The organism is Streptomyces sp. BE303 (assembly GCF_036290945.1).
Classification (GTDB): Bacteria; Actinomycetota; Actinomycetes; order Streptomycetales; family Streptomycetaceae; genus Kitasatospora.
This window is the reverse complement of sequence record NZ_JAQYWZ010000291.1, coordinates 1-50,078: the sequence shown is the minus strand read 5'-3', so window position 1 is coordinate 50,078 and position 50,078 is coordinate 1. Positions and strand designations below refer to the sequence as shown.

42 protein-coding genes and 1 pseudogene are annotated in these 50,078 nt (G+C 74.9%); 21 read left to right on the top strand and 22 right to left on the bottom strand.

The features are described 5' to 3' along the window. Positions 1–221: 221 nt before the first annotated feature. Positions 222–956 (top strand): SDR family oxidoreductase, encoded by a 735-nt coding sequence (locus PUR56_RS02800; RefSeq protein WP_329947707.1) that lies wholly within the window; start codon positions 222–224, stop codon positions 954–956. 227 nt (positions 957–1,183) lie between these two features. Here the strand turns inward: PUR56_RS02800 and PUR56_RS02795 are convergent, their stop codons facing one another. The 4 genes from PUR56_RS02795 to PUR56_RS02780 form a co-directional block, all read right to left on the bottom strand. Beyond that, positions 1,184–1,906 carry a dienelactone hydrolase family protein gene (locus PUR56_RS02795; protein WP_329947706.1) on the bottom strand — a complete coding sequence of 241 codons (723 nt, stop codon included), beginning with the start codon at positions 1,904–1,906 and terminating at the stop codon, positions 1,184–1,186. A 233-nt stretch (positions 1,907–2,139) separates the two neighbouring features. Further along, complete coding sequence (locus PUR56_RS02790) at positions 2,140–2,262, bottom strand: hypothetical protein (RefSeq protein ID WP_329947705.1); 123 nt, start codon at positions 2,260–2,262, stop codon at positions 2,140–2,142. Continuing rightward, positions 2,259–2,819: a VOC family protein gene (locus PUR56_RS02785; protein WP_329947704.1), complete on the bottom strand. Its 561-nt coding sequence runs from the start codon at positions 2,817–2,819 to the stop codon at positions 2,259–2,261. The genes PUR56_RS02790 and PUR56_RS02785 overlap by 4 nt, the downstream gene beginning before the upstream one ends. Beyond that, positions 2,816–4,066 (bottom strand): MFS transporter, encoded by a 1,251-nt coding sequence (locus PUR56_RS02780; RefSeq protein ID WP_329947703.1) that lies wholly within the window; start codon positions 4,064–4,066, stop codon positions 2,816–2,818. Before PUR56_RS02780 ends, PUR56_RS02785 begins: the two co-directional genes overlap by 4 nt. Before the next feature lie 533 nt (positions 4,067–4,599). Here PUR56_RS02780 and PUR56_RS02775 point away from each other — a divergent pair. The 5 genes from PUR56_RS02775 to PUR56_RS02755 all read left to right on the top strand — a co-directional run bounded on the left by PUR56_RS02775 (position 4,600) and on the right by PUR56_RS02755 (position 11,289). Beyond that, positions 4,600–6,744: a hypothetical protein gene (locus PUR56_RS02775; RefSeq protein ID WP_329947702.1), complete on the top strand. Its 2,145-nt coding sequence runs from the start codon at positions 4,600–4,602 to the stop codon at positions 6,742–6,744. Further along, entirely contained in the window at positions 6,741–7,655 is a 915-nt protein-coding gene (locus tag PUR56_RS02770) for a protein phosphatase 2C domain-containing protein (RefSeq protein ID WP_329878019.1), read from the top strand. Before PUR56_RS02775 ends, PUR56_RS02770 begins: the two co-directional genes overlap by 4 nt. A gap of 5 nt (positions 7,656–7,660) precedes the next feature. Beyond that, the gene (locus PUR56_RS02765) at positions 7,661–8,809 is read left to right on the top strand and encodes a Gfo/Idh/MocA family protein (protein WP_329878021.1); all 1,149 of its coding nucleotides are present in this window, start codon (positions 7,661–7,663) and stop codon (positions 8,807–8,809) included. Between the two features lie 130 nt (positions 8,810–8,939). Next, the gene (locus tag PUR56_RS02760; RefSeq protein WP_329947701.1) at positions 8,940–10,343 is read left to right on the top strand and encodes a UDP-glucose dehydrogenase family protein; all 1,404 of its coding nucleotides are present in this window, start codon (positions 8,940–8,942) and stop codon (positions 10,341–10,343) included. A 1-nt stretch (position 10,344) separates the two neighbouring features. Beyond that, on the top strand, positions 10,345–11,289 hold the full coding sequence (locus PUR56_RS02755) for an NAD-dependent epimerase/dehydratase family protein (RefSeq protein ID WP_329878025.1): 945 nt from the start codon (positions 10,345–10,347) through the stop codon (positions 11,287–11,289). Here the strand turns inward: PUR56_RS02755 and PUR56_RS02750 are convergent. The 4 genes and pseudogenes from PUR56_RS02750 to PUR56_RS02735 form a co-directional block, all read right to left on the bottom strand. After that, positions 11,241–11,972, bottom strand: coding sequence for a helix-turn-helix transcriptional regulator (locus PUR56_RS02750; RefSeq protein ID WP_329878027.1), 732 nt, complete (start codon positions 11,970–11,972; stop codon positions 11,241–11,243). The two genes, PUR56_RS02755 and PUR56_RS02750, sit on opposite strands and share 49 nt — an antisense overlap. Continuing rightward, positions 11,969–12,682, bottom strand: a complete 714-nt coding sequence (locus PUR56_RS02745) for a copper homeostasis protein CutC (protein ID WP_329947700.1) — start codon at positions 12,680–12,682, stop codon at positions 11,969–11,971. Before PUR56_RS02745 ends, PUR56_RS02750 begins: the two co-directional genes overlap by 4 nt. A gap of 185 nt (positions 12,683–12,867) precedes the next feature. Then, a pseudogene (locus PUR56_RS02740) lies at positions 12,868–13,030 on the bottom strand (glyoxalase/bleomycin resistance/dioxygenase family protein); the annotation flags it as partial. A gap of 376 nt (positions 13,031–13,406) precedes the next feature. Then, positions 13,407–14,348: an NAD-dependent protein deacetylase gene (locus PUR56_RS02735; protein WP_329947699.1), complete on the bottom strand. Its 942-nt coding sequence runs from the start codon at positions 14,346–14,348 to the stop codon at positions 13,407–13,409. Positions 14,349–14,803: 455 nt separating this feature from the next. Here PUR56_RS02735 and PUR56_RS02730 point away from each other — a divergent pair, with 455 nt between their 5' ends. Together PUR56_RS02730 and PUR56_RS02725 are read left to right on the top strand one after the other, a co-directional pair. Continuing rightward, the gene (locus PUR56_RS02730; protein WP_329947698.1) at positions 14,804–15,307 is read left to right on the top strand and encodes a hypothetical protein; all 504 of its coding nucleotides are present in this window, start codon (positions 14,804–14,806) and stop codon (positions 15,305–15,307) included. Positions 15,308–15,449: 142 nt separating this feature from the next. Continuing rightward, on the top strand, positions 15,450–16,265 hold the full coding sequence (locus PUR56_RS02725; protein ID WP_329947697.1) for a class I SAM-dependent methyltransferase: 816 nt from the start codon (positions 15,450–15,452) through the stop codon (positions 16,263–16,265). Positions 16,266–16,367: 102 nt separating this feature from the next. On the opposite strand, the gene PUR56_RS02720 is transcribed toward PUR56_RS02725, so the two are convergent. Continuing rightward, a complete protein-coding gene (locus PUR56_RS02720; protein ID WP_329878039.1) occupies positions 16,368–16,574 on the bottom strand; it encodes a hypothetical protein in 207 nt (68 codons plus the stop codon). A 516-nt stretch (positions 16,575–17,090) separates the two neighbouring features. After that, on the bottom strand, positions 17,091–18,356 hold the full coding sequence (locus tag PUR56_RS02715; RefSeq protein ID WP_329947696.1) for an MFS transporter: 1,266 nt from the start codon (positions 18,354–18,356) through the stop codon (positions 17,091–17,093). 208 nt (positions 18,357–18,564) lie between these two features. Here PUR56_RS02715 and PUR56_RS02710 point away from each other — a divergent pair, with 208 nt between their 5' ends. From PUR56_RS02710 to PUR56_RS02700, 3 genes are all read left to right on the top strand, one after another. Beyond that, on the top strand, positions 18,565–19,482 hold the full coding sequence (locus PUR56_RS02710; RefSeq protein WP_329947695.1) for a LysR family transcriptional regulator: 918 nt from the start codon (positions 18,565–18,567) through the stop codon (positions 19,480–19,482). A gap of 190 nt (positions 19,483–19,672) precedes the next feature. Then, complete coding sequence (locus PUR56_RS02705) at positions 19,673–20,140, top strand: hypothetical protein (RefSeq protein WP_329947694.1); 468 nt, start codon at positions 19,673–19,675, stop codon at positions 20,138–20,140. Between the two features lie 259 nt (positions 20,141–20,399). Continuing rightward, the gene (locus PUR56_RS02700) at positions 20,400–23,681 is read left to right on the top strand and encodes a tetratricopeptide repeat protein (RefSeq protein ID WP_329947693.1); all 3,282 of its coding nucleotides are present in this window, start codon (positions 20,400–20,402) and stop codon (positions 23,679–23,681) included. A gap of 86 nt (positions 23,682–23,767) precedes the next feature. Here the strand turns inward: PUR56_RS02700 and PUR56_RS02695 are convergent, their stop codons facing one another. Continuing rightward, entirely contained in the window at positions 23,768–24,496 is a 729-nt protein-coding gene (locus PUR56_RS02695; protein WP_329947692.1) for an NAD(P)H oxidoreductase, read from the bottom strand. Positions 24,497–24,755: 259 nt separating this feature from the next. Between PUR56_RS02695 and PUR56_RS02690 the strand changes: the two genes are divergently transcribed. Further along, positions 24,756–28,166, top strand: a complete 3,411-nt coding sequence (locus tag PUR56_RS02690; protein WP_329947691.1) for a BTAD domain-containing putative transcriptional regulator — start codon at positions 24,756–24,758, stop codon at positions 28,164–28,166. Between the two features lie 199 nt (positions 28,167–28,365). Next, positions 28,366–29,544, top strand: coding sequence for an N-acetylmuramoyl-L-alanine amidase (locus PUR56_RS02685; RefSeq protein ID WP_329947690.1), 1,179 nt, complete (start codon positions 28,366–28,368; stop codon positions 29,542–29,544). Positions 29,545–29,690: 146 nt separating this feature from the next. On the opposite strand, the gene PUR56_RS02680 is transcribed toward PUR56_RS02685, so the two are convergent. After that, on the bottom strand, positions 29,691–31,343 hold the full coding sequence (locus PUR56_RS02680) for an AMP-binding protein (protein WP_329947689.1): 1,653 nt from the start codon (positions 31,341–31,343) through the stop codon (positions 29,691–29,693). A 353-nt stretch (positions 31,344–31,696) separates the two neighbouring features. Here PUR56_RS02680 and PUR56_RS02675 point away from each other — a divergent pair, with 353 nt between their 5' ends. The 3 genes from PUR56_RS02675 (at position 31,697) to PUR56_RS02665 (ending at position 35,035) form a co-directional block, all read left to right on the top strand. Further along, positions 31,697–32,551, top strand: coding sequence for a peptidoglycan DD-metalloendopeptidase family protein (locus PUR56_RS02675; RefSeq protein ID WP_329947688.1), 855 nt, complete (start codon positions 31,697–31,699; stop codon positions 32,549–32,551). Positions 32,552–32,723: 172 nt separating this feature from the next. Continuing rightward, complete coding sequence (locus PUR56_RS02670) at positions 32,724–33,527, top strand: FHA domain-containing protein (protein ID WP_329947687.1); 804 nt, start codon at positions 32,724–32,726, stop codon at positions 33,525–33,527. Beyond that, entirely contained in the window at positions 33,524–35,035 is a 1,512-nt protein-coding gene (locus PUR56_RS02665) for a serine/threonine-protein kinase (protein ID WP_329947686.1), read from the top strand. Before PUR56_RS02670 ends, PUR56_RS02665 begins: the two co-directional genes overlap by 4 nt. Positions 35,036–35,086: 51 nt before the next feature. Here PUR56_RS02665 and PUR56_RS02660 read toward each other — a convergent pair whose 3' ends face one another. The 3 genes from PUR56_RS02660 to PUR56_RS02650 all read right to left on the bottom strand — a co-directional run bounded on the left by PUR56_RS02660 (position 35,087) and on the right by PUR56_RS02650 (position 38,443). Further along, on the bottom strand, positions 35,087–35,521 hold the full coding sequence (locus PUR56_RS02660; RefSeq protein WP_329947685.1) for a hypothetical protein: 435 nt from the start codon (positions 35,519–35,521) through the stop codon (positions 35,087–35,089). Positions 35,522–35,718: 197 nt separating this feature from the next. Further along, the gene (locus tag PUR56_RS02655) at positions 35,719–36,702 is read right to left on the bottom strand and encodes a hypothetical protein (RefSeq protein WP_329947684.1); all 984 of its coding nucleotides are present in this window, start codon (positions 36,700–36,702) and stop codon (positions 35,719–35,721) included. A 259-nt stretch (positions 36,703–36,961) separates the two neighbouring features. Continuing rightward, positions 36,962–38,443: an MFS transporter gene (locus PUR56_RS02650; protein ID WP_329947683.1), complete on the bottom strand. Its 1,482-nt coding sequence runs from the start codon at positions 38,441–38,443 to the stop codon at positions 36,962–36,964. A gap of 169 nt (positions 38,444–38,612) precedes the next feature. On the opposite strand from PUR56_RS02650, the gene PUR56_RS02645 reads away from it, so the two are divergent. Next, positions 38,613–39,092, top strand: coding sequence for a MarR family winged helix-turn-helix transcriptional regulator (locus PUR56_RS02645; protein WP_329875800.1), 480 nt, complete (start codon positions 38,613–38,615; stop codon positions 39,090–39,092). Positions 39,093–39,283: 191 nt separating this feature from the next. On the opposite strand, the gene PUR56_RS02640 is transcribed toward PUR56_RS02645, so the two are convergent. Further along, on the bottom strand, positions 39,284–39,502 hold the full coding sequence (locus PUR56_RS02640; RefSeq protein ID WP_329875798.1) for a hypothetical protein: 219 nt from the start codon (positions 39,500–39,502) through the stop codon (positions 39,284–39,286). 231 nt (positions 39,503–39,733) lie between these two features. Between PUR56_RS02640 and PUR56_RS02635 the strand changes: the two genes are divergently transcribed. Together PUR56_RS02635 and PUR56_RS02630 are read left to right on the top strand one after the other, a co-directional pair. Further along, the gene (locus tag PUR56_RS02635; protein ID WP_329947682.1) at positions 39,734–40,831 is read left to right on the top strand and encodes a TIGR03617 family F420-dependent LLM class oxidoreductase; all 1,098 of its coding nucleotides are present in this window, start codon (positions 39,734–39,736) and stop codon (positions 40,829–40,831) included. Between the two features lie 41 nt (positions 40,832–40,872). Then, the gene (locus PUR56_RS02630; protein ID WP_329947681.1) at positions 40,873–41,514 is read left to right on the top strand and encodes a maleylpyruvate isomerase N-terminal domain-containing protein; all 642 of its coding nucleotides are present in this window, start codon (positions 40,873–40,875) and stop codon (positions 41,512–41,514) included. 29 nt (positions 41,515–41,543) lie between these two features. Here the strand turns inward: PUR56_RS02630 and PUR56_RS02625 are convergent, their stop codons facing one another. The 3 genes from PUR56_RS02625 to PUR56_RS02615 form a co-directional block, all read right to left on the bottom strand. Continuing rightward, positions 41,544–42,404 carry a GNAT family N-acetyltransferase gene (locus PUR56_RS02625; RefSeq protein WP_329947680.1) on the bottom strand — a complete coding sequence of 287 codons (861 nt, stop codon included), beginning with the start codon at positions 42,402–42,404 and terminating at the stop codon, positions 41,544–41,546. An 88-nt stretch (positions 42,405–42,492) separates the two neighbouring features. Beyond that, positions 42,493–43,215: a ScbR family autoregulator-binding transcription factor gene (locus tag PUR56_RS02620; protein WP_329947679.1), complete on the bottom strand. Its 723-nt coding sequence runs from the start codon at positions 43,213–43,215 to the stop codon at positions 42,493–42,495. Positions 43,216–43,461: 246 nt separating this feature from the next. Beyond that, the gene (locus tag PUR56_RS02615) at positions 43,462–43,866 is read right to left on the bottom strand and encodes a RidA family protein (RefSeq protein ID WP_329875788.1); all 405 of its coding nucleotides are present in this window, start codon (positions 43,864–43,866) and stop codon (positions 43,462–43,464) included. A gap of 192 nt (positions 43,867–44,058) precedes the next feature. On the opposite strand from PUR56_RS02615, the gene PUR56_RS02610 reads away from it, so the two are divergent. Continuing rightward, positions 44,059–44,685, top strand: coding sequence for a C40 family peptidase (locus tag PUR56_RS02610; RefSeq protein WP_329947678.1), 627 nt, complete (start codon positions 44,059–44,061; stop codon positions 44,683–44,685). A 114-nt stretch (positions 44,686–44,799) separates the two neighbouring features. On the opposite strand, the gene PUR56_RS02605 is transcribed toward PUR56_RS02610, so the two are convergent. The 3 genes from PUR56_RS02605 to PUR56_RS02595 all read right to left on the bottom strand — a co-directional run bounded on the left by PUR56_RS02605 (position 44,800) and on the right by PUR56_RS02595 (position 47,531). Continuing rightward, positions 44,800–45,018: a hypothetical protein gene (locus tag PUR56_RS02605; protein WP_329947677.1), complete on the bottom strand. Its 219-nt coding sequence runs from the start codon at positions 45,016–45,018 to the stop codon at positions 44,800–44,802. 253 nt (positions 45,019–45,271) lie between these two features. After that, positions 45,272–46,582, bottom strand: a complete 1,311-nt coding sequence (gene thrS / locus PUR56_RS02600) for a threonine--tRNA ligase (protein WP_329947676.1) — start codon at positions 46,580–46,582, stop codon at positions 45,272–45,274. Positions 46,583–46,808: 226 nt separating this feature from the next. Continuing rightward, entirely contained in the window at positions 46,809–47,531 is a 723-nt protein-coding gene (locus PUR56_RS02595; protein ID WP_329875780.1) for a leucine-rich repeat domain-containing protein, read from the bottom strand. 246 nt (positions 47,532–47,777) lie between these two features. Here PUR56_RS02595 and PUR56_RS02590 point away from each other — a divergent pair, with 246 nt between their 5' ends. Continuing rightward, positions 47,778–49,961, top strand: a complete 2,184-nt coding sequence (locus PUR56_RS02590; protein WP_329947675.1) for a HelD family protein — start codon at positions 47,778–47,780, stop codon at positions 49,959–49,961. Positions 49,962–50,078: the final 117 nt, after the last annotated feature.

Below are 50,078 nucleotides of genomic sequence, written 5' to 3'. Positions count from 1 at the left end.
CTTCCGCGGCACCGATGCGAACACCTCAGCCACGAACGCGGCCAACTCGCCACGGAGTTGCTCAATCTCCCCCAAGTTCACGCCGACCAGGATGCCCGACAGGCCGACCAAGATCAATACAAGTTAACGAAGTACTACTAGCTCACTCATATCTGTGGACTATAGATCCAGAGTCTTCTGGTCTTTCCCTGCCGCCCCCGGGTGAGGGGAGGCTGGGTGCCATGACGACTTCGCAGAAGACTGCTCTGATCACCGGCGCGAACAAGGGCATCGGCAAGGAGACGGCGCGCAGGCTCGCAGCCCGCGGCATCACCGTGCTGATCGGCGCCCGCAACGCCGAGCGTGGCGAGGCTGCGGCCGAGGAGCTTCGCGCGGGCGGCGCCGACGTTCGGTTCGTTCCGCTGGACGTCACCGACGAGACCTCGGTCCAGGCCGCCGCCAAGCACATCGACGCCACGTTCGGTCGCCTCGACATCCTCGTCAACAACGCCGCGATCGCCGCCGGACCGCAGAAGCCGAGTGAGACCCCGGCCGCCACCGTCCGGCAGGTCTACGAGACCAACGTGTTCGGCGTCATCGCGGTGACCCACGCCATGCTCCCCCTGCTCCGCCGCTCCGCCGCCGCACGCATCGTCAACATGTCCAGCGAACTCGGCTCCCTCACCCACCTGGCCGACCCGGACAGCCCGTGGTCCTCCTACTCCTCGGTCCTCCTCCCTTACTGCACCTCGAAGAGCGCGCTGAACGCGATCACCTTGCTCTACGCCGGTGAACTGCGCGCCGAAGGGATCCTGGTCAACGCGGTGAGTCCCGGCTACTGCGCGACCGACCTCAACCGCCACACCGGGATACGCACGGCGGAGGAGGGCGCGGCCGTGGCGGTCGACCTGGCGACGGCGGGCGAGGACGGCCCGACGGGCGCCTTCTTCGCCGAGGACGGGCCGATTCCCTGGTGAGACCGTGCCGCCCGCGGCCGAGCTGCTTGTTGCTCGTGGACGACGAGGGTGACGGCGACGCCGGAGGAGCGGATCTCCCCGGCGGCTTCACCGCGCCCTCCGGCTCGGGGCCTTCGATACGCGGCCCCCGGCCCCCGGGGCCACCGGTCGGCGGTACCCGCCGGGATCTCGGCGGGTACCGGCGCCGTCCACCGCCTACCGTCTGCCGACGGCTCGGCGGCCCGGCCTCACTTCAGGTGCCGGCCGAAGAACCGGACCCCGTCCTCCACCTCGAACCAGGGCGTGCCGGTGTGCCCGCCCAGGTTGGAGTGCAGCGTCTTCTCCTCGGCGCCGAACGCGTCGAACAGGTCCAGGGCCCGCTGCCGGGGGTTCCCCTCGTCGTCCCACTGCAGCAGGAAGAGCAGCGGGACGGTGACCTGCCGGGCTTCCTCGCGCTGGGCGCGGGGCACGTAGCCCCCGGCGAAGAACCCGGCCGCCGCGATGCGCGGCTCGACCGCCGCCAGCCGGATGCCGACGGCCGTCCACCCCGAGTACCCGACCGGGCCGCCGATCCCGGGCAGAGCGAGGAGGGCGTCCAGGGTGGTCCGCCACTCCGGGACCGCCCTCTCGACCAGTGGGCCGATGAAGGATTCGAAGATCTCGTCGACCGGCTCGCCGGCCTGCACCGCCCGGCGGATGTCGGCCCGGGCCCGGTCGTCGGCGGCGGAGCGGGGCCGGTCACCGCACCCCGGGGCGTCGATGGAGGCCACCGCGTAGCCGTGCGCCGCGGAGTGCCGGGCCCGGGCCACCAGCCGGGACGCGCTCTTGGGCAGGCCGTTGTTGTGGGCCATCAGGATCAGCGGCAGCGGTGCCGCCGATTCAGGGGTCCACAGGGTGCCGGGGATCTCCCCGAGGGTGAATTCGCGTTCGAGGACGCCGTCGTCGAGGCGCTGCTCGGAAGTGAAACGCATGGTCATGCCTTTCGGGAGTGCTCGTGAACGGCGCTCCCGGGCGACCTACCGCCCGACCATGACCCCGCAAGGGAGCACCCATGTCGATCCTGCGTTCACGGGTACCACCTCCTCGGTCTCTCGCACGGCCTCCGGAAACGTAGCAGTGGCCGCAGTCGTCCGCCAACAGGTTTTCGCGGAGGCTCCCCGGCCGGATGCCACGGAGCCGGAGCGCTCCGCCGAGCCCTCGGCGGTCATCCTGCCGGGGCCTCGGGCGTCTGCTCGACGAGGGTGGCGGTGGCACGGTCGGGGAACTCGCAGAACCGGCGGTGTTCGTCGTCGTCGAAGCGGAGAGTCGAAGCCCTGACCGGGCTCACGCCCGGCCCTGGTCCACGGCACCGGCACCGGCGCCGGCACCGGGTACGGCGTCGTCCGGCGCGCGGGACGGGCCGGGGGCGTACAGCTCCAGGTGCATGCCCCAGGGGGTGAGGACGTAGACCCAGCGGGTGCCGGCCACCGGGTGGGCGGCGTGGATGGTCTGCGGGTCGGCGAGGACCCGCACGCCACGGGCGCGCAGGTACGCGGCGGCCGCGTCCACGTCGGCGACGCGCAGGGCCAGGTGGTGACCGCCCCAGTCGCTGTTGGCCGGCTGGACGCGGCGCTGGTCCGGAGCCTCGTACTCGAAGAGTTCCAGCTCCAGTCCGTCGGGCAGGCGGACCACCGCGACCATGGCCCGGGCCCTCGGGTGGACGTTCAGGTGGCGGGCCATCCAGTCGCCGTCGTCCTCCACCGGCCCGGCCCGGTAGACCTCGGTGGCGCCGATGACGCCGGTGAAGAACTCGACCGCCTCGTCCAGGTCGGGGACGGTGTAGGCGGCGTGGTGAGCGCCCAGCAGCCCGGGCAACGCGCGCGTCAGGGGGTCGGTCGTGGTCACGGCTGGAGCTCCGGGGTGGTGGTAGGGGCCGGCGCGGCGGCCGGGACACCGGCGCGCAGGATCAGCACAGTCAGGACGGCCGCGCCGGCCAGCAGCAGCGGGACCAGCAGGAACCCGGCGCCGGGACTGATCCGGTCGGAGAGCGCGGCCAGCAGCATCGGGGCGGCCCCGAAGGCCGTCCCCGAGGCGTAGCCCATCCGGCTGGAGGCGGCGTCGGGCCCGTTGGTGGCGGTGTCCAGGACCAGCACGATGGCCATCGGGAACTGCAGGGCCATCCCCAGGCCGCAGACCACCAGGCCGCCGACCGCGACGGCGGGTGCGGTCGAGGCCCAGAACAGCGCGAAGCCGACGGCCGAGAACGCGAGCGAGCCGAGCAGGACCGCCCCGGCGGGGAAGCGCAGGGTGAACCGGGCGCCGAGCAGTCGCCCGACGAAGATCCCGACGACCAGGGCCGCGCCGGCGGCGGTCGCGCCGGCGGCACTCACCCCGGCGTGTTCGCGCAGGTAGTCGGACTGCCACTGGGTCAGGCAGACCTCGACGCCCGCCACCGCGACGATCACGCCGAGGGCGGCCAGGAAGAGCCGGGGGTCACCGCGCCCGGTCACGGCGGGGGCGGGGGTCCGGCCGGCCGGTCCGCCGGCGGACCGGCCCTGCGACGTCGTCGCGTCCGCCACCTGGTGACCCGAGGGCAGCCGGTGGCGCAGCAGCCGGCCGAGCAGCACGACCGCCAGCACGAGGACGGCGGTCACCGCGATACCGGGCCGCCAACCGAGGTCGGCGCTCACCGAGGCCCCGACGATCAGCGGCGCCAGCAGCCCGATCCCGGACATCGCCGCGTTCGCCTCGCTGATGGCGGCCGGCCCCGCCGCACCGTGGTGGTCGCTCAGCGAGGGCCAGATCGCGGTCAGCGCCACACAGCCGAAGAAGGCCGTCAGCAGCGTCGCGCCGAGCGTCTGGACGGTGCCGTGCGCCAGGGCGAGCAGCAGGGAGCCGACGGCCACCCCGCCCATCGCGCCCCAGAGCGTCCGGCTGCGGCCGAACCGGGCCACGAGGCGCGGGAACAGCGGTGCGCAGAGCAGCATCGCCAGCGAGAAGGCGGTGCCGTGCAGGCTCGCGACGAAGCGGCTGGTGTGCTGCTCGTCGCGCAACAGGGGCACGAGCGGGCCGAATCCGAAGACGAAGTACCCGTACGCGGCGATCTGCGCGTAGAGGAGCCACGTGGTGGCGTCCCTGGTCAGTCGAGGCATTGGCCGAAGTTAGCGCTACGCCGGGCGGAACGTCTGTACGCGGCTGTGGTACCCGACCGGGTACCCCGGCCGTGCGCCGCATCCGGCCATGCCGCAACGGGCCGACGGCGTGTCAGCATCACGACTCCGGCACGATGCCCGGTGCCGACGCCGATGCCGCCGGGACCGGTCGGGCGGCGCCGAACGGCCGGGGGGCTGACGCCGCACGTCGGCGAGCGGCTCCGGAGCACCCGCGGGCGGCGCCCTGCACGACGACGGAACGGCGCCGACCGCGACGACGGTGCCGGCGCGCCGCACGGCGTCGCGCCGCATCGGCGGCACACGACGAGTGCGGCACGCCCGGGGCACGACAGCGCGAGAAGGCGGCCGACGTCCGCGGCACCGTCGTGGCACGAACACGGCGCGAACACGACGCGAACGCGGCGAAGTCTCGTCAGGGGCACGGCGAAAGCACGGCACGGCACGCGAACGGTCCGGCACGGAAACGGCCCGGTGGGAACAGCCCGCCGGCGTCGACGGAGGGGAGCTCGGGGATGGACACGGTGCACAGCGGCAGGGTCCGGGTCAGCGGGGCGGTGATGACGCACCCGCGCCGGGCAGACCTGGCACGGGAGTTGATCGGCCGCTGCCGGCCGGAGGAACTGGACCTGGTGCTCGACCCGGAGCCGGACGGCCCGCCGACCGGACTGCGCACCGCCGTGGCGGCCTGGTCCTCCGTCCCGGCCGGCTCGACCCACCACCTCGTGCTCCAGGACGACGCGGTGCTCACCCCCGGCTTCTTCGACCACGTGCGCGCCGCCGCCGAGGCCGCGCCCGACGCCGCCCTGTCCTTCTACACGCACTGGCAGTCGCGCAACGCCGCCGCCGTCCGCCTGGCCGTGCTCTCCGGACACCGCTGGGCCCCCGCCACCGGCGAGTACACCCCGACCGTGGTCCTGCTGCTGCCCGCCCCGGTCGCCGCCGGGTTCGGCGCGTACGCCCGCGAGCACGGTGCGACCTGGGCCGACGACGTGGTCATGAGCCGCTACCTGCGCGAGCACGGGGTGCCGACGTACCTCTCCGCGCCGAACCTCGCCGACCACGCGGACGTGCCGAGCATGCACGCCAACGGCGGCCACGGGCCTCGGCGTGCGGCCTGCTTCGCGCCGGTCGCGCCCGGCGCGTCGTGGGAACTCGACGGCGGTCTGGCGAAGTTGGACGCGATCCCGTTCTTCAAGCACGGCCGGGCCCAGGTCGCCACCCGGCTCGGCGACGGCGGCTGGGCCGGCATCGAAGCCCACCGCTACCTGAGCAGGCTGGGCCTCGACGCGCAGGACACCGCCAAGCGCCTCGACGACCTGCTCGCCGAACCGGCTCCGGGCCGGGACGTCGTCCTGGCCGAGGTCGACCGGCCCGCGCTGCTCGCCCACTGGCAGACCGCCCTGCTGATGGGCGTGGTGACGGCCACCCGGACCGGGGCGGCCGCCGGCCCCGACGGCGTGCTCGCCGATTCGGCGCTCGCCACGCTCGGCGCCGGCGGGCTCTGCACCCGGTTCGGCGACGACGACCTCGTCAGGCTGCGCCCCGGGCTCCTGGATCTGGCGCGCTCCGGGTACGCGGAAGGGCTCGCCGCCGGCGCCCGGCTCGGCGCCGCGCCGACCGGGGGCGGCCCCGCCCGCCCGGCCCGGGCGCGTCGCGTCGTCGTGTCCGGCCCCGGGGCGCAGCCGACGGCGCCGACCGCTCCCGCCGCCCCGGCGGCCGTCCCGGCAGGCGTGGCCGGCGTGGCCCACGCGGCCGACGTCCATGACGTCCATGACGTCCACGGCGCGCAGGACGTGCGCGACGCGGACGGCTCCGAGCTGGCGGCGGCCCTGGCCCGCGCACTCGCCGACGGGGAGTGGGACGTCACCCTGTGGGGCGGGCAGGGCCCGGAGTACCCCGGCGTCCGGCACGCGGAGCCCGGCGCCGGGCTGTCCGGTGCCGCCGCCGTCCTCCAGGTGCTCGCCGACGATCCGGTGCATCGGGCGACGGCCGCGGGGGTCACCCTCGCAGCCGCCGAGGAGGCCGGTGTCGGGACGGTGGTGCTGCTCGTCGACGCGGCCGGAGCGGCGCCCCTCGGACCGGTGCCGGGCGCGACGGTGCTCCGGCACGACCTGGTCTACGGGCCGGGCATCCAGTCCGGCTCGGTGCTGGAGCAGGCCGTACGCGGGTCGCTGCTGGCCCGGCCGATCCGGATCCCCGACCAGCCGGGCCGGCGCTGGCGGCCGGTCTTCGTCGACGACCTGGCCGAGGCGGTGGACCGGGCGCTGCGCCTGCCGCCCGCCGAGGGCCAGGTGGACGTCCGCGGCGTACGGCCGATGGGCGTGGCCGACCTCGCGGAGGCGGCCTCCGCCGCGGTCCGCCCGGTCCCGGTCGAGGTGACCGGGGCGGTCGGGGCGCCGGGCGCCGAGACGAACGGCTCGGACGACCGTCGGGCCGGCGGACCGGAGGACGTCGTCGCCGTGCTCGGCCGGCGGCCCCGGACGGAGCTCGCGGACGGCCTTCGCGCCTGGTCCCAGTGGCTGGCCTACGAGGCCGAGCCCCGCCCCCGCACCGCGCGACGGTCCGGCCCCGGGCCGCTCGCCGGACCCGCCTCCGCCGCGGAATCCGGTCCCGCGACCGCGGCGCACGCCGACGACGCGACCGGGGGCGGCCGATGAGCACCGTCCCGTTCTCCACCGAGGCCGCCAGCATCCCCTCCCCCGGCGGCGCCAACGAGGACCTGGTCCTCACCGGACCGCACTTCGCCCTGGTCATCGACGGCGCGACCGCCGAACCCGGGGCCAGCACCGGCTGCGGCCACGACGTACGGTGGCTGGTCGCCGAGGTCGGGACCCGACTCGCCCGCGGCCTGCTGCACGACCCCGACGCCCGCCAGCCCCCGCGCGAACTCCTCCACGACGCGCTCACCGACCTCGCTACCGAACACGGCCGGACCTGCGACCTCGACAACCCGTGCAGCCCGACCGCCACCCTCGCCCTGCTCCGGCTCACCGGCGACACGGTCGAACACCTGGTGCTCGGCGACTCCACGGTGGCGCTGCGCGAGCACTCCGGCGCCGTCCACGCGGTCACCGACGACCGGCTGGAGCGCCTGATCCACCTGCCCTGGGCCGAACTCCGCCGCCACCGCAACCGGCCCGGCGGGTTCTGGGTGGCCGGCCCCAGGCCGGAGGCGGCCCGGCAGGCCCTGGTCGGACGCCGTCCGGTGGCGTCGCTCTCCGCCGCCGCGCTGCTCACCGACGGCGCGGCCCGCCTGGTCGAGCGCTACGACTGCTCCTGGCCGGACCTGCTCGACCTGCTGGAGGCCGAGGGCCCGGTGCAGTTGGTCGAACGGGTGCGGACCGCCGAACTGCGCACCGCGCCCGGCCGGTTCCCCGGCAAGCACCAGGACGACGCCACCGCCGTGCTCTGCCGCTTCGAGCGCGACGACCGCTACCACCGCACCGGCGACCACGCCCGCGCGGAGAGCGGCAGCGACGGCCGGGCCGACGGCGGCGAAGCGGTCACCGAGCCCGGCACCCGCACGAGCGCCACCGCGACCGACGGCAGCGGCCGGGGAACGGAGTGAACCCCGTGCCCGAGGACCACCTCGACCTCCGGGACCACCAGGACGGCACCGCGCCGTTCGGTGTCGCGTTCGTCGGCTGCGGCTACGTCGCCGACCTCTACGCGGCGACCCTGCCCAACCACCCGTCCCTCCGCCTGACCGGCGTCCACGACCGCGACCCGGCGCGGAGCGCCGCCTTCACCGCCCACCACCGCGTCCCCGGCTACCGCAGCCTCGACGCGCTGCTCGCCGACCCGGCCGTCGACGCCGTGGTCAACCTCACCAACCCCGAGAGCCACTACGAGGTGACCCGCGCCGCCCTGCTGGCCGGCAAGCACGTCTACGTCGAGAAGCCGCTGGCCACCGACCTCGAACGGGCCCGTGAGCTGGTCGAACTCGCCACCGGGCGCGGCCTTCGGCTGGCCTCGGCACCGTGCGGGCTGCTCGGCACCGCCGCGCAGACGGCGTGGCGCGCCCTGCGCGAGGGCCGCATCGGGACGCCCCGGCTGGTCTACGCCGAACTGGACGACGGTCCGATCCTGCGGATGCCGTTCCACGAGTGGATCAGCCCGTCCGGGGCGCCCTGGCCCTACCTCGACGAGTTCGAGACGGGGTGCACCGTGGAGCACGCCGGCTACTGGCTGACCTGGCTGACCGCCTTCTTCGGCCCGGTTCGCGAGCTCACCGCCTTCGCCACCCTCCTCGCCCCCAACCCCCATGTCCCACCCGGGACTCCGCTCGCACCGGACTTCTCGCTCGCCGTCCTCTCGTTCGAGAGCGGGGTGACGGCCCGGCTGACCACCAGCATCCACGCGCCCAAGGACTACTCGCTGCGGGTGATCGGCGACGACGGCCTGCTGACCGTCGCCGACTCCTGGCAGTACGACTCGCCGGTCACCGTCCGCCGGCACCCGGACGGCGTCCCGGAGACCGTGCCGCCCGCCGAGGGCCCCGCGCGCCCCTTCCGCTACCCCGGCACCCACGACATGGACTTCGCCCGCGGGGTGGCCGAACTCGCCGTCGCCGCAAGCGGATCACGCCCGACCGGGTTGCCGCCGGACCACGCCCTGCACGTCCTGGAACTCACTCTGGCGATCTCCGGGGCGGGACCCGGCGCCGTCATCCGTCCCACCACCACCTTCGCGCCCGTCCCACCGATGCCCTGGGCCCGGTGAGCAGGACCGCGACTCCCGACCGCGGCACCGCAGCACGCCGCGCGGCACAACCCGCACAAGCACGCCACGCACGACCCGCACCACTCTCACCCCTCGCACCACGAGCAGCGATCAGGAGCAGTGAGGAGCAATGACCAGACCCATGCCTCCCGACCATTCCGTACACGACCGGCCGGGGCTGTCCTTCCTCGGGACCGGCTACCTCGGCACCACCTACGCCGCCTGCTACGCCGAACTCGGCCACCGCGTGATCGGCCTGGACGTCGACACCGCGAAGGTCGCCGCCCTCAACGCCGGCACGGTGCCCTTCCACGAGCCCGGCCTCACCGAGCTGGTCCGGCGCGGACTGGCCTCCGGGCGGCTGGAGTTCACCACCGACCCCGCCGTCGCGGCCGCCGGGGCCGACGTGCACTTCCTGTGCGTCGGCACCCCGCAGCGGCCGGACGGCACCGGCGCCGACCTCGACCAGGTCGCCGCCGCGGTGCGCACGCTGGCCCCGCACCTGCACGGCCGGGCCCTGGTGGTCGGCAAGTCCACCGTGCCGGTCGGCACCGCCGAGTGGATCGAGCGGCTGCTGCGCAAGCACGCACCCGACGACGCCGACCCCGAGGTCGCCTGGTGCCCGGAGTTCCTCCAGGAGGGGCACGCCGTCGACGACGTGCTGCGCCCGGACCGGATCGTGGTCGGCGCGCGCGGTGACTGGGCTCGCGAGACCCTTGCCCGGGTGCACGACGGCGTGCACGAGCTGGCCGCCCGCGAGGGCCGGGAGATCCCCGTCCTGGAGACCGACTTCGCCACCGCCGAGCTGGTCAAGACGGCCGCCAACGCCTTCCTCGCCACCAAGATCTCGTTCATCAACGCGATGGCCGAACTGTGCGAGGCGTCCGGGGCGGACGTCGCCGCGCTCGCCCGGGCGCTGGGCCACGACTCCCGGATCGGACCCGAGTTCCTGCGGGCCGGGGTGGGCTTCGGCGGCGGCTGCCTGCCCAAGGACATCCGCGCCCTGCAGGCGCGTGCGCACCAGCTCGGGGCGGGCGCCGCGGTGCGGTTCCTGCACGAGGTCGACCTGATCAACCAGCGCCGCCGTGAGCGGGTTCTGCAGCTCGCGGGGGAGCTGCTGGACCGCACCGCCGGCCCGGCCGGACCGGAGCTCGCGGGCAGCCGGATCGCCGTCCTCGGCGCGACCTTCAAGCCCGACTCGGACGACGTGCGCGACGCGCCCGCGCTGGCGGTGGCGCGGATGCTGCACGGCGCCGGTGCGCTGGTGCGGGTCTACGACCCGCTCGGCCGGGAGAACGCGCGTCGCAGCCACCCCGAACTCGCCTACGCGGAGAGCCTGGAGGCGGCCTGCGCGGACGCCGACCTGCTCTGCGTGCTCACCGAGTGGGCGGAGTTCCGCACCGCCGACCCGGCCGCGCTGGCGCCGCTGGTCAGCGGGCGCCTCGTGATCGACGGCCGCAACTGCCTGGACCGCCAGGCGTGGCACGCGGCCGGCTGGACGTACCGCGGCCTGGGTTGGAAGGAGGCGGCCTGAGATGGCCGGTGACCGGAAGGAGGAGGGCCTGATGACCGGACGGCCCGCAGAACGGACGATCCTGGTGACCGGAGGGGCCGGCTTCGTCGGCGGCAGGCTGATCGGCAGCCTGGTGGCGACCGACCCCTCGGCGCGGATCGTCTCGGTGGACAACTACTTCACGGGTACGCCCGAGCGTCACGTGGACCACCCGAACGTGCGTTACCTGCACGGCGACACGGCCGACGTGGTCACCCTGTGGACCGATCGGAGCCTGCCCCCGCCGACCGTGGTGTACCACCTCGGCGAATACTCGCGCATTCCGCAGTCCTTCGAAGAACCGGACCGTGTCTGGGAGTTCAACCTGCGCGGCACCAAGGAGGTGGTCCGGCTCTGCCGTCTGCACGGCGCCAAGCTGGTGTACGCGGCGTCCAGTTCGAAGTTCGGCAACGACGGCCGGGACGAGCACCTCAACCCGTACGCCTGGACCAAGGCCAAGAACATCGAGTACATCCGCAACACCGCGCAGTGGTTCGGCCTGGACCACGTGATCACGTACTTCTACAACGTCTACGGGCCCGGCCAGATCGCCACCGGCTCCTACGCGACGGTGATCGGCATCTTCGAGGAGCAGTTCCGGGCCGGCCTGCCGTTGACGGTGGTCGAACCGGGCACCCAGAGCCGCGACTTCACGCACATCGACGACATCGTCGAGGGGCTGCTGCTGTGCGCGGAGCGCGGCTCCGGGGACGGCTACCTGCTGGGCCGGGGCGAGGAGCACCGACTGGTCGACGTGGCCCGGATGTTCGGGACCGAGATCGAGATGGTGACGGCCCGCAGAGGTGAGCGGGTCGGCGGCCGGGCGGACAACTCCCTGGCACGGGAGCTCGGCTGGGAGCCCAGGATCTCCCTGCCCGACTACATCGCCGAGTTCGTCGCCACCCGGGGGCCGGTGCCGGTCTCCTGAGCACCGACGGGGTCGACGATCCCGTAGCGCAGGGCGATCGCCACCGCCAACGTCCGGTTGGGACAGTTCAGTTTGGCCAGCACCATGGTGACGTGGCGTTTCGCGCCGTGCACCGAGATGCCCAGCCGGGCGGCGATCTCCTTGTTGCTCAACCCCTCGACGAGCAGCCCGAGGGTCTGCCGCTCCCGCCCGGTCAGCGCCCCGCCGGCCACCCCCGGCAGGCCGCCGCGCTGGTCCGGCACCCGCGGACCGGTTCGGACCCGGCCGGGCGCCGGCAGGCGGCGGAGCACCAGCCGGCGCAGCGAATCCTCAAGGACGGCGGTGGTCAGCTGCTCCAGCGGCAGGAAGCCGTCGACCCGGGCGGTGGCCCAGGATCCCGGCTCCCGTGCGGCGTTGGCGCCGAGCAGGACGAGCAGCCGGGCCTCACCGCGCGGGGTGGCGAACACCGCCCGGGCCCACGGGGCGACCTCCTCGGCGCAGACCAGGACGACCACGTCGGCCTGCCAGAGTTCGACGGGCGAACCGATCCGGTCGTGCGGCTTGGTGGTCACCTCCCCCACCAGGGGCAGGGCGCGGAGCATGCCGGCGATCCCGTGACGGTGCATCTCGCCCTCGGCGACCACCGTCACCGCGAGGGCGGCTCCGCGCCCGGGAGGGGCGGCGGGCCCGCCCGGCTCGGTCACGACGCGCCCCCCAGCAGCTCGGCCCACACCCGGACCGCAGCAGGGTCGACGGGGCGGTCCCAACTGCCCTGCGGGCGGGCCCGGGTGCCGACGTGGAAGGCGTTCACACCGCCCGCGAGCAACGGCGCCGCCTCCGGTTCGCGCAGCGTCCCGCCGGCGATCAGCCGGGGCACGGCCCCGCGCTCGCCGGGGACACCGCGCCCGGCCAGCGCCCGGTGTTCGGCGAGCAGGGTGGTGAGGCCCTCCGCGACGCCCTCCCGGCCCCCCGAACTGAGCACCGCGTCGAGCCCGGGAAGTCCGGACAGCGCCGCCCAGGCCGCCGATCGGTCGGCGGCGAAGTCGATCGCCTTGTGGAAGGTCCACGGACGCCCGTCCAGCACCTCCAGCACGGCCTCGACGGCCGGCAGGTCCACCGCGCCGTCGGGCGTCAGGAACCCGAGGACGAACTCCTCCGCCCCGGCACACAGCAGTTCCCGGGCCCGTTCCCGCAGTACCTGAACCTCGCCCGCGGCGAAGCCGTCCGCCTCGCGCACCATCACGCGCACCGGCAGGTCGACCGCCGCACGCACCTCCCGCACCGTCTCCGCCGACGGCGTCAGCCCCCACCTCGCCATGTCACTAACCAGTTCGATTCGATCCGCACCCCCGTGCTCGGCAGCCCGGGCGTCCCCCGCGTCCAACGCGATCACTTCAAGCATTGGTCTAGACATACCGGAATGATCTCACAGCGCCTCCGACCGGGCTGTCGTGTCCGCATAACAGAATCACCGGGCGGGCGCCGGGACTTCGCGTAGGCGGACATCCCTCACCGTAGGCGGGTACGAAGGGCGGTTCGATCCCAGAGATCTGGGATCGAATGCGCCATGCCCCCCCCGGGCCGGCAAGCCCCAATCGCGGGCTCGCCCTCGACGAGGACGAGCTTGAGCGGGGGCTCGGCGCGGCGAAGTTCGCGTAGCCGGGGCGGCGCCTGGCCGGCCCGGCACCGACAAACTTGGAGCAGAAGGCGACGGAGCCTTCGAGATCGGCGACGCACACGGAGCGAGCCGAACACGGGACATGACGGTCTCCCCGACCAGGGTGTCCCCGGCGCACCAGGCCGAGCGGGCCGGTGACCCGCTCTCGGAGGAGATGGTCGAGGCGCGTGCCGGTGATCTTCTCCAGCGCGGGCCCGGGCGTCACCGGCGGGATCGGAGCGGACGCAGGCGCGCGCCGCCGGGGGTGCACCCGCGACGGCCTGCGGGGCGGGTGGGAGAACGGCGGCGGTCACGGCCGCGACGGTCAGCACGGCGGCGGTGAGCGCCGTGGTCCGGGTGAAGGTCATGACGCACTGTGCGCGGACCGCCCCGGGCCGGGCGGGCGCAACACTCCGCAGGGTCCTCCGACGGGCCCAGCCCGGCCACGCGCCGCGCCGGGACGGGCCCGGGACGGGGGACGTCAGGGCGCCACAGGCGCCCCGAGCCGGTCGGCCAGGGTGGCCAGTGCGGCACCGAGCGGGAGGTCGGCCCGTACGGCGGCGAGGTCGTCGGCGCGGGTGGGCCCCTGGTTGACGATGGCGACGGGCTTGCCGGCGCGGGCGGCGCGACGGGCGAAACGCAGGCCCGACAGGACGCTCAGGGAGGACCCGAGGACGAGCAGCGCGCGGGCGTCGTCGACCAGGTCGTAGCAGTGCTGGACCCGGGGCACGGGCACGTTCTCGCCGAAGAAGACCACATCGGGCTTGAGGACTCCGCCGCACACCTCGCAGGGGGCGATCCGGAAGGACTGCGCCAGCTCGGCGGGCAGGTCGGCGTCCCCGTCGGGGTTGGCCGGCACGGTCTCGGCCAGGGCCCGGACCTGGGCGGGGAAGGCGCGGTTGAGGGCGTGCAGGCGCTGGTCCAGGCGCTCGCGCGGGGTCGTCCGCCCGCAGTCCAGGCAGACCACCCGGTCGAGCGAGCCGTGCAGCTCGACGGCGTCCGTCGTGCCTGCGGCCCGGTGCAGGCCGTCGACGTTCTGGGTGATGACCCCGGAGACGAGCCCCGCCCGGCGCAGCCGCTGCACCGCGTGGTGGCCCGCGTTGGGACGGGCCCCGACGATGGTCCGCCACCCGAGGTGGCTGCGCGCCCAGTAGCGCCGCCGGTTGCCCTCGGCGGCCAGGAAGTCCTGGTAGGTCATCGGGGTGTGGCGGCGCAGGCTGCCCGTCGGACCCCGGTAGTCGGGGATCCCCGACTCGGTGGACAGGCCGGCGCCGCTGAGGACGGCGACGCCGCCCGCCACCAGCAGACCGGCGAGCCGGTCCAACGACGGGAGTGCGCCGTGTCCTTCGGCCGCGTTCCCGCCCGCCGCGGTCCCGACGACTCCCGCCGGCCCGACGCGGTGCTCGTGGTCGCCGCTGCTCATGCGGGCAGCCTAACGCGCGGTGCCCGCGGGTGCCCCGGTTCGGCCGATACGGGACGGCCGGTCCCCGCGCCGGGTGGCACGGGGTCGGCGCCGGGCGGTCACGGTCGCCACGCCGGACACGACCGACCCGGCGCCGCGAGCGGTGCCGTCCACGGTGGGCGGGGCGGTGGTGAGCGCGCCGCGGACCGTCGCCGAAGCGCGATGGGGCCTCCACCGTCCGGGGGAATCCCCCGTGGACAACGGTAGGCGCACCCCGGAGCGGGAAGGCAGGCGCATGTCCGAGGAGGGTGCGGGCCGCCCGCTCACTGGCCCGCGCGCCCCCTCGCCCGGGTCCGCGCAGCCGCGCGGACCCGGCACCACGCCGGCCCGGGGACCGTACGGGCACCGGAGCACCCGAGCACCGGAACGTACGGGCCCCGGTGCCTGCGCACCCGAGAACACGAGGTACCCACGACATGACGACCCCCCTCAACCGCAGGAACGCCCTGCGCATGGCATCGGCGGCAGCCGTCGGCGCGGGCGCGGCCGTCGGCCTGGCCGCGCCGGCCCGCGCGGCCCGACGGGCCCGCACCCTGACGCTGACCGGCAGACGCGCCTCGGCCAACATCCCGGACGTCCTCACCACCGGCACGCCGTACTTCGTCCACTACGAACTCCTGGACGCGGAGGGGAGTCCGGCCGGCACCGAGAGCGCCCACTGCCTGCCCGTCACGGTCGGGACGGACGGGGCCCTCGTCATCGCCACCCTGGTCCTCCGCCTGACCGACGGGACGCTCACGGCCGCCACCGCCTTTCCCCGCCCGCTGCCCGCGCTGACCGAGGTGCTCACGGCGCCCAGGCAGTGGTCCCACACGTTCGCGGTCACGGGAGGCACCGGGGCCTACGACGGCGCCACCGGGGAGATCGCGATCGACCACATCAGCCGGGAGGAGGACGTCCTCACCGTCACCCTGGGCTGAGCCCGCACGAGGCCGGGCGCCGACCGGGCGCCGACCGGGCCGCCCCGACGCGGCGGGCCGGACGGGGCCCGGCGGGGGCGATTCGGCCGGACGGCACAAAACGGCTTGAGCACCGCTCCGACCGCTGACTAGCGTGCCTGTCATGACCAAGACTCCGGCACCGACCGACTGGCGCGCGACCAACCGCGCGAACTGGGACGAGCGCGTCCCGATCCACGCCGCCAGCGAGTTCTACGACATCCCCGGCTTCGTCGCCGGCAAGGGCGGGCTGCGGGACTTCGAACTGGACGAGGTCGGTGACGTCGACGGCAAGACCCTGGTCCATCTCCAGTGCCACATCGGCCTGGACACCCTGGCATGGGCCCGGCGCGGAGCCACCGTCACCGGCCTCGACTTCTCCGAACCGGCCCTCGCCGTCGCGAGGGACGTCGCGAACCGGATCGGCGCCACCACGGCCCGGTTCGTCACCGCCGACGTGTACGACGCCGTCGACGTGCTCGACGCGCAGACCTTCGACATCGTCTACACCGGCCTGGGCGCCCTGTGCTGGCTCCCGGACATCGAGCGCTGGGCGCGGACGGCGGCCTCCCTCGTGACCCCGGGCGGCTTCCTCTACCTCGCCGAGTTCCACCCGTTCGGCGACACCCTCGCCGAGGACGGCCGGACCGTCGAGCTGGACTACTTCCACGACGGGCCGACCGTCTGGGACGAGCCCGGCACCTACGCCGAGCAGAACGCCGCGACGACCGCGAACGTGACGGTCGAGTGGCAGCACGGTCTCGGGGAGGTCATCAGCGCCCTCACCGCCGCCGGACTCCGCCTGGAGTTCCTGCACGAGTACGACTACACGCTGTTCGCCCGGTTCCCCGTCCTGGAGCAGAACGCGGGCTACCGCTTCCCCGAGGGCCGGCCGCGCGTCCCGCTGATGTACTCGCTCCGTGCCACGAAGCCCGAGTAGGCGCACCCCCGAACCGCCCGAACCGCCCGAGCCACAGAGGGCTTCGGGGCTTCGGGCAAAGGAAAACGCCCCGGAGCCGGAGCTCCGGGGCGCGGGGGTGGATCAGCCGTTGCTCCGGTCGAACCACTGCAGCCAGTTGGCGCGCGGACCGACGAGGCCGACCGCGGCGTTGCCGGCCTGGAGGCCCGACTGCGCGGAGGGCTGGTGGCCCCCGCCGTGCGCCACCGCGACGGTCGGCGTGACGACGGCAGCCGCAGCGGCGACGGTCGCGATCACGGCGAACTTGCGGAGATTTCCACGAACCGACATCTCAGGTTCTCCTTGGTCAAGGGTTCAGTAGCTGGCTTCCGCCAACCCGGACGGGTCCGGGCGGAGACACGTTTGCACACGAACGTGGAAAGGGTGGGATTCTCGCAAGCCGAACGGTGCGAACGGGTGAGAAGTTACCTCCTGAGGGTGAGTCAGGTGGCGCCGTCCGGAGCCGGGGCCGGCTCCCACCCGGGCGCGGGCGCCCCTCCCGGTGCATCCGCACCAGGGCGGTGTCCACGACGCGTTCCGCCCCGCCGGCGACGAACGCCAGCTCGTAGAGCGACAGTCCGGGTTCCACCGCGCTCCCTCCCCCGACCCGTTCGACCGACCGTTCCCCTGACCGCGCTTCCGGCGGCGCCCCCAGCCTACGGACGGCCTCCGACAACCCCGGCCCGCCCGGTCCGCCCTGCCCGCAAGGTCCCGGCGCCCGGGTGTCGGAACCCGGCAGCGACCCGGGGCGGTTGCACGGCCCCGGAGTCCGGCGGGACCGGAGCCGTCCGCCCGCGTCCCCGCTCGTCACCCGCGGGGAGGGGCGGGCGGACCGGGAACGGTGGACGGACCGGGGAGGAGGGCGGCGGCCAGCGGGGCCGCCGCGGCGAGGACGCCGCCGAGCCACATCACGGCCGCCGGGCCGAGGCCGTCGACGATCCGCCCGCCGGCCAGGGCGCCCAGGGCGATGGCCGCGTTGAAGACCGCGACGAACAGCGCCGACGCGCCCTCGGTCGCGTCGGGGGCGGCCCGGGTGAGCCAGGTCTGCGTGGTCACCGACACGCCCCCGTACGCGAGGCCCCAGAGTGCCACCAGGACGACCGCGCCCGGCACGCCCCTGCCGACCACGGGCAGCGCCAGGACGCTGACGGCGAGCGCCGCACCGATCCCGGCCGCCGACGCCCGCACACCGCGGCCCACGACGGCGCCGGCCACGAAGTTGCCCACGATCCCCCCGGCCCCGTAGACCAGCAGCAGCACGCCGACCTGCCCGGCCGAGGCACCCGACACCTCTTCGAGGACGGGACTCACGTAGGTGTACGCGGCGAAGTGCCCGGTCACCAGGAGGGCGACGACGATCAGCCCGGTCCGCACCCCGGGGACGGCCGCCAGCCGCAGGACCCCGCCCAGGCCGAGCGCGCGTTCGGCGGGCAGCGGCGGGACCAGCAGCGCCACGGCTGCGGCGACGAGCAGCGCCAGACCTCCGAGCACGGCGAAGGCCGCCCGCCAGCCGGCCGACCCGCCGAGGAAGGCGCCCGCGGGGACGCCGAGGACCGAGGCGAGCGCGACGCCGCTGAAGGCCGTCGCGGTGGCTGGCCCGGCCGAGGCGCGCGGCACCAGCCGGACCGCCACCCCGGCGGCGAGCGACCAGACACCGCCCATCGCCAGTCCGACCAGGACCCGGGCCGCGACCATGACCGCGAACACCGGCGCCCACGCCGCCAGCAGGTTGGCGGCCCCCAGCAGGACCAGCAGCACGCAGAGCGCCCGCCTGCGGTCCCACCGGCCGAGCGCGGACGTGAGCGGCGGGGCGGAGACGGCGGCCACCAGCCCGGTGACGGTGAGCGTCAGTCCGGCGGTGCCCTCGGTGACGTCCATCGCGCCGCCGATCGGGGTGAGGAGCGCGACGGGCAGCATCTCGGAGGTGACGACGGCGAAGGTCGCGGCGGCCACCGCGAGGACGGCCGGCCACCCGCCCGGCGGGCGCGCGACCGGGGCGGAGGGGAGCGACGAGGACGAGGGCGGGAAGGGCGGCCGCGGGGCGGCGGTCGGTGTCAGGGAGTGCTCTGCCATGCGTCCCAGCCAACGCGTCGGCGCAGGTGGGAACAAGGACGGATCACTCACGCTTCCATGAGTCGGGCTCATCGATCGATTCGCCCGCCGTCACGTCCGCACATCCCACATCCGTCACATCCGCCGAATCCGTCACATCCGCCGTATCCGCCGTATCCGCCGCATCCGTGCTCCGGGCGACCGGCGCGCGCCGAGAGGAGTCCCCGCCATGGGCAGTCCGGACCTGCGGGAGCTGGAGTGCTTCCTCGCCGTCAGTGAGGAGCTCCACTTCGGCCGTGCCGGCGAGCGGCTCCTGGTCTCGCAGAGCCGGGTCAGCCAGCTGGTCCGTTCGCTGGAGCGCCGGATCGGGACCCGACTGCTGGACCGCACCAGCCGCCGGGTGCGGCTGACTCCCGCCGGGAAGGACTTCCTGGCCGAACTCGCGCCCGCCTACGCGGCGTTGCGAGGCGCGGTCGACCGAGCGACCCGCGCGTCCGCGCAGGGGGTGCGGGGGCTGCTGAGGGTCGGGTTCCAGGGCAGCGCCGGCGCCGGCTTCACGGCCGCCGTCACCGCGTTCCGGCGGGAACGGCCCGACTGCGCCGTCGAGATCACCGAACTCCCGCTGGCCGACCCGTTCGGCGCGGTGCGCCGGGGCGACGTGGACACCGCGGTCGTCCTGCTGCCGGTCGTCGAGGAGGGCCTGACCCTGGGGCTGGTGTTCTCCCGGCAACCGCACTACCTCGCGGTCGCCCACCACCACCCGTGGTCCGGGGCCGCCTCGGTCGACGCGGAGCAGCTCGCCGGCACGACCCTGATCGACCTGGCGCGTACCGCACCCGCCTACTGGCGCCGGGCCCAGGTGCCCGACCGCACGCCCGACGGCGTCCCGATCCCCACCGGTCCCGAGGTCCGCACCCTGCAGGAGGGCCTCTCGCTGGCCGCCGGCGGCCAGGGGGCCATGCTGCTCTGCCGGCCGACCGCCGACCACCACCGGCGCGAGGACCTCTGCTACCTGCCCGTCACCGGTCTGCCGGACTCCGCCCTGGGCCTGGTGTGGCGCGCCGGTGACGAGTCGGCTGCGGTCCGCGGCTTCGCCGGCGCCCTGGCCGCGGCCGTCCGGGCGGCGCCGGGCCCGGCCCGGGCGTAGGCGCACGGGTTCGGGCACCGGCGACGGTCCCACGCCCCGCACCCCGCACCCCACGCCCCCACGGGTGCGCCCACCCGTCCGAGTGGTCCGCCGCCGTGTCCCGCGCGCCCGGCGGTGGGGCACGTCGATGCTGACGGTGGCGCGGCCGGACCCGGCCCGCGCCCGAGCAGCGACGAAACGGGTGAGCGCGATGTCCCAGAACCTGTTCCACCGATCCCTCCGGGCCGCCTGCGCGGTGGTGCTCCTGACCGCCGGTCCGGTCGCGGCGGCCACCGTCTGCGGCGCCGACCTCGCGGTCACTGTCGCCGATCCCGCGCCCGTCCACGACGGCGGCTTCACGTTCCTGCACCCCGTGGTGAGGAACACCGGTGGCATCGCCACCACCGAGCCGTTCACCCTGGCCGTCCACCTGCCGCCCGGGGTCGTCGGCACCGGCACGGCCCCCGGCGGCACCTGTTCCACCGGACCGCACGGCCACACCGTGACCTGTACGTTCCCGGCCGGCCTGGACTCCGGTGCCACCGCCGGCGCCGAGGTCCGGATCTCCGTCGCCTCGGGCATGGACCCGGAGGTCCTCCGGGGAACCGTGGAGGTCGCCCTCCCCGGCGACCCGACCCCGGCCGACAACTCCGCCACGTTCGACATCGAGGTCCTGTAGGCCCGTCCGCCCGGGGCCGCCGCACCGCCGCCCGGGACGGCGGCCGGGGCGTGCACCGCCCGGCGGGAGCCCCGCCCGGCGGTGCACGCCGGGGACCGCCGAAAGTAGAGACATCCCCGGGCCCGATTCACTACCGTCGTTCCGACGGGGTTCGGGTGCGCGGCCGTCGGCCCGCGGTCGACGGCCCGCAGGGCGACCTGACGGCAGGTGGCCGGACCACGGTCGGCCCGCGGCCGGCCGGTCTCGGCAGGGGGTGGGAATGGCACAGGCGAAGAGGCGTCTGTCGCGTGCGGAGGCGGTGCGGCAGCGGGCCGGGGCCCAGTTCATCGGCCGACGGGCGCAGTTGGCCCTGTTCGTGGAGAACCTCGGCAAGGATCCCGATCCGGACGCCGGGCCGGACCCGGCGGACTTCCTGTTCCACGTGCGCGGGGTGGGCGGGGTCGGCAAGTCGACACTCCTCGCGCAGTGGCGGGAGGCGGCCCACCGGGCCGGAGCACTGACCGCGCTGGTCGACGACACCGACGTCCACGGCGTCGAGACCACGCTGACCGCACTCGCCCGCCAGCTGGCCGAACAGGCGGGCCCGCTCAGGGAGTTCGACAAGGCGGTCGAGCAGTACCGGCGGGCGCTGCAGGCCTCCGCCGAGCGCGTGCCCGAGCAGTCGCCCGGCGCGGAGGCGGCGTCGCTGCCGGCACGGCTCGTGACACAGGCGGCGTTCGGCGCCGCCTCGGTGCTGCCGGGGGCGGGCGTGGTCGCGGCCATCGCGAGTCCGGAGACCGTCGCGCAGGGTGCGGACCGCCTCGTCGCGGGCGTGCGGCAGCGGCGGCGCGGCGGCGACGGGGACGAGTCGGCACTCAGCCGCGCCTTCGTGGCCGAACTCGGCCGGATCTGCGAGCGCGACCGGGCACGGCGACCGTGGATCGTGCTGTTCCTCGACACCTGGGAGGTGACCGGCCGCTACCTCGACGGTTGGCTGAGGGAGACCATCGACGACGCGTTCGGCGCCCTGCCGCTGGAGGTCGTCTTCGTCCTCGCCGGGCGGGACGAGCTCGCCGAACGCGAGTGGGCGCCGTGGCGGCCCGTCCTGGTGGACGTGCCGCTGGAGGTGTTCACCGAGCAGGAGGCCCGCGACCTGCTCGCCGCCCGGGGCGTCACCGATCCCGGTGTGGTCGACGCGGTCCTCCGGATGTCGATGCGGCTGCCGCTGCTGGTCGCCCTCCTGGCGCACGCCGACCCCGGCGCGGTCGACGTCGTCGCCGACGTCGGCGCGGACGTGGTCGACCAGGCCGTCGTGCGGTTCCTCCAGTGGATCGCCGAACCCGAGCGCCGCGAGACGGTGGTGGCCGCGGCGCTGCCGCTGCAACTGAACCAGGACCTGTTCGCCTGCGCCGTCCCTGACGCCGAACCGGCCGCCTGGGAATGGCTGTTGGGCCAGCCCTTCGTGGCCGGGCACGGCGACTTCCGGCAGTACCACGCCGTGGTCCGCACCAGCATGCTCCGCCGTCGCCGCACGCAGTCGCCCCGGCTGTGGACGGCCGCCCACTCCCGCCTCGCCGAGTACCACGCCGCCGCCCGGACGTCGGCGGAACAGCACCTCCAGGTGTCCCGGCGGACCGCAGACCCGCGGTGGCGCCGGCACCTGCTCAACGAGACCTACCACCGGCTGTGCGCGGATCCGCTGGCCGGTCTGCCCGCGGCCCTCGAACACACCGCCCGGACCGCCGGTGAGGCCCCGGACGCCCTGGCCGTGTGGGCGGAGATGCTCCACCAGGCCGCCCAGGACAGCGCCGACGCCGACCTTACCCGCTGGGCCGACCTGATCAAGTCGGCCGCCGCCGGTGAGCAGCCGGTCCTGGAGACCCTCGGCGTGCTCACCGCCCCGGTCCTGCCCGCCCGCGTCCGGGCCTGGGCCCTCACCCACCGGGGCTACCAGAACTTCATCGAGGACCGCGACGACGACGCGCTCGCCGACCTCGACCTGGCCGTCGCCACCGCGGCCGGTCTCTCCCAGACGCTCGCCTACCGTGGCCGCGTGCACAGTTGGCACGCCCGCTACGAGCAGGCCCTGGCCGATCTCGGTGCCGCGCTGGCCCTCGACCCGGGCAACGCCTGGGCGCTCGCCCGGCGCGGGGAGACCCACCAACTGGCGGGCCGTGCCGAGGAGGCGATGATCGACTTCACCGCCGCGCTGGCCCTCGACCCCGACGACGCCTGGGCGCTCGGCTCGCGCGGCCAGGCCCACCGCCAGGCCGGCCGACCCGACGAAGCCGTCACCGACCTCACCGCCGCCCTCGCCCTCGACCCCGAGTACGCCTGGGCCCGGGTCCAGCGCGGCGAGGCGTACCGGCAGACGGGCCGGTTGGAGGAGGCCGTCGCCGACCTCAGTGCCGTCCTGGCCGTCGACCCCGAGGACATCTGGGCGCTCGGCTCGCGCGGCCAGGCCCACCGCCAGGCCGGCCGACCCGACGAAGCCATCACCGACCTCACCGCCGCCGTCACCCTCAACCCCGAGTACGCCTGGGCGTTCGCCGAACGGGGCGAGGCCCACCGCCAGACCGGCCGGCTGGAGGAAGCCGTCGCCGACTTCACCGCCGCACTCACCCTCGACCCCGCCTATGCCTGGGCCCTCGCCGGGCGCGGCGAGGCGTACCGGCAGGCGGACCTCCCGGAGCAGGCGATCGCCGACCTCACCGCCGCGCTCGCCCTCAGCCCGTCGGACGTCTGGGCGCTCCGCGCCCGCGGCCAGGCCCACCGCCAGGCCGGCCGACCCGACGAAGCCGTCACCGACCTCACCGCCGCCGTCACCCTGAATCCTTCCTACGCCTGGGCGTTCGCACTTCGGGGCGAGGTGCACCGGCTCGCGGGCGACCTGGAGGAGGCGGTGGCCGACTTCGACACGGCGCTCGCGCTCGATCCGGACGACGGCTGGACGCTCGGCTCGCGCGGTCAGGCCCACCGTCAGGCGGGCCACGCGGAGCAGGCCGTCGCCGACCTCACCGCAGCGCTCACCCTCAACCCCGAGTACGTCTGGGCCCACGCCGAGCGGGGCCAGGCGCACCGTCAGGCGGGCCGGTCGGCCGAGGCCGTCGCCGACCTCGCCGCCGTCCTCGCCCTCGATCCCGCCGACACCGCGGTGCGGTGCGCCCTCGTCGCGGCGTACCGGCACGACGGACAGCTCACGGCCGCACGGGAGGCCCTGCGCGAGGTGCCACCGGCGGACGCGGCGACCGCGCCGGTCCTGGCGGAGGAGGCCATGCTGCGGTTGTTCGAGGCGGGGCGGGCGGCCTCGGCCCCCGAGTGGAGCGCCTTCCTCGAAGCCCCGTACGGCGATCCCGAGGACCCCTTCGAGGTGGCGGTCCGGCAGTTCGTCCACGGCCTCGTCCTCGGGGACACCGCTCCGGACGGCCTGGCACGCGCCTTCCTCGCCGTGGCCGGCGCGCGTGCCGTGCTCGCCGACATCCGCCTGTACGTGGCCGAGCTGACCCACGCGGAGCCGCCCGTCTCCGCCCGGGCCGAGGCAGCTCTGCGGCTCCTGGGGTAAGGCGGTAGGGCCGGCGGCGCCGGGCCGGCAGGAGACGGGCGGGGGCCGCGGGCGGGGCGGCGGGAGCAGGGCGGGAACGGGCCGGGCTATCCGACCGGGGCCGGAGCGAGGAGGGCGCCGATCGCGCGGTCCGTCTCGTCCAGGACGCGCCCGCCGGCGGCGAGGGAGTCGTGCAGGAGGACCACCGAGGCGTCCGTGATGCCGCAGAACTCCGAGATGCCGGCCTTGAGCAGGCGGGTGACCGTCACGTCCCAGCCCAGCTCGGCGAACTCCGCCGCCGGGTAGCTGCTCAGCCCGAGCCAGAGCATCCGCTTGGCCGCCAGCCCCGGCCGGCTGCGCCCGTAGGCGAAGCCGTAGTTCCAGACCCGGTCGATCCAGCCCTTCAGGACGGCCGGCGGCCCGAACCACCAGAGCGGGAACACGGGGACGATGACGTCGGCGGCCTCGATCCGCCGCATGTGGGCCCGGACGTCGGCGGAGTAGGTCTTGTCCCGGTGCTGCCAGTCGGGCTCGTCCTCGGGCGTCATCCGGGGATCGAAGCCTTCGGCGTGCAGGTCGAGCAGGTCCACCCGGTAGCCGGCGGCGGCGAACCGGTCTGCGGCCCGGGCGGCCACCTGGGCAGTCAGCGAGTCGGACCGCGGATGGGCGAGGACCAGCAGGACCTGCGGTCGGCGGCCCGCCGGCAGGGCGCCGCCCCCGGAGACCTCGCCGCCCTCGCCTGCGCGGCGGGCTGCGGAGTCGGCACGGTGGAGCGCGGGGTCGGTGACGAGGTCGAGGACGGGGTCGGCGACGGGGTGGGTCACGGCTCGGGTCACGGTGCTGCTCCTCGGGAAGTCGGGCGGCCGGGCGGGAGGTCCCGCAGGGGGCCTGTCCCGAACGCTGTCGCGCGGGCGGTCGTCCGGCGGGCCCCGGTGGGCTCCGCCGTTCACGGGAATCACCCTGCCGGGCCGCGCGCACGGACCGCTCACGGCCTGCGCACGAGCGGCGCCCCGCCTGCCGTCCGCCGCCGGAGCGGCCACCCGCCGTGCACGCCCCGCCCGCCGGTACCGGACCGGCACCGCCTAACGTGGCGTCATGCGCTTCGACCTGCTCGGCCCCCTGCGGATCCGCACCGACGACGGCTCGCCCGTCACCGTCCGCGAACCGAAGGTCCGGGCCCTGCTCGCCGATCTGCTCGCCCACCACGGGCGACCGCTCCCGGCCGACCGGCTGGTGGAGGACCTCTGGGAGGACCGGCCGCCGGGCAACCCGGCCAACACCCTCCAGACGAAGGTGTCGCAGCTGCGCCGCGCCCTGGAGCAGGCCGAACCCGGAGCCCGGGCCCTGGTCGCCCTGACGCCGGCCGGCTACACCCTCCAGGTGGCCGACGAGGCCGTGGACACGGGGCGGTTCGCCGTGCTGACCGCCCTGGCCGAGCAGGCGCACCGGGCGGGGGACCGGACCGGGCGGGCCCGGCTGCTCGGGGAGGCGCTCGCCCTGTGGCGCGGCCCGGCACTCGCCGAGTTCCGCGACGCGACGTTCGCCCGGGCCGTGGCGGTCCGCCTGGACGAGCAGTACCTGACCGCCCTGGAGGCGTCCGCCGAGGCCCGCCTCGACCTCGGCCAGCACCGGGAGCTGGCCGACGAGTTGGCCGCCGCGGTGGCCGAACACCCGCTGCGCGAGCGGCTTCGGGGGGCCCACCTGCGCGCGCTGTACCGGGCGGGCCGGCAGAGCGAGGCGCTCGCGGGGTACGCCGAGATCAAGGCGCAGCTGGCCGAGGACCTCGGCCTGGACCCGGGGCCCGAACTCAGCGACCTGCACACCGCCCTGCTGCGGCAGGACCCGTCGCTGGGGGTACCGGCCGCCACCGCGGGCAGCGCGCCCGCGCCGCCGGAGCACGGCGAGGCCCACCTGCCGGCCCCGGTCACCGCCCTGGTCGGCCGGGCGGCGGACACGGCCCGGGTCCAACGGCTGGTGCGGGACGGCCGGCTGGTCACCCTGGTCGGACCGGGCGGGGTCGGCAAGACCCGGCTGGCCCTGGAGGTGGCCGCCCAGGTGTCCGGCGACCACGCCGACGGCGTCCGGTTCGTCGAACTCACGCCGCTCGCAGGTGACCTGGCCGCGGCCGTCGCCGCCGCACTCGGCCTCCGGGAGGACCACGCCGCCGGATCGGCCGCCGACCGGCTGGCGCGCGCCCTGCGGGCCCGGGACCTCAAGCTCGTGCTGGACGGCTGCGAGCACCTCGTCGACCAGGCCGCCGACCTCACCGCGCACCTGCTCCGGCACGCCCCCGGCCTGCGGGTGCTGGCGACCAGTCAGGAACCTCTCGCCCTGGACGGCGAGTCCCTCCACCTGGTCCGGCCGCTCGCGGAGAGCGACGCGATCGCGCTGTTCACCGCCCGTGCGCGGGCCGCCGCACCGGACTTCGCACTCGGGCCCGCCACCGCCGACGCGGTCGCCGCGATCTGCGCCCGGCTGGACGGGATCCCACTGGCCCTCGAACTGGCCGCCGCCCGGGTGCGCGCGCTCGGCGTGCACAGCATCGCCGCACACCTGGACGACCGGTTCCGGCTGCTCACCGCCGGCCGCCGGGACGCCCCGGCCCGCCAGCGCACGCTCCGCGCCGTCATCGACTGGAGCTGGGAGCTGCTCGGCGACGAGGAGCGCACGCTGCTGCGCCGGCTCGCCGTGTTCGCCGGCGGTTGCACGGCCGACGCCGCGCAGGAGGTCTGTGCCACGCCCGGCCCGCAGCCGGCCGACCTGCCCGCGTCCGCCGTCCTGGACACGCTCGGCCGGCTGGTCGACCGGTCGTTGGTGTCCGTGAGCGCGGGCCCGGCGGGCCCGGGTTCCGGGGGTGCGGGTTCCTCCGGCCCGGGCGGGGAGGACGGCGGCCCCCGGTACCGGCTGCTGGAGTCCATCGCCGCGTACGGGCTGGAGCGGCTGGAGGAGGCGGACGAGACCGCCGCCGTCCGGCGTCGCCACCGTACGTACTGCACCGAGCTCGCCGAGCACACCGGCAGGCTGCTCCACGGGCCCGGCCAGCACGCCGCGCTGGACCGCCTCGACCGGGAGAACCCCGACCTGTGCGCCGCCCTCGGCGACGCCGTCGAGCAGCGCGACACCGCACTGGCGACCCGGCTGGTGAACGCGCTCACGTGGTACTGGTTCCTGCGCGGCCGTCCGGCCGAGGCGCACCACCGGCTGACCACCGTGCTGGCCCTCGCCGGGCCCGCCGACGCGGCCCGCGCCGCCGCACTGGCCCGCCGGGAGGCCTTCGCCCTGCTCACCGGTGAGGCCGAGGCCGACCGGGGCGCCGACCGGGGCGCCGGTCGGGGCCCCGGTCGGGGCGCCGGTCGGGGCCTTGCGCCCGACGAGGATCCGGCGGACGCCGGTGCCGTCGGCACCGAGCACGGCGGCGGCACCGGCCACCCGGCGGAGGCCCGGGCCCGCTGGCTGCTGGGATTCGCCCGCTGCGGCTTCGGCCGCTCCGGCACGGGAGGCACCGAGACCGTCCGTCTGCTCGCGGAGTTCCGCCGGACCGGGGACCGCTGGGGCGAGGCGGCCGCCCACGCCACCCTGACGGCGCAGGCCGGCTACCGCGGCGACCTGCCCGCCGTCCGCCACCACGCCACCGAGAGCGCAGCTCTGTTCGCGGAACTCGGCGACGGCTGGGGCCGCCTCCGGGCGACCGAGCACCTCGGTGTGCTCGCCGAGATCGCCGGTGACTACGACCGGGCGCGCCGGCTGCACGAGGAGGGTGTCCGGCTGGCGGAGGAGCTGAGGCTCTGGACCGACCTGTCCTTCCTGCTCTCCCGGGCGGGAAGGATCGCCCTGCTCACGGGGGACCTCGACGCCTCCGCGCGACTGCACGAGCGGGCCCGGACGCTCGCCGTCGAGCAGTCGCACCGGCCCGCCCAGCAGTTCGCCGACATGGGTCTCGCCCTCACCGCCCGTCGCCGGGGCGACCTCGAAGCCGCGGAGGTACTTCTCCTCCCCTGGCTCGCCTGGAACCGCGAACACGGCGTGGACGCCGGCACCGCTCTGATCCTGGCGCAGCTCGGCTTCGCCGCCGAGCAGCGGGGGGACGCCGGGCGCGCGACCGGTTTCCACCTGGAGGGACTGCGCACCGCCGAGCGGACCGGGGACGTCCGGGCGGTGGCCCTCGCCCTGGAGGGGCTGGCCGGCGCCCGTTCCCTCGGCTCGCCCTCGGTCGCCGGGTCCGCCACCGGGCAGGACGAGCAGGTCGGGCACCGCGAGCACGCCCAGTACGCCGAACACGCAGCCGAGCTCCTCGGCACCGCCGCCGAACTGCGCCGCTCGGTCGGCTCCCCGCTGCCCGCGGCCGAGCGTTTCGACACCGACCGGATCGGTGCCCGCGCCCTCGGCGCCCTCGGCGCGGAGGGCTTTGCCGCCGCCCACGCCCGGGGCGAACGGACACCGGTGGCCGACCACCCGGCCCGCTTCGCCCCGTTCGACAGCCCGGCGAGCGGCCTCCCGGCCCGGTGAATCGAAATCGGACTTTCGTGCTGTTTCTGCCCCTTCGGGCACAGGTTTTCTGAAAAATTACGAACCAAAACGATCATCTGGATAGATTCATAGCCGACTGCCGAGCCGTCATTCGGGGCACCCGTCTGCCTCCGTCCGACGGGTCGTCACGTCGGCCGTGCCCGTTTTCACCCGCTCCACACCCCGAGACAGGACACCCATGCCGAACGCCCGACCCGCCGTCACCCGGCGCACCCTGGTCACCGCGATAGGCGCCACGGCCGCCGCACTCGCCACCGCGAACGCCGCGAACGCCGCCACTGCGAGCACCCCTGCCACCGGTTCCCCGGCCGGCACGCCGGCCGCCCCGGCCTCGAACCCCGCCCGTACGGTCACCACCCCCGCCACCCGGGCCCGGTCCGCGGCCGGCGGGGCAGCCGCCGACGTCCGCGCGGAGTTCCCGATCCGCTACGTCGGTGTCAGCTGGGACGGCCCCCGGCGCGGCGCGGCCATCCGCCTCCACCACGACGGCACCGGGCCCGGCGCCTGGAAGCCGCTGACCGCCGGCTGCGCGGGCGGCCCGGACCCGGTCGGCCACTCGGACCTCGCGACGGCGGCCGCCCCCGCCGCCACCGTGCTCGTCGCCGCCGACGGCGCGGTCGGCTACGAGCTGCGCCTGCCCGACGGCGCCGCCAACCTCCGCTCCGCGGCCGTCGACACCACCCACGGTCCGGTCCGCAGCGCCTCGATCTCCCCGAGCGCTCCCACCACCTTCTGCGGCGTGCAGTACCTGCCGCGCGCCGCGTGGGGCGCCGACGAGTCCAAGCGCTTCAAGAACGGCGCCGAGAACTCCCCCGCCAAGTACTACCCGCTGCAGACCCTGACGGTGCACCACACCGACACCCCGAACGCCGACGCCGACCCGGCGGCCACCGTGCGGGCGATCTACGAGTACCACGCCATCACCCTCGACTGGGGCGACATCGGCTACCACTTCCTGATCGACGAGGCCGGGCGGATCTACGAGGGCCGCTGGTCCGGCGAGGACGGCATCCCCGGGCACGACGCGACCGGCAACGTGGTCACGGCCTTCCACACCGCCGGGTTCAACTCCGGCAACCTCGGCATCGCCCTGCTCGGCACCCTCACCGGCCAGGAGCCCACCGCGCAGGCGCGGCACTCGCTCACCCTGCTGCTCGCCCTCGCGGCCGGTACGCACGGTCTGAACCCGCAGGCCCACGTCACCTACGTCAACCCGGTCAACGGTGTGACCAAGCCGGTCGACATGATCAGCGGCCACCGCGACTGGCTGGCCACCGAGTGCCCCGGCGGCGTCACGTACGCCACCCTTCCCGCCCTGCGCACCGACGTCGCCGCCCGTATCGGCTCGGGCAGCTGACCTCCGGCAGGTGACGTCCGTCAGGTGACGTCCGACAGCTGATTTCCTGCTGCTGACTTCCGGCAGCCGACCTCCGGCTGCCGGTGGCACCGGGTACCCCCCGGGGCCACCGGTGGCCTGGCGGCACACCCGCGCAAGGACGCCGTTCAGGCGTGCTCGACGCCGGCCGCACCGCCGAGGCCCAGGAGCCCGACCGCCTGTTCGCGCATCTCCACCTTGCGGACCTTCCCGGTCACGGTCATCGGGAACTCGTCGACCAGGTGCACGTAACGCGGCACCTTGTAGTGCGCGATCCGGTCGGCGCAGTACTCCCGCAGGACCTCGGCCGTCAGCTCCGGCGCACCGGGGCGCGGCCGGACCCAGGCCATCAGCTCCTCCCCGTACCGGGCGTCGGGCACGCCGATCACCTGGACGTCCAGGATGTCGGGATGAGTGTGCAGGAACTCCTCGACCTCGCGCGGGTAGATGTTCTCGCCGCCCCGGATGACCATGTCCTTGAGCCTGCCGGTGACGGTGAGGTAGCCCTCCTCGTCCATCGCCGCGAGGTCACCGGTGTGCATCCAGCCGTCGGCGTCGATCGCCTCCGCCGTCCGGTCCGGCTCCTCCCAGTAGCCGACCATCACCGAGTAGCCGCGGGTGCAGAGTTCGCCGGGGGTGCCGCGCAGGACGGTCGTACCGGTGTCCGGGTCGACCACCTTGACCTCCAAGTGCGGGCCCACCCGGCCGACGGTGGAGACGCGCCGCTCCAGCGGGTCCTCCGCGCGGGTCTGGGTGGAGACCGGTGAGGTCTCGGTCATGCCGTAGCAGATGGAGACGTCGCGCATGCCCATCCGGTCGACCACCTGCTTCATCACCTCGGTCGGGCAGGGCGATCCCGCCATGATCCCGGTGCGCAGGCTGGACAGGTCGTGGTCGTCGAAGCCGGGCTCGCCGAGTTCCGCGATGAACATCGTCGGCACGCCGTAGAGCGAGGTGCACCGCTCGGCGGCCACCGCGCGCAGGGTGGCGGCGGCGTCGAAGGCCGGCGCCGGGATCACGACGCAGGAACCGTGGGAGAGGGCCGCCAGGTTGGCCATGACCATCCCGAAGCAGTGGTAGAACGGGACGGGCACACAGATCCGGTCCGCCTCCGAGTAGCCGCACGCCTCCCCGACGAAGTAGCCGTTGTTGAGGATGTTGTGGTGCGAGAGCGTGGCGCCCTTGGGGAAGCCGGTGGTGCCCGAGGTGTACTGGATGTTGATCGGATCGTGCGGTCCGAGCTCCGCGCCGATCGCCGACAGCCGGGCCCGGTCCCCGCGTCCGCCGGCCGCCGACAGCTCGTCCCAGTCCGCCGAGCCGATCAGCAGCACGTCCCTCAGCTCCGGACAGCGCGGGCCCGCCTCCGCCAGCATCGCCGCATAGTCGGAGGTCTTGAAGCGCGGCGCCGCGACGACCGTCCGGATCCCCGACTGGCGCAGCACGTACTCGACCTCGTGCACCCGGTAGCCCGGGTTGACGGTCACCAGGACCGCGCCGATCCGCGCGGTGGCGTACTGCACGAACACCCACTCCGCGCAGTTCGGCGCCCAGATCCCGACCCGGTCGCCCGCCGTCACGCCCAGCCCCACCAGCCCGAGCGCGACCCGGTCGACCTCCGCCGACAACTCCCGGTACGTCCACCGCCGTCCGCCCGGCACGTCGACCAGGGCCTCCCGCTCCGGGAAGGCCCGCACGGCGCGGTCGAGGGCGGCACCGATCGTGTGGTCCAGCAGCGGCGTGGAGACGCTGCCGGCACTGATGCTGGGAGACGGCGAGGTCATGGCGAGGGCTCCTGGACTCGTCCGGGCACAGGGCGACCGAGTCTACGCAGACCGCCCCACCCCGTCACCCGTCCGGACAGCGGTCCTTCGGGCCCGGGACCGGGGGCCACCGCCCGGACCCTCACAGGTCTGAGGTGCCGGGGAAGGCCCGGACGGGCCCAGGATGGTCGGCGGGCGAGGGCGGGCTCTCCGGGCGGGGCCGTCCGGCCGCCGTCGTCCGGGCGGGGACACACCTGCCGGCAGCGCACCGGAGAGTCGGGACAGTGGAGCGAGGGACCGTGGGACGAGGGACCGTGGAGAGAACGACGGGAAGTACGTCGGGGCGAACGGCGTACCGGCGGGGCCTGCCGGGCGTGTTGCTGCCGGTGCTGCTCGCGGCGCTGGCCCTGCTGGGCGGGGCGGTCCCGGCCGGTGCCTCCCCCGCGCGGGGGCGGGCCTCGGCCGACACCAGGCCGGTGTTCCAACTGCCGTTCCCGTGCGGCACCGTGTGGCAGTTGAACACCTGGGGGCACGACCCCGCGCTGGACATGGTGGTCGAGCACAACACCGGCTCCGACGGGCTGCCGGTCCTCGCCTCGGCGGCGGGCACCGTCTCCGCCACGTACTGGAACAACGGCTCGGGCAACACCGTCCAGATCAACCACGGCAACGGCTGGTTCACGGCCTACTACCACCTCAAGGACGGCCCGGCCGCGTACGTGCAGAAGGGCGACCCGGTGACCCCGTCCACCCTGATCGGGCGGATCGGCACCACGGGCAACTCCGGCTGGTCGCACCTGCATGACGAGCAGCGCCACCTGACCACCGGCGGTGACTTCACCGACGAGAGCCACCGGGTGCCGGCGAGGTTCGACGGCGTCGAGTACGCGGGTGCCGCGCGGGAGTGGCCGAGCGTGACCAGCCGCAACTGCTCCCCCGGCCCGTCCGACGCCTGGCAGGACTGCCCGGCGGGCTGGGTCTGCTTCTACTCCGGCACGGACGGCACCGGCACCGTCTGCCGTACCGACGTCGACGTGCCCTCCAGCACCTGCGGACTGCGCCGGTCGTTCTTCAACAACGGGAATCCGCAGCCGGGCTACGACCACGTGCAGGTGTACTTCCGGGAGGGCGGGAGCCAGTGCCTGCACTTCGGCCCGACCGACGGCCGCGGCAACCTGCCGTCCGGCGGGCGGACCGTCGACCGGATCGAGTGGCGCGGCGAGTGCTGACGACCGCACGGCGGGACCGGCTCCGGCGCGGACGGCTATGGTCACCCGGAGGGCGGAGCGACCGGGATACTAGCTGATCGAGCGTCAAAAACGGTCGAGAAACGGCACTTTCAACGGCAGTTGGCCCTCTGCACCTACCTTCTCCCGGCTGTCCGGGAGAAGGTACTGTGTCATGCACAGTATCATCGTGGTTCCGACGGCGGCCGACCCGTCCGCCCAGATCCGGCTGGCGCCCGGCGACACGCTCCACTTCGGCCGCAGCGCCCCCGCCGACCACCGCCGGCACCTCCTGCTCCCCCACGCCGGTGTCTCCCGCTCCGCCGGGGAGATCACCTGCGTCGGCACCTTCTGGTCGCTGAGCAACTTCAGCCCCTCCGCCACCTACGTGGTCGAGAACCCCGAGGGCGCAGGTGAGCACATCAAGGTCGCCCCGGGCCGGGTCGAGGCGCCCGTCCCGTTCGAGTTCGCCCGGATCGTCCTGCCGGCCGGGGGCGACCTGCTCGGCCTCGACGTCTGGGCGCCACGCCACGAGTACGTCGAGTTCGGGGCGCCCGACGGCCCCGACGGACCGGACGACGCCGGCGGCCAGGGCGACCGCGGCGGTACGCCCACCGTGGTGGCCTTCCCGCTCGACCGCACCAAACGCTACTTCCTCGTCCTCACCGCGCTGTGCGAACCCCGGCTCCGCGGACGGCCACACGCGCCGCTGCCCACCGTCGAACAGGTGGTGACACGGTTGCGGCCGATCTGGCCCGAGGTCAACCGGGCGGCGGTGCAGTGGAACATCGGCTATCTCGCCGTCAAACTCCGCCTGCGCGCCGCACCGGACACGGCCGCCGCCGACCCGGACGGCCCGGGCATCCGGCTGAACGGGAAGAAGGACGCGCTCGTGTCGCTGGCGCTCCGCTTCGACCTGGTCCGCGAGGAGCACCTCGCCGCCCTCACCGCCCCGGTGACGGGCAGGCCCCGCCGATGAGCGGGCCGGAGCAGCACCCGGCACCCGCCCGCCCGGCGTCCTCCGGGTCGCTCACCGTCCCGTCCGGCTACCGGGTCGGCCCCTGGGAGGTCGGCGAGCCGCTGGGCGCGGGCGGATTCGGCAGCGTGTACGCGGGCCGGGGAGCCGACGTCTCCGACGGGGCGGGCCACACGACCGGGACGCGGACAGGGACCGGCACGGACGCGACCGGCGCGGGCGTCGCGCTCAAGTTCCTGCCCACCGGCACCCGCACCCCTCGCCAGCTCCGTCATCTGCGCGAGCTGGCCGACCGTGAGATCGCCCTGCTCAGCACCCTGCGAGCACCGCGCCTGATCCGCCTGCACGACGTCCTGACCGTCGACGACCCCGCCCGCCCCGAGCTCGACGGCGCCACCGTCCTCGTCCTCGAACGGGCCGAGCGCTCCCTCGACACCCTCCTCGCCGACGACGGCGCGCCGCCCGGACGGGCCGCCGGCGTACTCACCGACGTCCTGGAGGGGCTCCACCAACTGCACGGCGCCGGCTGGGTGCACGGCGACCTCAAGCCCGCCAACGTCCTGCTGATGGCCGACGGCACGACCCGGCTCGCCGACTTCAACCTCTCCGCGCAACTGGAGGACACGCACGCCTACTCCCCCGCGTTCGCCACACCCGACTACACGCCGCCCGAGCTGCTCTGGGCCGACGTCGGGGAACGCGGTATCCGCACCAGGCCCACCACCGACATCTGGGCCTTCGGCGTGCTGGCCCACCTCGTCCTGACCGGATCGTTGCCGCTCCCCGGCACCACCCCCGCCGCCCGCCGCGACGCCACCGCACGCTACGCCCGCGGCAGGGAGGAACTCCGCCTCTCCCCCCGCCTGCCGGCCGGCTGGCGGCAGATCGTCGCCGACTGCCTGGCACCGACCCACGAGCAGCGCGCCGCGCACGACGCACTCTCGCTGCTCCGCCGGGCCCGGACGGCCGGCGACGGACCGGAGGCGGACGGGTCCGACCCGGCCGCGGGGGGAGACCGGCCGACGGCAGCCGCCCGGCCGGAGCACCGGCCGGGCGGAGCACCGGGCGGGGAACCCGGCCAGGGGCTCCGAAGACGCCGGCGGGCCTCCCGTCGACTGCTGGCCGGCGCGGCCGTCCTGGCGGCGGTGGGCAGCGGGGCGCTCTGGATCGGCCTGGCCCCCCGGGCCGGGGCCGAGGGCTACGAGCGATGTATCCGCAGCGCCGTCTGCCTCTTCTCGGAGCACGGCGGCCGGGGCGAGATGTGCTCGTGGATCGACGCCGACGACGACTGGCTGGACGACCAGATCGCCTGCCCCTGGATGGCACGGAAGCCGCCCCGCTCGATCTTCAACAACGGGTACGGACCGGACATGGGCGCGCTGAAGAAGGACGTCGAGTACTTCGAACGACCAGGCCTGACGGGCTTCCTGGCCTGTCTCCCCGTCCAGACCCGGACCGACCTCGACCCCTCGGTCCGGCCCCGGTCCCACCGCTGGGTCGCGCAGTGCTGATACGGCGCGCCGGCCGGAGCCGACGCGCCGCACCTCCCGGAGGGATCCGGTCTACCAGGTGTTGTTGCCGCAGGAGGTGACCCAGCGGTGCGAGGCCGCGTTGTCGTGCAGGCTCTGGTTCAGACCCCGGTTGTCCCCGTTGCGGGTCCAGGTCAGGTAGTAGCCGTTGCCGCGCAGGTTCCAGGACGTCCCGTAGCCGATGCAGGCGTAGGCGCCGTAGCCCTCGGCGGCCGTGCCCCAGTAGATGTTCACCTTGTCCCGGCCGCCCGGCGCACCGTTGTTGCCGACCCAGTCGACCTTGTTCTTGACCGAGCTCGGCCAGTCGTCCGACGGGCCGGACCACTGCACCGTGGCTCCCGTGTCGTCCGCGTAGGCACAGAAGTTGGTCCAGTTGCACCCGCCGTCGGCGTGCGCCGCGGTGGGCACCGCGAGGACCGCCGCTCCCGCGGCGACGAGACCCACCAGGGCCGTGCTGAGCTTCTTCATCCTGCCACTCCTCTTCGTGTGTCGTCGTGCTGTGTGTTCCGTGCCGGTGTTCCGCCCCGGGCGTTACGTGCCGGGTGTTACGTGCCGGGAGCCTCCGTACCGGGTGTTTCCGTCCTGCACGCGCCGTGCCTCGTCCGGGGCCGCGTCCGGCGCCGGGTGCCGTCACCGTGTCCGGTGTGTTCTTACGTGTCGCCAGGTCAGCCGCGTGCGGCTACCTCGCGAGCGGTGGGGAGCGCCCCGGTCTGCAGGCGCCACATGGTGTCGAAGACGGCCCGGTGCTCGGCCCGGACGGCGTCGGCGTACCGCCGGTCCAGTCCCGACACGGTGGTGTCCAGACCGGTGGACCGGGCGCACTCGGCCTCGGAGACCGCCACCGGGACGTCCTCCCGTTCCGCCGCCTCCCCCTCCCGCGACAGTTGACGATCCCTCAACTGCCTCGGGTCGTCGGCAGGGTGACCGCGTCCGGCGACGCAGGCGCTCCACACCGCGACCGCGTCCCGGTACGCCGGGTCCTGGGTCACCCGGCCGGCCCGGATACCGAAGAGGTTGTTCACGACCTCGCTGGAGCCGAACCAGGCGCGCGCGTCCCCGTACAGCCGCTGCCAGGCTCCCACCGCGCACCCCTGGTCGCTGTGGGTGAGACGACCGCCCACCGGGTTCGCGACCTCCAGCCCCGTGGGGGACGGGCCGTTGAGGGCGACACCCAGCGCCTGGGCCCGGTCGGGCGGCAGACTCCGGTAGTACGCGGTCCGTGGGGCGACCGCGTCCTCCTCGTCCAGGCGCCGTTCGACGGCCCGCCCGTATCCGTTGGTCCGGGCCCAGTCCACGTCGTCCACCACGTAGGGGAACTCGCGGTAGTCGGCCGACGGGCGGCGCGGCACCGGGAAGTAGGAGAAGCCCTGCTCCTTCATGCAGTCGCGGATCAGCAGCTGCTCCGCGCGCTGCAGGACGTCCAGCTCGTCCTCGGTCGGCCTGCGGACCGGACCGGCCGCACCGCCCCCGGCCGGCGCCGGGTCGGCCGCACCCCAGAGCCAGCCGCCGACGGCCAGCAGCACCACGGCGGAGGCGAGCGCCGACAGCCGACGTGCGGCCGGGCGGTGGCGCCTCGACGCGACGCGCTCGTCCGCGCCGTCGGGCGACGCGTCCGCCGCCGTCCTCCCCCGTCCACCGAACACGCCCATCGGGCCGTCCCTCCACCGTGCGGTCACTGCTGCCAGCGGCCATACAACCCGGGCCGCGCGGCGGCGTGAACCTGTGAAGAGTGAGGTTGACGGCGGCCCGCCGGTGGGCGGGCACAGGTCTCGGCGAACGGCTCCGCGCAAGCCGCCTCCACGCAGGACGACCGGCGCGGGACGGCCGACCCGGGACGGCCGACCCGGGAGGGACGGCGCACGACGAAGGCCCCGACCCGCCGGTGGGCGGGTCGGGGCCGCGCGCCGGTCAGGCGCGCGCCGCGCCCTCCGCCGCTCCCGCCCGCTCCCCGCCGGCCGCGTCGACGCCCGGATCGAAGGCCGCCCGTCCGCCCGCGTCGTCGCGCGACACGGGGATGGTCGCGGCCACCGCGGCGGCGCCCAGCGCGACACCGCAGCCGATCAGCAGGCCCACCCGGAAGCCGGCCTCGGACGGCAGCGTGTGCCCGCCCACGGTGGTGTTCAGCTGCGCGAGGACCACGCCCACGACGGCGGCCGAGAGCGAGGTGCCGAGCGAGCGCATCAGGGTGTTGAAGCTGTTCGCCGAGGCCGTCTCCGACAGCGGCACCGCGCTCATGATCAGCGCCGGCATCGCGCCGTACGCGAGGCCCACCCCGGCGTTGCAGACCAGCGTGACCACCAGGACGCCCCAGGTGGAGCCGATCAGCACCATCGAGAGGCCGTAGCCGGTGGCGATCGCCAGGGCGCCGGCGACCAGCGTGAACTTCGGACCGCGGGCCGCCGAGAGCCGCCCGCCGAGCGGCGAGACCGCCATCATCATCAGGCCCGAGGGAGCCATCCACAGCCCCATGGCCAGCATCGACCGGCCCAGGCCGTAGCCGGTGGCCTCGGGCAGCTGGAGCAGCTGCGGGATGATCAGTGCCTGCGCGTACATGCCGAAGCCGACCAGGACCGACGCCGCGTTGGTCAGCAGCACGCGCGGGCGGGCCGTCACCCGGAGGTCGACCAGCGGCTCGGCGATGCGCAGCTCCCAGCGGCCCCAGGCGAGGAGCAGGAGGACGGCCGCACCGAACAGGCCCAGCGTGAGCCCGTCGGTCCAGCCCCAGTCACCGCCCTTGGAGACCGGCAGCAGCAGGCAGACCAGCCCGGCCCCCAGGCCGATCGCGCCGACCAGGTCGAAGCGTCCGCCCGCCGGGCGGACGGCGGGGGCCGGGACGAGGAACCAGATCATCGCGGTGATCGCCACGGTGAGGGCGGCGGCTCCCCAGAACAGCACCCGCCAGCTCGCGTACTCGGCCACCGCGGCCGAGATCGGCAGCCCGAGACCGCCGCCGATGCCCATGGAGGCGCTGACCAGGGCTATCGCCGAGCCGAGCCGCTCCGGCGGCAGGACCTCGCGGAGCAGGCTGATGCCGAGCGGCACCACGCCCATCCCCACGCCCTGGAGGCCGCGTCCGACGATCATCGGCAGGACGGAGGAGGTGAGCGCGCAGATCACCGAGCCGACGAACAGGGGAACGCAGCAGGCCAGCAGCATCCGCCGCTTGCCGAGCAGGTCACCCAGTCGCCCGCTGACCGGCACGAACACGGCCGCCGACAGCAGGGTCGCCGTGATCACCCAGGTGGCGTTGGACGGGGTGGTGTTCAGCAGCTTGGGCAGCTCGCCGATCAGCGGGGTGACCAGCGTCTGCATGATCGCGGCCACGGTGCCGGTGAGGGCTAGCGTGGCGACCACACCGCCGGTCCGGGTGGTGGCCTGGGGGCCGTCCATGGAGATCTCCTCGGGAACTCGGTGGGGCGGACACGTGGACGCACACGCCGCGACCTATGCATAGTACACATCATATGTATCGTGCACATTCACCGACCGGTGCACACCCTGCGATACTGGACCGACGCCGCAGGTCAGAGCTGCACGGAACCGACGGGAGGACGGCATCATGGGCGGCCCCACGGACGACGTCGCGTTCGAGTACATGGTGCTCAGCCGACACCACTACCTGAGCCCCTCCGGCGCCCGCCCGCAGGGCAGCCGGCTGGACCGGTCGGCGTACATCCTGCTCAGCCGGATCGGCATGCAGGGTCCGATGTCGATCGGCGAGCTCAGCGACGCGTTCGGACTCGACGCCTCCACCCTCAACCGCCAGACCGCCGCGATGACACGCGCGGGGCTGGTCGAGAGGATCCCCGACCCCGACGGCGGGATGGCCCGCAAGTTCCGCGTCACCGAGGAGGGCCACCGTCGACTCGAGGAGGACCGCGCGGCCCACGCACAGGCCCTCGACCTGGTGATGGCCGACTGGTCCGCCGAGGACGTCGCCGCCTTCGCCACCTACCTACAGCGGTTCAACACCGACATCGAACGCCTCGACGGGCGCCCCTGGCCCCGCACCCAGGCTCCGTCCGCACGGGACCGGTGAGTTCCACCGGAGGAATGCCACCGGGGCGGAACGGAGTGAGTCCGCCCGCAGAACAGCACCCGCCGGTGATGGCCCGTGAGTGTGCGTCTCGGGTCCGGCGGGCGCTCGTTCGTAGGCTACCGGGACACGGCCGACGGGCCGGGGATTCGTGCCCGCCGCAGGACGAGCGTGTCACCTGCGGCGGGCAGCGCTCAGATCTGCCGCTCCGGATCGGAGAAGGTGAGGCCTCCGGCGGCGAGCGAGCGCCGGGCCGGGGCAGGGGCAGGCACGGCCTCGCCGGGCGGCTGGCGGAAGTCCGCGCCCTGCTCGACCGGAAGCAGCCGGCGCCCACCCGGCTGGGCGGGCACGGGAGCATCGGCGGCGGGCTCGGAGAAGGCGGGCAGCCCGAGGCTGCGACGGTCAGGGTTCATGGCCCCCAGTCTCGCAGCCCGTACGGGTGCCGCAGGCCGGAGCGCCGTCACCGGTGGTAACAGTCTGACCCTCATCGTGAGGATCACGGGGCCGTCCGCGCGTTTCGGCGCCCCCGCGCACCGCCGTCGAGCCCCTGCCACCGCCGCCCGGCCCGGGGACGTACGGCCGCGTCCCGGGTGGCGTGGGAGGCTACCGGGGCCCACCGCCACGCCCGACCAGGAGCCGACACCATGGACCGCCCGCAGGCCGCCGCCTTCCGACTCGACGCCACCGCCTCCGGGCACCCGGCCGGCATCCTCGACGCCGCCGAGCAGGCCGAACGGCGGGGCATGGACCGGCTGGTCGTCTCCGAGACCGCCTACGACCCGTTCCTCCAGCTGGCCCGCGCCGCCGACCGCACCAGCACCGTCGAGCTGGCCACCGGCGTCGCCGTCGCCCTCGCCCGGACCCCGATGACGCTCGCCTACCAGGCCTGGGGCCTGCACGCGGCCTCCGGCGGACGGGCCGTCATCGGCCTCGGATCCCAGGTCAAGCCGCACATCGAGAAGCGCTTCGGCATGCCCTGGGACCGGCCCGCCGCCCGGATGCGGGAGTACGTCCACGCCGTGCGGGCGATCTGGCAGAGCTGGCAGACCGGTGAACGGCTGCGCTTCCGCGGCGACTTCTACCGGCACACGGTAATGACCCCGGTCTTCTCCCCCGATCCGGTCCCGGCGGGGGTGCCCCGGATCCTGCTGGCCGGCGTCGGTCCGCTGATGGTCCGCACCGCCGGGGCCGTCGCCGACGGCTTCCTCAGCCACCCGTTCACCTCGGTCGACTACCTCACCGGGCAGGTGCTGCCCGCCCTCGCCGAGGAGCGCGGCCGGGCCGAGGCCGAGGGGGCGGCCTGGACCGCCCGGCCGTTCGAGGTCGTCGGCAACGTGCTCACCGCGACCGGCCGCACCGAGGAGGAACTGCGGACCAACCTGGCCGGCGTCCGCGAGCGGCTCGCCTTCTACGCCTCCACTCCCGCCTACCGGCCGGTGCTGGCCCAGCACGGTTGGGAGGACCTCCACGAGGAACTGCACCGGCTGTCGGTGCGCGGACGCTGGCAGGAGATGACCGGGCTGATCGACGACCGGGTCTTCGACACCTTCGCCGTCGCCGGCGAGGTCGGGCAGGTGGCACGCGAGATCCACCACCGGTACGCGGGACTGGCCACCAGGATCTCGGTCAGCCTGCCGGAGGACGCCGCGCCGGAGCTGGGCCTGGACGTGCTGGACGCCCTGCGCGACCTGGGCCGACCCGGGCCGGGCGGCACCCGCGGGCGCCGTACCGGCCTCGGTTAGGGTGGGCCGCGATCCGTACGGCAGAGCAGGAGGAACAGGCGATGGCGCAGCGGACGGACCATCAGAACGACCGGTACCGGGTCCTGTTGGCCGAGCTCTGGGCGACGTGGGCCGAGCGGGGGGCGGCCCTGGACGCCGAGCAGTGGGGGCGGGCCACCCGGCTTCCGGGCTGGTCGGTGCGCGAGCTGTACGCCCACGTGGCGCCGACACCCGGGCTGTTCACCCGGATGCGGGAGGCCGTGGTCGACCGGCCGGCGACCGTGGCGCACGGCTCCGCCGTCCTGCGAGCCTACAACCGGCCCGACGGCGTGGCGCACACGGCGGCCGATCTCGTCGCCGATGACGCGCGGGAGCTGGCGGCGACGGTCGGAACCGGCGCCCTGGTGGCCCGGTTCGCCACGGAGGGGCCGAAAGCACTGGCCGGGATCGCGGACCTGGCTCCGACGACCGTGATCGCCCACCCCCTCCTCGGTACGGCCACGCTGGGCGCCCTCGCCGAGGTCGCGGTGATGGAGGCGACCGTCCACCTGCTCGATCTCACGGCGGCGATCGGCGGCCCGCCGCCGCCGGACGGTGCGCTGCAGGCCACCCGCGTGCTGCTGGCGGAGGTCGCCGATCCGGTGGAGTTCATCGAGGCCGCGGCGGGGCGGACCCGTACGGCGGTCCTTCCGGTCATCCGCTGAGCCTCCCGGCCGGCCCGGCCCGGGCGCGGTCAGTGGCCGTAGTGGTACGGCGTCGCCGTGGTCAGGGCCGCGAAACCCAGGCGCTCCAGGATCGGCCGGCTCTGCGGCGAGGCGTCCACCCGCAGGTACGCGTACCCGAGTTCGTCCGCGAGCCGGGCCCGGTGCGCGACCAGCGCGCGGTAGACGCCACGGCCCCGCCACGCCTCGACCGTGCCGCCGCCCCAGAGGCCGGCGAACCCCGTGCCCGGGTGCAGCTCCAACCGCGCCGCGCTCACCGGCACCTCTCGGCCGTCCACCTCGGCGAGGGCGAGGTGGATCCGCAGGGTGTCCGGGGACTCGGCCAGCTGGGCCAGGATGCGGCGGCGCAGGCGCGAGCCGTCCGCGCCGAAGGCCTGTTCGTGGACGGCCACGACCTGATCCACCCCGGCCTCGTCGGTGACCTCGCGCAACGTGATCCCGGCGGCGCCCGGCCGTCCCGACCCGGCCGGCCCGGCGAGCAGGTCGGCGACCCGCGCGACCATCAGCGTCTCGGGCGCGTCCGGGGTGAACCCGGCGGCGAGCAGCCGGTCTTCGAGGTCGGCCGGGCGGTCGTGCCCGTACAGCGTCCACTCGAAGTCCTGGCCGAGCGCGGTGAAGTAGGCGATCTGGTCGGCGACGGCGCGGTCGACGTGGTCGGCGTGGTCGGCGTCCTCGGCGTGGTCGGCGTCCTCGGCGGTGCCGACACCGGCGTGGGTGCCCAGGTCCGACCAGAGCACGCCGTTCCACACGCTGTCCGGGCCGCTCTGCCGCACCACGGCGCCGACGTGCTCGACGCGTGCCGCCGGGGACTCGGGCTGTGCGCCGCGCCGCATGTGCTCGTCGACCAGGGCAAGAAGTTCTTCATGATCCATAGCGGCACAGCCCATCACTGCCGAGCCTCGGTGGCAATCGACATAGGGTTCCCGGGCGGCGATGACGCTACGGAGTCGGGCGGAGCGATCAGGGCTTCACGGGAAAACCGGACACGCTGTTTGGTTCTGATGCCTTGGCGACGTCGGTTGCCGTCTCCTCCGCAGCGGCCGGATCCGCGGCCGCCATCTCCGCGACGACCCGCGCGCCCCGGTCCGCCGCCAGGTCGAGCGAGGCCAGGACGCCCGGGACGGCGATGCTCGGCATCAGGTGCCGGTACAGCGTGGCGACCCGGACGGCGAGGTCCGCGCGTCCGGTGAACCGCTGCGACTGGAGCTGCACCCCCACCCAGGACGCCGTCATCAGCGCGGCCGTGTCGGCCGGCACGACGTGCGGCAGCAGCTCGCCCCGCTCCCCCGCGGCCACCAGCAACCGCTCCAGGCGCGCTATCCACCCGGGGGCCGCGTCGACGCCGAGACTGCCGTCCGCCCCTTGGTCCACCGAGAGCCTCACACCGGCGCTGAGCATCGGGTCGGTGGGGATCAGGTGGGTGACGACCATCCCCGTGTCCACGAACTCCTGAAGCTTGCAGGCCCGCTCGGGAACGGCCTCGCTGGCGTACTGCGCCTCGATGACGCCCTGGGCCAGCTCCCGTTTCGACGCGAAGTGGAAGTAGACGGCGCCCCGGGTCACACCCGCGCGGGCCACCACCTCGCCGATGGTCGCCCCCTCATAGCCGGACTCGTCGAACACCGAGGCCGCCGCCTCCAGAATCAGCCGCCGCGTCCGCAGCGCCCGCTCCTGTCGCGCCATCACGACCACTCCCACCGCAGGAAACAAAACCAAACAGCCCGTATCTTACCCGGCCGCCGATGCCGCCCACGGGCACGCCACCAGGGCAGCGGGCAGCGGCGCCGCACACTCAGCGTCAGAGAATACCGACCATGCGGTCCGGTATGAACGGTGAGACTTCCTCCCGTCGACCGCAAGGTGAACTCCCCGCCGGGGCGGACCGGGCGGCGGCGGACGACCGGGCCTGATCGGGACCGCCCGCGCCCGTCACCCCAGGACGGCGACCGCCTCGACCTCCACGAGCTGGTCGTGGTACCCGAGGACGGTGACCCCGACCAGGGTGCTCGGCACGTCGTGGTCGCCGAGGTACTCGCGGTAGACCTCCCAGACCGCCACCAGATCGCTCTGCCGGGCCGAGGCGACGTACACCGTGGTGCGGACCAGGTCGGTGAGCGCCGCTCCCTCGTCCTCCAGCACGGTGATCAGGTTCCGCATCACCTGGTGGGTCTGACCGGCGTGGTCGCCCACCGCGACGGTACGGCCCTCGGCGTCGAGCGGGCAGGCCCCGGCCAGCCAGAGCGAGCGGACCGGCGCATCGACCGCCGCCGCGTACGCGTAGTCCACGGCCGGGGTGAGCCGGTGGTTGCGGATCAACTTGACGGCGCTGCTCACGAAGTCCTCCGAAGTGGTCGCGGGTGATGCCGCGCCCATCGTTCGCACGCCGCCCACGGGCCGTCAATCGATTAACGAGGCCGACCCGGACGGCCGCGGACCCGTGTCCGGAGAATTCACCGTTCCGGGTGATGGCGGGTCGCGGCCTCCGGCCGGGATCCTGGTGGCCCGCCGACGACCGAGGAGGCTCTCGTGCTGTTTCCGCCGCCGACACCGGAATTGGGCCGCCGCCGCGTCCTGGGGCTGGCGCTGGGGGCCGGCGTCGCGCCCGCCCTGGGCGCCGGGACCGCGTCCGCCGCGGCCCCTCCCGCCCGACCCGCCCCCGTCCGGCCCCGTGCCGACTCCCCCGAGCAGGCCCTGGGGCGCCGGGTGGCCACCGTGGCGACCGCGCAGATCGGAGTGCCGTACGCCTGGGGCGGCGGAGACCGGCTGGGCCCGAGCCTCGGCTTCTGCGACGAGGAGAACGGCTACCTCGACGGCCGGTGCCTCGGCGAGAGCACCGTCGGCTTCGACTGCAGCGGCCTGGCGCTGTACTGCTGGTACCGGGCGAGCGGCGGTGCGGTGGAGCTGGCGCACTACACCGTCGCCCAGTACCACCGGTCCGCTCCGGTGGCACGGGCCGACCTGCTCCCCGGAGACCTGCTCTTCTTCTCCCGCCCGGGCGCGCCGCTGCACCACGTGGGCCTCTGGGCCGACGACGGCGCGATGATCCACGCCGAGCGCACCGGCACGCTGATCGCCCGGGTCGAGGGCGTGCTCGACCTGCCGCGCTGGGCCGGCGAGTTCGCGGGCGCCCGCCGCCCGCTTCCACTCGGGTAGGGCCGCCCCGCCCGGCCGTCGGGGCGAACGCGGCGGCCCGTCGTGAACCCGGCCGAGCAGGGCGTGGCGCACACCGACCGCCGGGGCCCGGGCGCCGAAGCGGGTGCGGGTCCGTCAGCTGCGGAAGAACCGGAGGTCGCAGACGGCGTCGGCGTAGGCCCGTCCGAGGTCGTCCTCGGCGGTGGCGTGGCCGACGACCGCGGCGCAGTACCGCGTGTCGGGGACGGGCAGCGGGCGGCGGACGGCGGGAGCCGCCGGGGCGGCGACGGCCGCGGCCGTGAGGGTCAGGGCGGCGGTGAGGGTGGCGACGGTGAGCCTGGGGGCGAGGCGCATGGGGGTACCTCCCGGTGCACGGGGACGGGGTCGGGGACGTCGGCGGCCCCGGACCCGGGCCGCCGGCCCCCATCGAACGGCGGGCCGGCCGTACGGGCGGGCCGACACACCGCACACCTCTGCTAGTCATATGTGTACGACCGCACCGCGGCCGGCCCGTCCGCCGCTCGCCCGCGCGGCCGAGACCCCGTCACGGGCCGGTACCCGGTACCCCGCCGGGCCTCCGGCGGGGTACCGGGCGCCCGCGGCCTCGTCAGCCGCCCGACTCCCGGCCCGCGGGCTCCTCGTCCCACAGGTCCAGGCTGCACGCGCCCACCAGAGCGCCGATCCGGGACAGCGCCTCGGCGGCCGGCAGCGGATCGAGCCGCCGCCCGTCCCGCAGCCGCAGGGCGACGAGGTCGTCCGCCGCCTCCCGCGGCCCGATGACCGCCAGGTACGGGGCCGGCCTGGCCGCACGGATCCGGGCGCCCAGGCTCCCCCGGTCGGGCCCGGCGACCTCGGCGCGCAGCCCCTGGTCCAGACACCGCGCGCGGAGCCGCTCGGCCTGCTGCCGCTCGCCCTCGGAGAGCGGCAGCAGGACCAGCTGGGTCGGGGCCAGCCAGGCCGGGAAGGCCCCGCCGTACAGCTCGATCAGGTGCGCGACCACGCGCTCGACGCTGCCGATCACGCTGCGGTGGACCATCACCGGGCGGTGCCTGGCACCGTCCGGGCCGATGTACCGGAGCCCGAACCGCTCCGGCTGGTGGAAGTCGATCTGCACGGTGGAGAGGGTGGACTCGCGGCCGGCGGCGTCGGCGATCTGGACGTCGATCTTCGGGCCGTAGAACGCGGCCTCGCCCTCCGCCGCCTCGTACGGCACCCCGGAGCGCTCCAGCACCCCGGTCAGCAGCGCGGTGGCCCGCTCCCACAGTGCGGGATCGGCCACGTACTTGCCGCCCGCGCCCGGCAGGGAGAGGCGGTAGCGGACCGGCCGGATCCCGAGCGCCCGGTACGCGTCCCCGATCAGCTCCAGTGCGGCGACCGCCTCGTCACCCGCCTGCTCGGGGGTGCAGAAGACGTGCGCGTCGTTCAGTTGGATCGCCCGGACCCTGGTCAACCCGCCGAGCACACCGGACGGCTCGGACCGGTACATGCCGCCCAGCTCGGCGATCCGCAGGGGGAGTTCACGGTAGCTCCGGGCACGGGAACGGTAGATCAGCGCGTGGTGCGGGCAGAGGCTGGGCCGCAGCACGACCTGCTCGGCTCCCAGGTCCATCGGCGGGAACATGTCCTCGCGGTAGTGCTGCCAGTGACCGGAGATCTCGTAGAGCTCGCGCTTGCCCAGCACCGGCGAGTAGACGTGGCGGTAGCCGGCCCGGCGTTCCCGGGCACGGACGAACTCCTCCAGGGTGTGCCGGATCTCGGCCCCGTCGGGCAGCCAGTACGGCAGTCCGGCCCCGATGAGCGGGTCGGTTCCGAAGAGTTCGAGCTCGCGGCCCAGCCGCCGGTGGTCGTCGGCACGATCACCGGTCACGGGGCCGCTGCTCGCGGCGTGGGCGTGGTCGGGCACGGAGGTGCGGTTCATGGCGGCGGTCTCCACTCGGATCTGCGGGCGAGTGGACCGGTACGACGAAGCCCCGGGGCACTCGCCCCGGGGCTTTGGACTAGGTCAGCAGTCAGCGCACCGGGACTCTCTCCGGCGTCGTCGTGAGGACGGCAACAGCGCGCTTCATGTGTTCCACGGTAGCAGGGGCCCCGGACGGCGGCGAGCGGCTTTCCGCCCGCCGCCCTATGCCGGACCTCACCGGACCTCACCGGAGGACGACGCACCCGCGTTCGGCCAGGGCCCCCAGCACGCGGGCCGCGGGCCCGAGGTCGTTCCACCGCAGGTCGAGCTTCTCCAGGGCAGGCAACTCCGCCAGCCAGTCCGGTAGTTCGGTGATCAGGTTGGCCCGCAGGTCGAGCCTGCGCAGCAACGGCAGGCCGGCCAGCGCCACCGGGACGGCGGCGAGGGCGTTCTCCCGGAGATCGAGTTCACGCAGTTCACCGAGCCCGGCGAAGGACGGCGGCAGGGTGGTCAACGCATTCCCCCGGAGCCAGAGTTCACGCAGGGCGCGGAGTCCTCCGAGCGAGCCGGGCAGCGAGGTGAGCCGGTTGTGCTGGGCGCGGAGTTCGACCAGGCCGGTCAGCTCTCCGAGGCTGTCCGGCAGCCGGTCGATCCGGTTCTCACCGACGTTGAGGTAGCGCAGTGCGGTGAGCCGGCCGAGTGCCGCGGGGAGGCCGGTGAGCGCGTTGTCGTGCAGGTAGAGGAAGTCCGTGAGCCCCGCGAGGTCGCCGATCTCCTCGGGTACGGCGGTGAGCCGGTTGTGGCCGAGGTCGAGGGTGCGAAGTCTCCCCAACCGTCCTACGGTGGGCGGCAGTTCGGCGATGCCCGTCTCGGCGAGGATCAGGACCGTCAGGTCGGTGCGGTCCCAGACTTCCTCGGGCACCGTGCCGAGGGGCTGTCGCCAGAGGTTGAGGGTGGTGTCGGTCACCCGGTCATTCTCCCGCGCGTCCGGGTGCGGGCGTTCCAGGGGCGGGCGTTCCACAGCCCCGCGGCGATCTCGGCGTCGGCGAGCGTACCGGCCGGCGTGCCGCTGTGGACGACGACCCGTCAGTCCGGCCACGCGCCACGGGGGTCCGACGCTCCCGGGAGGACTCAGGAATCCAGTGAAGTCAAGGCTTTCGTTCGGAGGGGATCCACCGCATAGTGGTGCGCCGGACCGAGAGGAGGACCTGTCTTGTCGCAGGTCAATGACAGCACCGTGCGTGTGGTGGAGGCCGAGCGGGCCGAGGTGTCGGCCGTGTACGGGCTGCTCGACGAACGCCTCGCCGACGCGCGGGCGCGGTTGGCGCAGGTACTCGCGGCGGCGCCCGGCAGCGCGGGCGAGGTGCACGAGCGGGAGCTGGCCGCGCACCGGTGGGCCGCCGAGGCGCGCCGGCTGGAAGGCGCGGCGGACGGACTGGTCTTCGGCCGGATCGACGCCGGGGACGGCTTCGCGCTGCGGATCGGACGGATCGGTCTGCACGTGGAGGACGCCGATCTCCCGGTCCTGGTCGACTGGCGGGCGGACGCCGCACGGCCCTTCTACGTGGCGACGGCCGTCCACCCGATGGGCCTGCGGCGCCGCCGCCATCTGCGGACGGCCGACCGCACCGTCGTCGGAGTGAGCGACGAGCTGCTGGACGGGTCCTCGCCCACCGAGGAGGACGTGGTCGGCGACAGCCCGCTGACCGAGGCGTTGCAGGCGCGGCGGACCGGCCGGATGGGCGCGGCGGTCGCCACCCTCCAGGCCGAGCAGGACGCGATCGTCCGCTCCGCGCACCGGGGGGTGACGGTGGTGCAGGGCGGACCCGGCACCGGGAAGACGGTCGTCGCCCTGCACCGGGCCGCCTACGTGCTGTACGCGTTCCCGAGGGCCGCGGAGCGCGGTGTGCTGGTGCTCGGGCCGAACACGCGGTTCCTCGACTACATCTCGCAGGTGCTGCCCTCGCTCGGCGAGAACGACGTCGTGCTCGCCACCTGCGCCGACCTCGCCGGGATCCGGCCGGCGACCGCGGACGGTCCGAGCGGCACGGACGCCACGGACGCGGCCCGGCTGAAGGGCGGCGCGGAGCTGGCCGACGCGCTGGCGGAGCTGGTGCGCTCCCGGCAGGCCCCGGAGGGCGGCTTCACCGTACGGTCGGGCCAGGAGTGGGTGGAGCTGACGGAGCAGGAGGTCGCCCGGTCCCGGGAGGTGGCCACCCGCACCGGCCTGGGCCACAACCAGGCCCGGCAGGTGTTCAAGGAACAGCTGGTCGACGCCGTCACGGATGCGCTGGAGCGGGGCACCGAGGCGGTGCTGGACCTCATCGACGCCCAGGTCGCCGAGCTCACCGGCATCAACCTCGACCGGACCGCCGCCGCGGACCTGCGCCAGCTCGGCCTCGACGGGCCGCCGGTGGTCGACGCGACCGACGTGTTCGACCCCGACGCCGTCCGGGCCGCCCTGCTGGACGACCTCGGCGTCGAACGGGCCGTGGAGGAGCTCTGGCCCCGCCTCGGGGCCGAGGACCTCGTCCGGGAGCTGCTGGACCGGCCCGACGTGACGGCCCGCTACCTGCCACGGCTCACCGCCGGGGAGCGGGGCCTCCTGCGACGGAGCCCGAACGCGCCGTGGACCGCCGCCGACGTGCCGCTGCTGGACGAGGCCGCCTGCCTGCTCGACGGGCCGCCGCAGCGCACCTACGGCCACGTGGTGGTCGACGAGGCCCAGGAGTTCACCGCCATGCAGTGGCGGATGGTGGCCCGTCGGTGCCCGGCGCGGTCGATGACGCTGGTCGGCGACTTCGCGCAGGCGGGCCCGGCGACGACCGCGCGGGACTGGGAGGAGGCGCTGACCCCGCAGCTCGGCTCACGGTTCACCCTCAACACCCTGACCGTCAGCTACCGCACCACCGAGGAGATCCTCGCCACCACCCGCGAGCTGCTGGCCCGGATCGCCCCGGGCCAGCAACCGAGCCGGTCGATCCGTCACGGCGAGGCTCCGCGTACGGTCGCCACGGCGCCGGACACGCTGGCCGCCGCGGTCCTCGGGGAGGTCAACGCCCAGGCCCGGGAGCACCCCGGCGACCTGGTCGGGGTGGTCTGCGCCGACGACCGGGTCGCGGAGCTCGCCGCCGTCCTGCCCGGCCCGGTCCAGCTGGTGCCGGCCTCCCAGGCGCGGGGTCTGGAGTTCGACGGTGTCGTGGTCGTCGATCCCACCGGGATCACCGGGGCGCACCCCGGCGGGGAGCGGGACCTCTACGTCGCCCTGACCCGGGCCACCAAGCGCCTCACCACGATCACCACACTCGCCGCCGGCCCCACGGCGGCCGACACCGGGACCGCAGGTGTGGAGACCGCGGGCGCCGAAGCCTCCGGCGTCGCCGTGTCGCGGGACTGAGCCCGGGATCCGGGCGGGGCCGCCCCGGGATCAGGCCCCGCCCGGTCGGGCCCCCGGCTCCCGGTCGGGCCCCCGGCTCCGGTCGCGGGTCTCGTCCCGGATCCGGGACGAGACCCG

Coding starts and splice junctions, on each gene's coding strand:
- PUR56_RS02660 (WP_329947685.1), bottom strand. CDS start 35,521: ATGAAGAAGCTCAGCACGGCCCTGGTGGGTCTCGTCGCCGCGGGAGCG.
- PUR56_RS02700 (WP_329947693.1), top strand. CDS start 20,400: ATGGCACAGGCGAAGAGGCGTCTGTCGCGTGCGGAGGCGGTGCGGCAG.
- PUR56_RS02720 (WP_329878039.1), bottom strand. CDS start 16,574: ATGTCGGTTCGTGGAAATCTCCGCAAGTTCGCCGTGATCGCGACCGTC.
- PUR56_RS02620 (WP_329947679.1), bottom strand. CDS start 43,215: ATGGCGCGACAGGAGCGGGCGCTGCGGACGCGGCGGCTGATTCTGGAG.
- PUR56_RS02680 (WP_329947689.1), bottom strand. CDS start 31,343: ATGACCTCGCCGTCTCCCAGCATCAGTGCCGGCAGCGTCTCCACGCCG.
- PUR56_RS02690 (WP_329947691.1), top strand. CDS start 24,756: ATGCGCTTCGACCTGCTCGGCCCCCTGCGGATCCGCACCGACGACGGC.
- PUR56_RS02760 (WP_329947701.1), top strand. CDS start 8,940: ATGACCAGACCCATGCCTCCCGACCATTCCGTACACGACCGGCCGGGG.
- PUR56_RS02685 (WP_329947690.1), top strand. CDS start 28,366: ATGCCGAACGCCCGACCCGCCGTCACCCGGCGCACCCTGGTCACCGCG.
- PUR56_RS02655 (WP_329947684.1), bottom strand. CDS start 36,702: ATGGGCGTGTTCGGTGGACGGGGGAGGACGGCGGCGGACGCGTCGCCC.
- PUR56_RS02755 (WP_329878025.1), top strand. CDS start 10,345: ATGGCCGGTGACCGGAAGGAGGAGGGCCTGATGACCGGACGGCCCGCA.
- PUR56_RS02635 (WP_329947682.1), top strand. CDS start 39,734: ATGGACCGCCCGCAGGCCGCCGCCTTCCGACTCGACGCCACCGCCTCC.
- PUR56_RS02725 (WP_329947697.1), top strand. CDS start 15,450: ATGACCAAGACTCCGGCACCGACCGACTGGCGCGCGACCAACCGCGCG.
- PUR56_RS02665 (WP_329947686.1), top strand. CDS start 33,524: ATGAGCGGGCCGGAGCAGCACCCGGCACCCGCCCGCCCGGCGTCCTCC.
- PUR56_RS02800 (WP_329947707.1), top strand. CDS start 222: ATGACGACTTCGCAGAAGACTGCTCTGATCACCGGCGCGAACAAGGGC.
- PUR56_RS02710 (WP_329947695.1), top strand. CDS start 18,565: ATGGGCAGTCCGGACCTGCGGGAGCTGGAGTGCTTCCTCGCCGTCAGT.
- thrS (WP_329947676.1), bottom strand. CDS start 46,582: ATGAACCGCACCTCCGTGCCCGACCACGCCCACGCCGCGAGCAGCGGC.
- PUR56_RS02625 (WP_329947680.1), bottom strand. CDS start 42,404: ATGGATCATGAAGAACTTCTTGCCCTGGTCGACGAGCACATGCGGCGC.
- PUR56_RS02630 (WP_329947681.1), top strand. CDS start 40,873: ATGGCGCAGCGGACGGACCATCAGAACGACCGGTACCGGGTCCTGTTG.
- PUR56_RS02705 (WP_329947694.1), top strand. CDS start 19,673: ATGTCCCAGAACCTGTTCCACCGATCCCTCCGGGCCGCCTGCGCGGTG.
- PUR56_RS02745 (WP_329947700.1), bottom strand. CDS start 12,682: ATGTCTAGACCAATGCTTGAAGTGATCGCGTTGGACGCGGGGGACGCC.
- PUR56_RS02670 (WP_329947687.1), top strand. CDS start 32,724: ATGCACAGTATCATCGTGGTTCCGACGGCGGCCGACCCGTCCGCCCAG.
- PUR56_RS02795 (WP_329947706.1), bottom strand. CDS start 1,906: ATGCGTTTCACTTCCGAGCAGCGCCTCGACGACGGCGTCCTCGAACGC.
- PUR56_RS02775 (WP_329947702.1), top strand. CDS start 4,600: ATGGACACGGTGCACAGCGGCAGGGTCCGGGTCAGCGGGGCGGTGATG.
- PUR56_RS02645 (WP_329875800.1), top strand. CDS start 38,613: ATGGGCGGCCCCACGGACGACGTCGCGTTCGAGTACATGGTGCTCAGC.
- PUR56_RS02640 (WP_329875798.1), bottom strand. CDS start 39,502: ATGAACCCTGACCGTCGCAGCCTCGGGCTGCCCGCCTTCTCCGAGCCC.
- PUR56_RS02730 (WP_329947698.1), top strand. CDS start 14,804: ATGACGACCCCCCTCAACCGCAGGAACGCCCTGCGCATGGCATCGGCG.
- PUR56_RS02770 (WP_329878019.1), top strand. CDS start 6,741: ATGAGCACCGTCCCGTTCTCCACCGAGGCCGCCAGCATCCCCTCCCCC.
- PUR56_RS02715 (WP_329947696.1), bottom strand. CDS start 18,356: ATGGCAGAGCACTCCCTGACACCGACCGCCGCCCCGCGGCCGCCCTTC.
- PUR56_RS02735 (WP_329947699.1), bottom strand. CDS start 14,348: ATGAGCAGCGGCGACCACGAGCACCGCGTCGGGCCGGCGGGAGTCGTC.
- PUR56_RS02650 (WP_329947683.1), bottom strand. CDS start 38,443: ATGGACGGCCCCCAGGCCACCACCCGGACCGGCGGTGTGGTCGCCACG.
- PUR56_RS02780 (WP_329947703.1), bottom strand. CDS start 4,066: ATGCCTCGACTGACCAGGGACGCCACCACGTGGCTCCTCTACGCGCAG.
- PUR56_RS02605 (WP_329947677.1), bottom strand. CDS start 45,018: ATGCGCCTCGCCCCCAGGCTCACCGTCGCCACCCTCACCGCCGCCCTG.